Here is a 55984-nt window from a genome sequence, read left to right as displayed (position 1 = left end):
GCCGAAGGAAAACGCCACAACCAGGCAATCATTGCCCTGGCACGACGCCGCTGTGACACCCTCTACGCAATGCTCCGCGACGGCGCCCTCTACCAACCCCCAACACCCGCCACCACTTGACGAAAAACATAGGGGCACTCTCACATCCGAACGCGTTTCCAGCGTTCCTCTCCCACATCCTCTTGCGACCCTGACGTACCTGTGGATAACTTCTGCACGCTTACCGGCTTCCAAGGAACAATGCGGGTATGCAGAATTCGCTACTCAACCAATCAAGCCCGGTCTTGGAGCCCTTCAGCCTGAACGAGGCCAAAGCAGCCGGCATCGATCCCTCGGTCATTTGGCGCAGCAGCAACATCGTTCCCGTTAGCCGTGGCCTGTACCGGCCAAGTGATTGGGATTTCGACCTTTCGTCTGCCGCCCGTTCCCTCTCCTCAGCCAGCCCTGGCGCGTGGATCTCCCACACAACTGCCGCCAGGCTCCATGGTTTTGTGTTGCCAGCGTGGCTATCGGATTCAAATGAATTGCACTTGAGCAAACCGCGACGTCTGCCGTCGGTCCGGCGCAAAGGCATCATCGGGCATACCGAAACGCTCTTCGAGGGAGAGATTGAGCAAGTCCAAGGGATTTGGATGAGCACTCGAGCCCGAACATGGCTGGATTTGGCGCGTCGTCTCCCACTTCATGACCTCGTGTGCGTGGCAGATCAGTTGATTCGCATTCCACGGCCCGACTTTGAGGGGCGCGACGCACCGTTCGCTACTGCCCATGAGCTCCGGAGCATGGTCGAACGGCACAAAAACCGCCAAGGCGTAGTCCGGGCACGGGAAGCTCTGGACCTTATGCGCGTCGGGGCCGACTCGGCTCCAGAAACTTTGCTTCGTCTGGCCATGTTTGATGCCAACTTGCCGGAACCTCAACTCCAGGTGATGCTCCGCGCGAACGATCCCTTCTCGCCTTCAGCGGATTTGGGTTTCAAGAGCCGTCGCCTCGCGATCCAGTACGACGGCGGCCATCACCTTGAGGAGAAGCAGATGCATAGCGATCGGCGAAGGGATAAGGCGTTTAGAGCAGCCGGTTGGACTGTCCTTGTCTTCGGAAAAGATGACCTTGCGGACAACTTTGGCAACGCCGTTCGGCAGATCAAAAGGGCGCTACGGACTGCATGGATGGATCCATCGGTTGCATCCGGGTTTGCCCGGAACACGATGTGAGAGAACATCCGGCCAGAAGCGCCACGATGTGAGAGAACGTCCGGCCACACCCCACACGATGTGAGAGAACGTCCGGCCACACCCCGCACGATGTGAGAGAACGTCCGGCCAGAAGCGTCGGGATGTGAGAGAGCAAAAATGCCCGCCGCCTTGGGAGGCAACGGGCATTCACGCTTGGTGAAGTATCTCTACTTCTTATTGCGGCGCTGGTGGCGAGTCTTGCGAAGCAGCTTGCGGTGCTTCTTCTTGGCCATACGCTTGCGGCGCTTCTTAATAACTGAACCCACGAAAGTTCCTTACAAACTAGATGAAGGTCCTGTCTGTTGGAACGGATCCGCGGACTAGCAGCAGACAGTACAACTGACAGATTCTTACATTGACGTAAAACGTTCCTTAACAGAGTACCGCTTCAAAGGGGCACCCCGTGACCACGGTCCGCGGGACGGACTCCGGCGCCCTCAGGCGGTCTCCGATTGTCCGTCGACCACAGCACCCTTGAGGTACTGGGCCACGGCTTCTTCGGGCACCCGGAAGGAACGGCCAAACCTGACGGCAGGCATTTCCCCTGAGTGGACCAGGCGATACACAGTCATTTTGGAAACGCGCAGGACATCGGCTACTTCAGCCACAGTCATGAAACGCGCATTCGAGAAGTTAGTCTCCGCGGACATTTCCCATATTCCTTTGCTCTCAGCTGGACAGGACACCCCCAGTAGAACGGTGTGCCGATGCTGAGCCATCAAACAACCATGTGCTAGATACTCTAGAGGCTGAAGTGACCAATGTGAAAGCATTTCCGGGAACTGGGACTCTACTCCCCCGAAACCAGCCGGCGCTTCCGTGCAGACGAAGCAAGCTGTTCCAGCACCGAAGCGGTGACGTCCCATTCCATGCAGGCATCCGTAACGCTCTGGCCGTAAACGAGTTCCTGCTCCCCCGCGAGCTGCTTGGCCACATCCAGGTTCTGCGCCCCTCCCACGAGGAAGCTCTCCAGCATGACGCCGGCGATCGGCGAGGTCTCGCCTGCTTCCAGCTGGGCACCGATTTCCAAGGCAACTTCAGCCTGGCGGTGATGGCTCTTGCCGCTGTTGGCGTGGCTGGCGTCCACGATCAGGCGTGGGTTCAGTCCCTTGGCGGCGAGCTTGGAGGAGGCAGCGGCAACGTCTTCCTGCGAGTAGTTGGGGCCCTTGCGTCCGCCGCGCAGGATCACGTGGGTGTCCGGGTTGCCTGAAGTGGCCACGAGAGCCGCGCGGCCGTCGTCGTCGATTCCGAGGAAGGCTTGTTCAGCAGCAGAAGCGCCGCAGGCATCGATGGCCACCTGGAGGTCGCCGTCGGTTCCGTTCTTGAAGCCGATGGGCATGGACAGACCGGAGGCGAGCTGGCGGTGGATCTGGCTTTCCGTGGTACGGGCGCCGATGGCACCCCAGGAGACGAGGTCGGCCATGTACTGCGGGCTGATGGGCTCGAGGAATTCGGTGGCCGTGGGCAGTCCCAGCGCGGTGACCTGCTTGAGGAAGCCGCGGGCTGCCCGCAGTCCGGCAGCAATATCGTGGCTGCCGTCCAGGTGGGGATCGTTGATGAGGCCCTTCCAGCCGACTGTGGTGCGGGGCTTCTCGAAGTAGGTCCGCATGACGATCAGCAGGTCTTCCTTGTGCTTCTCCGCCTGGCTGACCAGCCGCCGCGCGTATTCCAGACCGGCCTTGGGATCGTGGATGGAGCAAGGTCCGACGATTACCAGCAGGCGGTCGTCCACGCCGTCCATGATGGCCCGGACTTCATCTCGGCCACGGTCGACGACGGCAGCTGAGCGGGCATCCAGCGGCAACTCAGCGATGAGGTCCTGAGGGGCCGGAAGCGGTTCGAAGCGGGCTACGCGCAGGTTGGAGGTAGCGGGCTGGGAAGCTTTCCCGTCAACGGGGAGCGCCTCGGAGTCGAGTGTCTCGGTGGATTCTGCAGCGATGCTGGTCATTTCTGGGTCCTGTTCCGGATGCGGAGCGGGCCCCTTTTCAGAACCCGCCGGATATGGCGAAGGGCAGAGAATGATCTCTGCCCTGCTGGCTCTGAAGGAAAGTTGGATGCGTGTCAGTTAGACGCGGGCCCCTCCAGAGCCAACGAAAAATACGCATACCAACGCTTAGTCATAGCCACACCATAACCGCGGTTCGTCAAACCGGGCAAATTGGGTCCGTCATGATGACAAAAGTTTGCGCAGGAACTCCAGCTGCTTGATCCAGTGGTGCTCCTGGCCGCCCTCGTGATTGTTGAAGCGGTATACCTCGATGTCCTTGGCGGGCGCCCCTCCCGAAAGACCGTAGTTGTTGAAGCTTGCAAACACCGTTGAGGGCGGGCAGATGTCGTCCATTTGGGCCGCTGAGAAGAGGGCCGGCACCGTGGCTGCCCTGCCGAGATGCACGCCATCAAAATAGTTCAGCACGGCAAGCATGGGCTCATACTTGTCGCGGTGCCGCCCCAGGAAGCCGGCAATTTCCGGGTATGGCCCGCGGGGCGCAATGTCGATTGCACGGGGAAAGTCCTGCAGGAACGGGACGTCTGGCAGCGCGGCGATCACGCCGTCGAGCCTTCCGGCCACCAGCCCGGCGGCCGCAACCGTGATGCCACCACCTTGGCTGATACCGGCCAGCACCACCCTGGAAGGGTCGACGGCGGGATGGCTCTGCGCCGCTTCTACCGCACGGAAGGCGTCCACGTAGACCCGGCGGAAGTAGTAATCGTCCTGATGGTGAGCGCCCCGGGTCATCAGGCCTGCATAGTTGATGCCGCCAGCTGACGGATGCGGATCCGGGGTGTCACCGGATACGCCCCCGTAGCCCTGACCGCGCGTGTCCATAATGAAGTGGGCGTATCCAGCCTGCGCCCACCGGGTGTTCTGGTTGACCAGTCCGCGTCCACCGGAGTAGCCGATGTACTCCACCACGACGGGAAGTTGCTGCCCTGGTTCAAGGTGAGAAGGAATGTGGAGCCAGCCCTTGATGCGGTCTCCACCGAAGCCGGAGTATGTGACGTCGAAGGTGTCGATGACGCTGAGGTAGTTGTCCATGGGCTCGAACACAGCATTCAGCGGCAAGGTCCGTGCCTCGGCGATGGTGCGCTCCCAGAAAGCGTCGAAATCAGCGGGCGGAACTGCGCTGGAGGTGTAACTACGGAGCTGCTCAAGGGGCAGGTCAAAGAGAGGCATGAGGACATCCTACGTCATAAGGTTGTGTCGTCCGTCACGGGACGTCAGATCTGGAAAAGGGCTACAGCGAAGTGATGGAGAGGTTCCGGTATGCCGCCCGCAAAGGGGCCATCTGACGGATCCCGAAGTAGCCGCCGCCCAGGAGTTCCTGGCTGGTGTCCACCCAGTCAAACAGGGGCAAATCATTAATCGAAAAGACCACGCGGGGACCATCCTTGATGACTTCCATCCGATAAAAGCCGCCCGCGTCTTCGGCTGGAGGAAGTGGGTCTGCTCCCTGGGCTACGAGTTCGAAGCCGGCACTTTTGCGCAGGTTGCACGTCCTGAAGGCCCGCTCCGCGGCGTATTTGTGGCGGAAGTAGGAGATGTGGAGCGCGTCCATATCCCCTGAGTGGTACTGCGGGTAGAAGCCCGTTCGCTGAGCCAAGTCGGGCGAGAACAGATCCTTGCCATCGTGCCCCCGCGCGGAGAAGAACACCATGGCCAGGCCTGGTTCCTCAAGCGGGAGGAACTCCCACCTGATCCGGACATGGTCCGGGAGTTCCTCGGGGCACCAGAGGGTCCAGTGGGCGTGGTCTCCGTGTTCCTCTGGGTCGAGGGAACCGGAAAGGAGAAGTGCTGTGCTTTCTGTGGAAGCCGTCCCCGAACTGGCGGTTCCTTCCGGAGCCGAGGCTGGCCCGCCGTCGTCGTAAATGCCCAACTGAACCGGCCCCTCGGCGACCCAACCAGCGATATCCGAAGGACCCTGCAAAGGGTTGGCATAGATCACGCCTTCGCCCCGACGTTAAGGGTGGCCACCAGTCCGTAGCCGAGGGCCTCGAGTTGCTCCGCGACGAAACCGGCAATCCGCTTGGCTCCTTTCTCGTGGAAGTGTGTGTTGTCCTCCAGGCCGCCGGCCCAGTGCGCATGCTCTGCGGGGGCAAAGTGGAAGAACAACTCCTTGGACCCCTCCTCCCCAAGCTCCTGGTACAGCGCGCGGGTCCATTCATTGAGGTCGATGAGGTCCAAGCCAAGCTCAACCGCCAACTCGCGAACCACCAGAGGATATTCACCCAGGGTGAGGTCCAGACGCCCGGCCGTGAAATGCCGGCGCTCCACTGGCGTGCACAGAAGGGGAATGCCGCCCTTGGAACGGACGTCGGCCACCATTCGCTTCAAATTGTCGGTGTAGCCCGTTCGGGCAGCGAGATGGGCCCGCTTTTGGTCGTTGTGCCCGAATTGGATCAGCACGAGATCCCCCTTCACGGTCTGGCCCAGCAGCTGATACCAGAGGCCTTCATCCCGGAACGACTCCGTAGTTGCACCGCCCTTGGCATAGTTGTGGACCGCAGCCCACCAATAGGTTTCGGGCGCGAGGTGGGCTCCCCAACCGCTCATCGGGTATTCGTAACTGGGGCAGGCTGCCACGGTGGAGTCGCCCGCGAGGAGGATTTTCATGATTTTCCTTTCATCATGCCCAGGCCCTTACCCCTTAACCGAACCGATCAGCATTCCCTTGGCAAAGTGCTTCTGCAGGAAGGGATAGAAGATGAGGATGGGCAGGGTTGCCACCACGATCACGGCGAACTTGATGCCTTGCTCGGGCGGGATGTACGACGGATCCACATTGCCGGTGCCAAGGAGATCCGAGGCAGCCGTCACCTGGCGCAGGTACATCTGCAGGGTCCACATGTTGTTATCGCTCAGGTAGAGCAAAGGAGACATGAAGTCGTTCCAGATACCTACAGCGTAAAAAAGCGCAAAGGTTGCCAGCACCGGCTTGGACAACGGCAGCAGGATCCGCCAGAGGATTCCGATCTCGGTGGCGCCGTCCATCTTGGCTGATTCCTCGAGCTCGGCCGGGAGTTCCTGGAAGAAGTTTTTGATGATGATCAGGCTGAATGGGTTGATGGCCGCAGGCAGGATGAGCGCCCAGTAGCTGTTCAGCAGGCCCAGGTCCTTCACCAGCAGGAACGTTGGAATCATTCCGCCTGAGAAGACCATGGCAAAAACCACCAGGGACAGGATCAGTTTCCGGCCACGAAGTCCACGTTTCGCCAGCGGGTAAGCCATGGTGACCGTGAGAACCAACTGCACCAGCGTCCCAACCAGTGTGACCAGCACGGTGGTGATCAAGGCCCGGGTAAAGGACGGCGTGGAGAAAATGTACTCATAGGCCCCCAGCGTGAATTGCTCGGGCCAGACGAAGAACGCCCGCCGGGTAATTTCCGCTTCGTTGGCGAAGGATCCTGCCAGGACGTAGACGAAAGGCAACAGCGTGATGATGCCGATCAGCGTCAGGAAGACGTAGTTGGCGGCATCGAAAATCCGCCCGCCCCGCGTGTTGTGAATCTTCATTAGAAAAGTCCGCTCTGGTTGAACCGCTTGGACAGCCAGTTGGTGCCGAAGATCAGTACGATGCCCACCAAAGACTTGAAAAGCCCGACGGCGGTGCTGTAGCTGTAGGCGCCTTGGGTGATGCCTACGAAGTACACATAGGTATCGAAGACGTCGGCCACGCTGCGGTTGAGTGCGTTGGTCATGAGGTAGATCTGCTCAAAGCCGGTGTTGAGCATCTGCCCGATGGCCAGGATGAGCATCACGATGATGGTGGACCGGATGCCGGGCAAGGTGATGTGCCAGACGCGCCGGAACCTGCCGGCGCCGTCGATAATTGCGGCCTCGTACTGGTCTTGGTCCACGGTGGCCAGCGCTGCCAGGAAGATGATGGTTCCCCAACCGGTGTTCTTCCAAATCTCCTGAAGCACGATCAGCGGCCGGAACCAGTTCGGATCGGACAGGATATCCACGTTGGTGCCGAACAATCCGTTGACGAACTGGAACAAGGGTCCGATGTCCAGGGCGAACAGCAGGAAGCTCAGCGACGCCACGATGGTCCAGGACAGGAAGTGCGGGATGTAGACGAGTGTCTGGACTGTTCGCTTCAGCACCGAAAGCCGGACCTCGTTGAGCAGCAATGCCAGGACGATGGTCAGCGGAAAGGCGATCCCGAGGTTCAGGAACGCCAGGATCAGTGTGTTGCCCAGCAACCGCGGAAAGTCGGGGTTGGCGAAGAAGTCGGTGAAGTTCGTCAGACCCACCCAAGGACTGCCGTTGACGCCCAGGAACGGAACGTAGTCCTTGAAGGCAATCGAAACACCGTACATGGGACCGTACCGGAACACCGCGAAGTACACGACGCCGGGCAGGAGCAGCAGATACAACCATTTGTAATGCGCGAAGTGGACTGCAAAGCTGCGTCGCCGCGCCGGGGCGGGCGGCTTGATGGCCGCCCGCTCCGGGGCTTTGGCTTCGACGACCGGGGCGGTCACTTCTTGGTGTCCTGCCACAGCTTGTTTATTTCTTCTTTGACCTTGTCACCGCCGCTGGTGTTCCACAGCTTGATGGCATCCTTCAGGCCCTGCTCGTCCAGCTGCCCAGCCAGGTATTTAATGCGGGCGTCGGCCACGATGTTGTCCAGTTGCGCGCCCTTGGCAACATACGTCGGGGAAACGAAGGCCGCGGCCGGGTTGTACACGGCACTTTTGAGGTCGTTTGCCATCACTGCAACGCGGTCGTCAAAGACCTTCTGCTCGTACTCGGACGCCTGCTTCACTGGGTAGAAGTTGTTCCCTGTGACGTTGGTTCCGAGTTGCGCGTAGCTCTTGATGTCGGTGTTAACTACCTTGCCCTCCGGCGTTTCGGGCTTGATGGTGGCCGCGAGGCCTTCCTCACCCGTGAAGTTGACGCCCTCGATGCCGTTGTTCATCAGGACGGCAACTTCCTTGCTGTTGAGTTTGTCCAGGAATGTCAGGACGTTCTTCAGGTCGGCTTCGGTTTTTACGCTGGACTTGGGGATGGCAAGGAAGCCGGAGTAGCCGTCGGTCGGGTGGGCGTGCAGTTCACCGTCCGGACCCTTCAGGCTGCCTACGAAGCCCACTTTGTTCTGGAAGTCGCTCGGGTTGGCCTGCTTGAAAAGGTTGATCAGCACGCTGACCCGGGAGTCGACGTCGACAATTATGCCGCCCTTGCCGTTGAAGAAGGGCTCATTCCATTTGGTGGGATCGAAGGTGGCGAAGTCGGGGTTGATGAGCTTCTCGTCCACCATCTTTTTGATGAAGCGATCGGCCTCCAGGAATTCCTCGGTTTCGAAGCTCGGCACCAGCTTGCCGTCCCGCTCGGTCCAGCGGTTTCCGGCGCCGAACCAGGTCTCGATCATGTCGTAGGGGCTGTTGGTGCCCAGGGCGCCCCATTTGGGAATGGTGATGCCGTAGGTATCGTTCTGGCCGTTGCCATCCGGATCCTGCTCGGTGAATGCCTTGGCCACCTTGTACAGGTCTTCTGTGGTCTGCGGCGCCTTCAGGCCCAACTTGTCCAGCCAATCCTGGCGGAACATCACGGCGGCGCGGATCGGATTACGAGCCCGGAAAACCCCGTAAACCTTGCCGTTGACGCTGGCGTTTTGCTGAACTTCGGGGAACGTGGTCTTGAGGTTCGGGTAGTCCTTGAGTTTATCGGTGAGGTCCCAGAACGCCCCGGCTTCGGCGTTCTTCACGAAGCCCGGCGACTTGCCCTGGACCACCAGGACGTGCGGGATGTCGGAGGAGGCCAGGGTGATGTTCATCTTGTCCTCATAGGAGGCGTTGGGCGCCCACGAGATGTTGATGTCCTTGCCTGTGAGCTCTTCAAGCTTCTTCTGCACAGCGCCGTCCGGCGTTGGTGGCTGAGCCTCCAGGAAGGGCGCCATGATTTTGACGGATGAGAGGTCCGACGCCGGCGCTTCGCCACCGCAGGCGGTCAGGGCCAAGGCGGCAGAGACGACGACGGCGGCCGCCAGCGTTGGTTTTCTACGGAACATTTTCCTACTCCACTTCTTCGGGGTTGTTGTCGATCGACGATTCCGGGGACACACCAGGGAAGCGTTTCAGGCTCCACAGGTGCTGGCCGTTCTCGTCTTGATACGTTTCATTAGTGCTCGCACCGAGAGAATCTGCGCCCGGTTCGGGGCGCCCTTGGACAAGTTCGGCATGCCCTTGGATGTCAAGGGATCGATGGAGGACGCGGCGCGCGCCCGCGGGCGGGCCTTGGCGGCTGGTTTCAGGCAAGGCTGGTCTCCTTGGCGGTGGAAGGGGTGGTCGAGGGAGTCACTGCGCGACTTGCAGCTGCAACTGCAAGTGCAGCGCCGGCTTCCTTCGCAGCCATGGCGTCATCATTCGCGGCGAAGAATCGGTCACACAGCCAGCCCGTGGCATAGAGCCAAGCGCCAACACCAAAGAAGGGCACCAGTCCCGGAAGGGAACGGCAAGCGAAAACTGCGGCCGCGGTCACGAACAGGAGTATGACGGTCCCCGCGAGGTGGCGCATAGCGAACCGGGAAGACATCAGAAAGTACTGCGGAAGTGTCAGCTCATACCGGGCAAATATCGGAAAGAGGTAGCACAAGGCTCCGGCGGCAAAGAGGACAGCCAGGAGGATCGCGGCCGATGCCACTTGCGAACCCAGATCCCAGCCGGCAGAAAAGTAGCCCCAGTTCAGGGCAAGGGCCGCCGCAACCACCAAGACCGGAACGCCGAGGGCATTGCCCTTCCCAAAGTTCTTGAAGTACTCCTTGGCGTAGCGACGCATCAAAGGCACGGCATTTCCCTGTACCTTTTCACGGACCAGGATGTGGGCCGCAGCGGTACTGGGCCCGGCCCCCAGCACCACGCCACCCAGCAGCGTGAAGACGATCCACAGCATGTTCAGGCAGGCGATCCATAGGAGTGTGTCGAAGAACGTGTAGGCCCGAAAGCCAAATCCCCCAGAAGTCATGGAACTCCCTTTCTCCATCGTTGCAGAACTCGCCCATTTATCTGGCGCCGACGATTACCTTGGAATCTCCCCTCGGTCACCAATGCGAGCCGGCGCGGACTTGGCCTAGTGCGCCACGTCACAAGTAAACGGTTTCACCGCAATCTAGACTGGCCGCATGCTTCCAGTCAAGGTTTAATTTGAATCGTTACATTCGCGGAGGGATCGCGCTACACTTGCAGAATCAGCTGTTGGAAAGCGCTTGCCGGTTGTGGCTTGCGAGATATACCCTGAGGCGCTGGGGCCTCTTGAGGAAGGCCTTATCGACGACGCCGTTCGGGTACTTGCCAGCAGTTGCCAGCCAGCAGAGGAGAATCATGGAAACCACTTCCGCCGGGTCCGCCAAAAGTCCCAGCACCCTCAGGACTGCACCTGCAAGGATCGCCCTGGTAGGCGTTCATGGCTTCGGCGCCCATCACCTTCAGAACCTGGAAAGGCTCAGGTCGGAGGGCGTGGTGGATCTCGTTGCAGTCGCAGACCCGAATCCCCCGGCCCGAGGCACGTTGCCGCCTTCCACGGCCGTCCACTCTGATCTGGATGAGCTGCTTGCCGGGGGCCATCGGCCGGACGTGATCATCGTGGCAACTCCGATCCAGACACACGCCCCATTGGCTCTTTCCGTGCTGACTTCCTCCGCAGATCTCTATCTTGAAAAGCCTCCGGTCGCTTCCATGAGGGACTTCATCCAGCTCCAGGAGGCAGCCGCAACAGCTGGCCGGAGCGTGCAGATCGGGTTCCAAAGTTTGGGTTCCCATGCACTCACCGCGCTGGAAAAACTGGCCAGCGGGGAAGCTTCGGCAGAACTCCCCGGCATTGGAACGCTCAAAGGCATTACGGCCACAGGGCGCTGGGTCCGGGACCGCGCATATTACAAACGCTCGCGGTGGGCTGGAAGGCGCAGCCTCGGCGGAGTTGACGTAGTGGACGGCGTCGCCACCAATCCCTTGGCCCATTCAATCGCCACGGCCCTCCGGATAGCCGGAGCGCGGACAGCACAAGACCTGGCAGCCGTGGATACGGATCTCTACCGGGCCAACGACATCGAGGCAGACGATACCTCCGTGATTCGGATGCGGACAGTGGACGGGCTGCCCATCACTTGCGCACTGACTCTGTGCGCCACCGAGTCAGTGGAACCCTACGTCACGCTGCACGGGACCGAGGGAACGGCCGTGTTCCACTACACCGAAGACCACGTGACGGTCCGCACCGAAGCGGGCGAAACAACGCGCACGTTTGGACGAGACGATCTCACTGAAAACCTGCTCCACCATTTGTCCCACGGCACTGCGCTGCTGAGTCCACTGGATGACAGCGGCGCGTTCATGCGCGTCCTTGAAGCCATCCGCACTGCTGACGCGCCGGCCCTCATTCCGCAGCAATACGTGGAATGGGTAGGCGAAGGCGAACAAGCGCATGCCGTGATTCATGGGGTAGAAGAAGTCTTGGAGCGGGCAACCCGCGCTCATGCCACCTTCTCCGAGCTCGGGCTTCCTTGGGCTCGGAAGAGCACTGCCGCCGCTGAGCCCCTTTTCGCCGCTTATGCTGACTCTCCCACTGCAGTCTTCCGCGCTGGCGACGCCTTGGAGTCGGAGCTTTCCCCGCGGCCATATCTCCACCCCGTTGCCACGCCGTCAGGGATTGTAGTGACGGAACATATGCCTGTGGACCACGTGTGGCATCTCGGTGCCGGGTTCGCCCTCCAGGATGTCAACGGCAGCAACTTCTGGGGTGGCCGCAGCTATCGGCGTGCGGCTGGCAGATATGAAGATCTCAGAAACCACGGCCGGATCGAGGTCCACGGCCTGCGCCGCGAAGAGGACGAAACCACACTTGACCTCCACTGGCTCGCGGCCGACGGCGGACTCCTCCTCGAAGAGCAACGGAGCTACCGGCGAACGCTTCTGGACCCCGGCACCTGGCGACTCGATATCCAAACGGAACTAACCGCCGTCGTGGACGTCTCACTGGGCAGTCCCGGTTCCCACGGCGCCGCAGGCAGTGGCTACGGCGGCTTCTTCTGGCGCCTCCCCAGCAACGATTCCCCACGCGTCTTCTCCGCCGCTGCGGAAGGCGAGGCTGCTGTGCATGGTTCGGTTGCGCCGTGGCTTGCGTGGAGTGGAGAGTTCGACGGCGGCCCGGCCACTTTGGTGTTTGCCGCACCTCCCGAATCGGCGGACCCGTGGTTTGTTCGCTGCAGTGAGTACCCTGCCGTGGGTGCTGCCTTGGCTTGGGACACTGCCGTTGAGCTAACTGCAGGCAAGTCCCTCACGCGCACAAACACGGTCTGGATCAGTGACGGAACCCTTAGCGTGGAGGCCATTGGGGAGTTGGTTGCCGGACGTTGAGTGGGCTCGTGGTGTTGCTTGGCAAACGCGCGCAGCCACTTATTTTTCGGGGCGTTGGTCGTGGGGCCTTATATTGTCGTAGCCCTAGGGCAGAGTGTGGGTATGGATCCGATTCGGGCAAGGCCAGCACCCACGGTCGTTTCCGGTGTGCCCTTGGCTGGGACTTCCATTTCCAGCGGCTCTGGGTCCGAAGGCTCTGCTCTTGGGGTGTTGCTTGCCGGGCTGGGCTCTTTCCGCGTCGGCGCAGGCAGCGGCGAGTTGATCGATCAGATTCGTGGCCTGGAAGACGTGAAATCAGCGATCGCCGCTTTGCAGGCGCGAGCGTCGGTGGCGTTCGACCGTGCCCAGCGCCGCGAACAAGCCGCAACTGGTGTCCCCTCTGCCGAGCAGGGCCAGGGTGTGGGTGCGCAGATCGCCCTGGCCCGGCGTGAATCACCCAACAAAGGCTCCCGGCTCCTCGGACTCGCCAAAGCCCTGGTCTCGGAAATGCCCCGCACCATGGCCGCCCTGGAAAGCGGGCACCTGAACGAATGGCGTGCCACCCTGCTGGTGAAGGAAACCGCGTGCCTGTCCGTCGAAGACAGGGCCGCGGTTGATGAGGAACTCGCCCCCGACGCCGGGACCTTCGACGGCGCCGGAGACAAAACCATCATCGCCGCCGCCCGAGCCGCAGCCTACCGGCGCGACCCACGCTCCGTCACCCAACGCGCCGCCCACGCCGCGTCCGAACGGCACGTCAGCCTCCGGCCCGCTCCGGACGCCATGACCATCCTCACCGCGCTGCTCCCCGTCGCCCAGGGCGTAGCCGCCTACGCCGCGCTCACCCGCCACGCCGACTCGGCCCGCTCCGGCGGGGACACCCGGAACCGCGGACAGGTCATGGCCGACACCCTCGTCGAACGCCTCACCGGCACTCCCGGCGGTATCAGCGGCGTCAATGTGCAGCTCCTCATGACCGACCGCACCCTCTTCCAAGGCGACAGCGAACCCGCACGCCTCCAAGGCTACGGAATCGTCCCCGCCGCGTGGGCCAGGACGCTCCTCGCCGGAGGGCAGGCTGGGCAAGAAGCGAAAGCCGGCGTCGACGGGCAAGCCAAGAAGGGTGAGGGGCAAGCCGAGGTGGGCCCGGAATCCACAGCGAGCCCGGAGCCCAAGGAAGGTAGGGACTTCAAAGTCTTGCTCCGCCGGCTCTACACCGCTCCAGCCAGCGGAGAACTGCTGGCCATGGACTCCAAAGCACGCCTCTTCCCACCCGGGATGCGCCGCTTCATCGAAACCCGCGACGACACCTGCCGCACCCCCTACTGCGACGCGCCCATCCGCCACATCGACCACGTCATTCCCTGGCACAACGGCGGCACCACCAACCTCAACAACGGGGCCGGACTCTGCGAAGCCTGCAACCACACCAAAGAAACCCCGGCTGGAACACAAAAGCAATCCCGGGCGGCCGACATCAACTGGAAATCAGCACCCCCACCGGACACAGATACCAATCCAAAGCCCCGCCCCTGCCAGGGCATCCGCGCGCCCCAGCCAGGCCTGTCGCACGGGCAACGCGCGTCGCACCGCCGCCTCCCGCAACGTGGTTCCCAGCTTCGACCTCACTTTGGGAGAGCTTCTTACTGCAGCGCCGGCCCAGCACCTTAACGAGCCGAGTACCTTAACGAGCCCAGCACCTTAACGAGCCCAGCACCTTAACGAGCTCGGTCAAAACTCCGCTTTCGGCCCAGCAACCAAAGAAGGAAGCCAATCACCACCGCGGAAGCCATACCCAGCGCACCGGTGACCAGCAGTGCGGTACGCACGCCGAAATCTTCCGTGAGCCATCCTGCGAGCAAGCCTCCCAAGGCATGCCCTCCCAGCAGAAGTGGAAAGTAGAGGGCCAAGACCCTGCCACGCACGCTTGCGCCAGCTTCGAGCTGGACGCTGGTGGCCGCACTGGTGAGGAACATGAGAGTCATGAAGCCAACCACCACGAGCATGGCTACGAACAATTCCTGCGTAGGCATGAGCGCGGCAAGGAGCTGCGTGAGCCCGAAGAGTGCGGCGCTACCCACGATCCCCTTGCGACCCAAGTGCTTGATCCGGGGAGCCAGGAGGGCGCCAGCCAAGGCTCCCAAGGCGCTGACCATATTGAAGAGCCCAAATCCGGCAGGACCGCTGTGCCACACACGGTCAGCGAATGCTGCGAGGATCACGGGACCGTTCATGCCGAACGCTCCCAAGAGACCCGCCAACAACATGATGAGCAGAAGCTGAGGCCTGGCACTCACATATTTGAAGCCTGCCAGGATTTGTCCACGCCTATCCCGCGGCGGGCCGTCAGGGTCGTGTGCGTGATGAAGCTCAGATGGCCGAATAATGGCGATCATCACCAAAACGGCCACCCCGATCCCCGCGTTCGTCGCAAACGCGGCGGCTGGGCCAGCTTGGGCAATGACGACGCCAGCCAGGGCGGGACCGAGCATGGCACCCAGTTGACCTATCGCACTGTTGAGGCCGATGGCCGCCGGTAGGCCGACATCACCTACTACCTCATTGACGAAGACTTGCCGGGCGGGCCCATCAATAGAGCTGGTAATTCCCAAAGCAATGCAGGAGCCGTAGACAACCCACACGTCCGTGCCTCCCATGGCATTCCAAACGGCTAGTCCAGCGGCCAGTAGTGCAGCTACAGACTGGCACACCATGAGGATTCGGCGCTTCGGAAAGAGATCCACCAGCACACCGCTGATAGGGCCAACCACCAACATGGGCAGGAATTGAAGTGCCACGGCCAACCCCACCGCGGCCGGGCTTCCGGTGAGTTGCAGGACGAGCCAGTCCTGGGCGAGTCGTTGCATCCACACTCCGCCGCTGCCGACGAGCGAAAGCGTAACGAAGATTCGGTAATTGTGGTGGCGGAGTGGGTAGTGCCACGCTTCAGTGGAGCGGGGCCTTGGCGAGACGGCGTCTTTGCCGGTGGAGTTCGAGGCCTGGTCAAAGGGACGGCGCGGCGGCAAGGGGCGCGGTGACACGGGGGTGGTCAGCTCGATTCAGCAGATTGTTGGATGCACACTCAGTTTTTGGCGCGGCTGGCAGCCCTGATCTTGACCGCAGCAGCGGCAAGAATCAGCATGCCGGGAACGATCACGAAGAGCGCCTGCAGCATCCACACAAAAACGACTGCCACGAAAACGGCCGCGAGGAGCAACAGCGAACCGCTCCCATCACGGAACGAATCAGCCTTGGCTTGGGAGTAGGCAAGCCGCCACTGCTGCTGTGGACCCGGAAGATCCACAGACTTCCGGCCGGCGTCGCCCGCCCAGACCACTCCGCCGCTCCAGTTGCCGGCAATCCTGAGCAGGAGCACTGCGGCTGCAGCTGCCAGGATCAAGGTCGCCGGCAGAATCACCGCACGCCCGGGCAGCTGACCCAGCAGTGCGAGCAACAGGTTAAGGACAATCACGACGGCGGCTGCCGCCGTCGTGATTCCGATCTTCCAACTGCCGGGAAGCGCACGGCGGAAGTTGCCCCAAAGGCTCCGAAGGGAGTCATCCCTTCCACTGAGGTGCCGCTCAAGATGCGCGACGCCGGCAGCATAGGCGGCCGGCACCGTCACCAACGGGACGGACAGGAGGAGCACAACGACTCCGGCGAGGATGGTCTCGGAGAAGAGGGCAAAGCGGTTGACCGAGATGGCCTGCTTGTCCGAAGAGGACTTTCCTGTGGTGTCCATGATGCTCATTTTCTTCCTCGGTTTTCGGTGTCCGTCAGCCCTTGAGGCCCTGTGTTGAAACGCCTTCTACGATGTAGCGCTGGAAGACCAGGAAGAAGACCAACACGGGCAGGAGCGCAAGAACTGACATGGCGATCATGGCTCCGTAGTCCGAGCTCTGGGTCTGGTCCACGAAGAGCCGCAAAGCCAGCGGCAGCGGGTATTTTTCTGGCGTGTTCAGGTAGAGCAGCGGGCCCAGGAAGTCGTTCCAGCTCCAGATGAAGGAGAAGATCGACGTCGAGATCAATGCCGGCTTCATGAGCGGGAGCATGATGGAGCCGAAGATCCGCACGTGACCTGCGCCGTCGATGCGGGCTGCTTCGTCCAGTTCGGCCGGGAGGCCGCGCATGAACTGGACCATGAGGAACACGAAGAACGCGTCGGCGGCCAGGAACTTACCGATCAACAGCGGCACATAGGTGTCTACCAGGCCAAGCTGCTGGAACACGATGTACTGCGGGATGATCACCACATGGAACGGGAGCAGCAAGGTAGCAATCATCATGCCGAAGAAGATTCCGCGGCCGGGAAAGTTGATGCGGGCAAAAGCGTACGCCGAGACACTCGCTGAAAGGATGGTGCCGACTACTGCACCGACGGCCAGAATGAGGGAGTTGGTGAAGAACGTCAGCGTGGACACCCCGCCGATGCCGTCCATGGCCGTGACGAAGTTGTCGAAGCTGAAGTTGTTGGACCAAAGCTGGGTGGTGGAACCACCGATTTCGGAGTTCGGTTTGAAGGACGAGGCCACCATCCACAGAGCCGGGTAGAGGACTACCCCCACAAGCGCCAACGCAACGATGTGGAAGATGATGCTTTTGATGCGCTTGGCCGTGCCTGACTCGGACTTCGGGTTGTACAGCGGGGCCGGCGTGGCGGGCGTGGACTGGGTGGGGGTTGCCATGGTTGTCATTTTGAATCACCGCTGTAGTGGACCCAGGACTTGGAGGTCTTGAAGAAGATCAGCGTGATGATGCCGACCACGATCACCAGGAGCCAGGCCATCGCAGAGGCGTAGCCCATCCGGAAGTCGCTGAAACCGCGCAAGTACAGGTAGAGGGTATAGAAGAGGGTGGAGCCTGCGGGGCCGCCTTCACCATTGGAGATGATGTAGGCCGAGGCGAAGATCTGGAACGCGTGAATGGTTTCCATCAGCAAGTTGAAGAAGATCACAGGGGAAAGCATGGGCCAGGTGATGTTGAAGAACTTACGGACCGGACCTGCGCCATCCATCGAGGCTGCTTCATAGAGGTCTGCAGGAATCTGCTTGAGCCCGGCCAGGAAAATCACCATCGGGGCGCCGAACTGCCACACCGTCAGGAGGATCATCATGGGCATCGTCATGGATGGATTGCCCACCCAACCGCCGAGGTTGATCCCGAAGAAGGACAGGCTCTCATCCACAGGACCGGAATCGCCAAACATCGCCTTCCAGACAATTGCGATGGAAACACTGGCACCGATCAGGGAGGGAGCGTAGAACGCGGAACGGTAGAACCCCTGTCCCTTTCGCTTGCTGTTCAGCAGCATGGCGATCGCCAGGGCAGCAGCGAGCTTCAAAGGCGTACCGAACACTACATAGCTCAGGGTTACGCCTACCGACTGCAGGAAACGTTCGTCCTGGAAGAGCGTGGCGTAGTTGTCCAGGCCTATCCACTTGGGGGGATCGAAAAGGTTGTAGTTGGTAAAGGAGAGGTACAGCGAAGAAATCATCGGACCCACGGTCAGGGCAATGAATCCGAGCAGCCAAGGAAGCAGGAAGGTGTAGCCGGCGCGGGCGTCCGCCCCTCGTCGCCGCGAGGTGCGCGGCTGCGAGGGAGCGGACGACTGGGAGCGCCTGCTCAGGGTTGGGGTTTGAGTCACGAGATCAGTCCGTCGGTCGGAAAGCCTGGATCAGACACAAATGTCTGCTCAGGCATTCTGCTTGATAAGGTCTTCGGCTTCCTTGAACCACGCATCTGCAGCGCCGTCGATGGTGAGTTTGCCGTAGTTGAGATCGGAGCTGACGCGCTTGAAAGAGGATTCAAGCGTGCCGAAACCGACGATGGGCGGCTCCGGAGCATCCTTGAGGTACTTTTCGATGGACTTTTCGTAGTCCACAACCAGCTTGTCTGTGCCTTCAAAGGTGGTTCCGTCGCGCTGGGTCTTGGATGCCGGAACACCACGGGAGGTCTTGAAGATCTGGCCTACCTCGGGATCGTTGACCATGAAGTCGATGAAACGGGCAGCAGCATCCTTGTACTTGGTCTTGGCGCTGGCCACCATCAGCATCGAGGGCTTGAGAAAGAGTCCCAGGTTGTCGGAGTTATCGGAAGGAACCGGTACCAGCTTCAGTTCCTTGGCGCCACTATCGCCGAGGTAACCGGCCATGAAGTTGTCCCACGTGACTTCCGTGGCAGTGACGTTTGAGCCGAACGGGGACTTCGGCAGCAGCTGGGTGGTCTTGTCTTCGCCAACGATCGCCGGGGTTCCACGAAGCTGGGCCGTGGTGTTCCACCATTTCTTGAGGTCGTCCTTGGAGAACCCGAGCTTGCCTTCATCCGTAAAGGCTCGAATGTTGTTTTGGCGCAGCCAGATGTTGAACATCCACCAAACGCCGGTGTAGTCGGTGCCGCCGAACAAGGTTCCGTTGCCCTTCTGTCCCACCTCGGCAAGGAAAGAGTTGAACTCCTTGTAGTTCCACGTTCCGTCAGGCTCAGCAATGCCCATGGCCTTGAGCTTGGCGGGATCGTAGTAGACAGCGAACGCATTGGTGCTGGTAGGGATGCCGTAGGTTTTTCCACGGATCTGGCCCGAGGGCAGGAGTGACTTGTCGAAGGCATCCGTGTTGATCTTTACCGTGCCCAGGTCCAGTAGCTGGTTACGCTGGCCGTAGTCGCGCAGGTAGGACAAGTCCCACTGCATAACGTCCGGCAAGCCACCACCCGCAGCTTCAGTGGCGCGCTTCTGCCAGTACCCAGCGAAGTCAGTGAAGTTGCCGTTGACTTTGACATCCGGATTCTTGGACTCGAAGAGTGCAATCGCTTTGCGGGTGCGTTCGGCACGGTCGTCGTTGCCCCACCAGGTGTACGTGATGGTCACGGGGTTCTCTGCAGAGCCCGTCTTGCTGGATGACGAAGACTGGCCGCAGGCGGACAGGAACGCCGCAGATGCAGTGCCAAGGGCCACCGTGGTGAGGAAATTCCTTCTGTTGATCATGAGAGCCTCCTTGCTCAGTTGGTGCAAGCCTCTTCGGTTCCCCGCAAGGAGAGTGACGTCGCTTACACTCGTTCTGAATCGATACAATATCCTCAATCGCGAATCTGGGCAAGCGTTTTCCAAGATCCTCGCCTAACCTGATAGCAGCCAAGCTCCACAGTTATCCCGCACTGCCGAACCTGACCAAGGAGTCCCGTTGTCCTCCCCTGAACTCTCCCGAGGCCCATCCGAAAGCTCATCCAAAGGCCCGTCTATCGGCCCGTCTGTTTGGAACAGCATCAACGGCCTGGCCTACGGCGGCGACTACAACCCTGAGCAATGGCCGGACGACGTCCGCCGTGAAGACATCGAGCTCATGAAGGAGGCGGGCGTCAATTTCCTGAGCGTCGCCATCTTCTCCTGGGGCCTACTGGAACCGGCAGAAGGCCAGTACGATTTCGCCTGGCTGGACGATGTCATGGACAACCTCCACGAAGCCGGCATCAAGGTGGCACTGGCTACGGCCACCGCATCACCGCCCGCCTGGCTGGCGAAGAAATACCCCGAAATCCTGCCCGTGACAGCGGAAGGAACAAGGCTGGAACGCGGCTCGCGGCGCCACTACACGCCGTCGTCCTCGGTGTACCGCAGGTACGCAGCCACCATGACGCGGGTCATCGCCGAACGCTACAAGAACCACCCGGCCCTGGCATTGTGGCATGTGGACAACGAGCTCGGCTGCCATGTTGGCGAGTTCTACGGGGAAGAAGACGCTGCCTTGTTCCGGGCCTGGCTTGAACGCCGCTACGGATCCATTGAGGCACTCAACGAGGCTTGGGGAACAGCCTTCTGGTCCCAGCACTACGCCACGTTTGAGGAAATCATCCCGCCCGGAGCCGCCCCCACCACGCTTAACCCTGGCCAGCAACTGGACTTTGCCCGCTTCAATTCGTGGGCGTTCATCGATTACTACCGCGCCCTGCTGGAGGTCATCCGCGAAGTCACACCGAACGTTCCAGCCACCACCAACTTCATGGTTTCCAGTGCCACCAAAACCCTGGACTACTTCGATTGGTCCAAGGACATGGATGTGATCGCGAACGACCATTATCTGGTGGCTGCCGATCCTGAACGGGAAATCGAGCTTGCCTTCAGCGCTGACCTCACGCGCGGCGTGGCCGGCGGCGAACCGTGGATCCTGATGGAACACTCGACATCGGCGGTCAACTGGCAGCCCCACAACCAGCCAAAGATGCCCGGGGAAATGCTTCGCAACTCCCTGGCGCATGTGGCCCGCGGCGCCGACGCGGTCATGTTCTTCCAGTGGCGCCAGAGCAAGGCTGGATCTGAAAAATTCCACTCAGCCATGGTTCCGCACGGCGGACGGGACACACAGGTCTGGCGCAACGTGGTGGAGCTCGGCGATGCCCTGTCCAAAGTGGAATCCGTGAAGGGCTCCCGGGTGGAATCGCGGGTTGCTTTCGTCTTTGATTACGAAGCATGGTGGGCAGCGGAGCTGGATTCGCACCCAAGCCAGGACCTGAAGTACCTGGAAACGATGCGTGCTTTCCACCGCTCTTTGTACCTGCGTGGTGTCACTGCGGACTTCGTCCACCCCTCGACCGACCTCTCCGCCTACGATCTCATCCTGGTCTGCACCCTCTACGCCGTGACGGACTCTGCGGCCGCCTCCATCGCTGCCGCAGCAGAGGGCGGCGCAACGGTCCTCATCAGCTACTTCAGCGGCATCGTGGATGAGCGGGACCACGTTCGGTTGGGTGGCTACCCGGGCGCTTTCCGCGAATTGCTGGGTATCCGGACCGAGGAATTCCACCCACTATTCCCTGGCAGCACAGTCACCCTCAGCGATGGAACAGTTGGTTCCTTGTGGAGCGAGCACGTTCACGTGGCTGACCCTGAGGGCGGGCCAGCCGAGGTTTTGGCTACCTTCACGGACTACCCGCTCGACGGCGTCCCCGCCCTCACGCGCAGATCCACCGGGGCGGGGGCGGCTTGGTACCTTGCCACACTCCCCAACGCCGACGGCATCGATTCACTGACTGCCCGTCTGCTGGACGAGGCTGGGGTGACGGCCGCTGCCGAGGCTTCTGCCGGCGTCGAACTCACCCGGCGGCGATCCGCAGATGGCGGAAGTTTCCTCTTCGCCATCAACCACAGCCGCGAGGACGTGACGGTGAAGGCCGACGGCGACGAGCTGCTGAGCGGAGCTCGCTTCAGTGGCGTGGTCCCCGCCGGAGCCGTAGCAGTTATCGCGGAAGACTAACCCCAAAAACCGCGCCCCGGGCGGATCACGAATGATTCGCCCGGGACGCGGTTCTCTTGGTGCTGCAGTTCTTTTGGTTCTGCGGTTCTTTGATGCCTTGCTGCCGGAAGCTAGGCTCCGATCGCGGACTTCATCTCGTCCACGGCCTTCTTACCGGCTTCCTCCGTGGAGAGCCTGTTGAACAGGACTTCCGAGGAGTAGCGCTTGATGATTTCCTGGATGGCACCCGCACCCTTCGGCGGTGCCGCCGGGGCTTCACCGAGCTCGGGCTGGATGTCACTGATGAAGTTGACCACCTTGGTGTCCGCCGTCGCCAGCTTGGGAGCGATTGCGTCGCGGACGTCCGAGTTGGGGTAAACGCCCCGGTCAGCCAGCAGAATTTCGCCGGCCTTGACGTTGTTGGTCAGGAAGTCGATGAACTTGGCCGTCTCTTCAGGGTGCTTGGTCCTGGAGGATGCTGACCAGAACTGGGAAGCCTTGTACCAAAGCTTCGTATCAGCGGCCTTGCCCGTCTTGGAGGGGAAACGAAGGATCTGCAGTTCGCCGCCGGCAGCTTTCTCGAGCGCCGGCAACTGGTTGGACCACCAGAACGCCATGCCGTTCTTGCCGGTTGCCAGGCCACTCTGATCCAGTGGCGCAGCTTCGGCCTCAACAATTTCCGATGCCGACGGAACAGCCTTTTTCTCGCTGAGTTCCTTCAGGAAGTCCCAGTAGCCTGCGACGTCCGAGGGTTCGAAGCCGAGCTTGCCGTCCTGCGTGTACAGCGACTTGCCGTTCTGGCGCAGCCACACACCCAGGGACGCCTCATCAGTGCCGTATGCGGCAGCCCCATAGGTTCCCTTCGGGGACTTGCTGGTGACTTCAGCAGCGATCCGCTCGAAGTCTTCCCACGTCCAGGTCTTGTCGTCCGGAAGAGCGACGCCCGCAGCCTTGAAGACAGCAGGGTTGGCCAAGATGGTGGCAGCGTTGATACCTGCCGCAATACCAGTGAGTCCCTTGGAACCCTTGCCGGCATTCAGCGCGGCTTCGTCCAGCTTGGACGTGTCGATCTTGTACTTGGACAAGTCCAGGAGGGCTCCACGAGTGGAGTACTCGGTGATGTACTTTTCGTCCATCTGGATGATGTCCGGAGCATCGTTGGCAGCAACTTGAGTGGCCAGCTTGTCCCAGTAGCCGCTCCAGTCGCCATACTCGGCCTTGATCTTGATGTTGGGGTTCTCAGCCTCAAAAGCCGCAATGGCTTGCTGCGTCAACTGCGCACGCTTGTCGCCGCCCCACCAGGAAAAGCGGAGCTCCACTTTGCCGTCGGCACTCTTTTGTTCTGCTCCGCCGCCACAAGCGCTAAGCGCCAGAACGGCAGCAGCTGTGGCAGCGATGATGGCCGAGGCACGAAGCCGGCGCTTGGACCGCTTGGCCTTGGGCTCCGATGCTCGGGTTTTGGAAGCACCTGCAGAGGCACTTTCAGGGGCGATTCCTTCACCCTTTGGAAATACCGGCACTGTTGTCTCCGATCCTCTTTGATCTTGATGCGAATGAGAAAGCGTTTTCTTGCGTGGATTTATGCTACAAGTCACAATCTTGTATTACAAGATCCAAGCTTGTATTACTTGTCGGGCGGAAGCCCTGGACTTCCATTCAGTACGTCGACGCCCTATTTGATGCCGGTAGTTGCGATGCCCTTGATGAGGAACCGCTGGCCGAACAGGAAGACAAGGAACACCGGGAACAGGGACACGATGGACATCGCGAAGAGCGATCCCCAGCTGGTGGCGGACTGCGAGTCAACGAAAGCGCGAAGCGCTACGGGGACGGTAAACATGTCCGGATCAGTGAGGTAGATAAGTGCACCGAAGAAGTCGTTCCACGTCCAGATGAAAGTGAAGATCGTGGTGGTGGCGAGGGCCGGAACCATCAAAGGCAGAATGACACGGAGGAAAATCCTCGGGTGGCCGGCGCCGTCGATGCGGGCAGCCTCATCCAATTCCTTCGGAATGCCGCGGATGAACTGAACCATGAGGAACACAAAGAACGCATCTGTGGCCAGGAGCTTCGGCACGATGAGCGGCCAGAACGTGTTCACCCAGCCGATCTGCGAAAACAGGATGTACTGCGGCACGATCACAACATGGAACGGCAGCATGATGGTCAGCAGCATGATTCCGAAGAACAGCTTTTTGCCACTGAACTGCAGCCGGGCGAAGGCATAGGCGGCCATGGAGCACGAGATCAGGTTTCCGAGGATCGAGCCGAGTACGACGATCGCAGAGTTGATCATGTAATGCCCGAAGGGGTGGGTCAGCGCAGACCAGCCATCGGTGTAGTTGCTCATTTCCAAGTTGTTCAGCCAAAGGCCGGGCTCGCGGAAGATGAGGTCATTTGGCCGGAGCGAGGAAACTACCATCCACAGCAGCGGGTAGATCATGATCCCGCCAACGAGGATCAGGATGGCGTGCTTGATGAGTCCCTTGATGCGGGCCTTCCGGCTGAAGGCCAGGCTTCCCGGCGATTCGCGGCGGCGCGGGCTTTTGCTGGTCTTGCTGCTTTGGCCCTCAGCGGCGGCCGGGAGGGTCTGGATTTTAGTCATCGTAGAACACCCAATACTTTGAAGCGATGAAGTTGATGGCAGTGAAGACACCGATAATGACCAGCAGGAACCAGGCCATCGCCGAGGCGTAGCCCATATCGAACTGGCCGAAGCCCTTCTGGTACAGGTACAGCGTGAAGAACATGGTGGAGTCGGACGGTCCGCCATTGCCGCCGGAGACGATAAACGCCTGCGTGAACGACTGGAACGAACCAATGATTTGCAGCACCAGGTTGAAGAAGATGATGGGGCTCAGCATCGGCAGCGTGATCCGCCAGAACTTCTGCAAGGTGGTGGCGCCGTCAACTTCGGCGGCCTCGTAGTACATGTTCGGGATCTGGCGCAGGCCAGCCAGGAAGATGATCATCGGGCTGCCGAACGTCCAGACATGGAGCAGGATGATGGAGCCGAGCGCCGTGTTTGGATCCGAGATCCAGCCAGGACCCTGGATGCCGATCATGGCGAGGACCTGGTTCACAAGGCCGGTGGTGCCGAAGATCTGCTTCCAAAGAATGGCAACAGCCACAGATCCGCCCAGCAGCGACGGCAAATAGAAGATGGAGCGGTAGAACGGAAGGCCACGCAGCCCTTTATCCAGGACCAGCGCGATCACCAAGGCCACGGCCAGTTGGAGCGGCACGCCCACCAGCACATATGTGAAGGTAACGCGCAAGGAATTATGCAGTCGGGCATCGCCGAACATACGGACGAAGTTGTCGATTCCCACCCATTGCGGTGGTTGCAGAAGGTTGTAATCCGTGAAGGACAGGTACAACGACATCAGCATCGGACCCACGGTGATGACCACGAGGCCGATCAGCCACGGAAGCAGGAAGACATAAGCGGCCTTGTTGTCGCGGCCGTTCGCTTTCTTCTCCTCCTTGGTCATGGGCCCCTTGCGGCGGGTCATTGTGGAGAGTTCGCCGATGGCGCTCATCGCTTCCCTCCTGCCTGACCGCGAACGCCTTTCGGCGTCCCCGTGTGTTCATATGCGGCCATGTGGTCTCCTTTGGTCATCGTGGCCATCCACGGAGTACGAGTGTGGTTGATGCTTGCCTTCCGGGACGCCGCCGTTCTCTTGGCGGTACCCCTTGACCCACCGGGATGTCGGTCCTGGTAATCAGCGGCTCCGTACCAAAGTAAACGCTTTCTTGACCCATGTACAGCCTTTTGCTAATTTTTGAGAAAGCGTTTTCTGACGAAGCCGCCCATACCCGTTAACACGCGACCCGTTCATACACAGAAGTCCGGCGTGCGCTTTCGCACATCATCCGCACCGAAAAGGCAGGACACCATTGTTCCCCAAGTACGGCGACTGCCATGACCACTGCTGACACGGCACGAATGCCCACTCGTCCCAGCGCTCTTGGCCGCTACGAGGATTGGCCCGCTTACGCCGCCCAGCATCACTTCGCGGCAGCCTCTCCAAGCGCCCAGCAGCTTGCGGACGCGCTTGGGGTCCCTGCCCCTGCGCCGGTTCCTGAATACAGGGTGGACACCGAAACAGAGCACGACGGCGTCATCACCTCCCGCCTGTCCTGGCAGCTTGGATTCGGGCCAAGGACCTCGGCTTGGTTCGTGCGGCCAGCCGGCTCCATAGGCCCCCTGCCCGGGATACTGGCTCTTCACTGCCATGGCGGGATCAAATCCCATGGCGCGGAGCGGCTGGTCTTACTTCCAAGGGACGAAGAGTACGACGCCAGCGCCAACGATGCTGCGGGCTTCGGTCCCGTGCCGGTCCAGTTGCGGGAAAAGCTGTACGGTGGGCGGCCCGTGGCTACGTGGCTTGCCCAGCAGGGTTTCGCCGTCCTGGCACACGACGCCTTCATGTGGGGCAGTCGCGGCTTCGGCTTGGAAACCCAGCCTTGGCGGACGGAACCGGCGGTCAACCGCCAGCAGGCACTGTGGCGGGAGGCCGGCGTCGAACCTTCCACGGCGGATCTTTACAACGCAGCGGCGGCCGATCATGAAGAAACCGTGGCGAAAGCCGCAACGCTCCTTGGCACCAGCATCGCCGGGACGGTCGCGCATGACGACCTCGCGGCGCTGGGCATCCTGGCGTCCCTTCCCGGAGTCGATCCGGAACGCCTGGGATGCACCGGATTTTCAGGCGGAGGCGGCCGGGCCATGGTGCTCGCCGCCCTCAGTCCCCTGATCCGCAGCTATGTGGTCACGTGCATGATGACCACCTTCGCGTCCCTCCTCCCCGCCTACCTCGATGCGCATTCCTGGTTGCTCCACTCCCCTGGTCTGTCAAAGCTGGGGGATTGGCCCGATCTGGTGGTGCGTTCAACTGCCGGCGCTGTCTTGGTCCAGTACGCACTGGCCGATCAGCTGTTTCCGGAAGGAGGAATGCGCGACGCCGATGCCCACCTTTCGCAGCGGATGCCGGCTGCGCGGTACAAAGGCAGCTTTTGGCCCGGGCCCCATGTTTTTTCCACCGCCATGCAGGAAGAGGCGGCAGCTTTTCTCTCCTCCAACCTCCAGGCCAATGAAACCCATGCTTTCTCCACCACTGATCCCGCTAGGACGGCACTATGACTCTGCCCTCAACGGCCGCCCGCACCAGCGTGGCCCTTCACAACCTCCCCCGGGTAGCACTCGTTGGCGTGCACGGATTCGGCGAACGACACCTTGAAAACCTCCGTCGGCTCGGTTCTGCCGGAATGCTTGAACTTGTAGCTGTTGCAGATCCACTGCCGCCGGCCCCGGGCCAGTTGCCTCCTGAGGTGGGCGTCTACAGTTCCTTGGAGGAGCTGCTGGCTGCGGGAAGAGCCCCCGACGTCGTCATCATTTCCACTCCCATCCAAACCCACGCCCCGCTGGCCCTCACAGCGCTCGGGGCAGGCGCTGACGTTTACCTCGAAAAGCCTCCCGTGGCTTCCATGGCGCAGTACGAAAGCGTCCTCGCCGCGGCGGCGAGCGCCGGGCGGCTGGTTCAAGTCGGTTTCCAGAGCCTTGGTTCGCACGCCCTTCCCGCCATTGAAAAGCTTGTGGCCTCGGGTGAAATCGGCGAGGTCCGCGGCATCAGCGCCACCGGCCAATGGCTCCGGACCAAGGGGTACTTCAAGCGCTCCCGCTGGGCCGGTAAGCGAAGCCTGGACGGTACGGATGTGGTGGACGGCGTCGCGACGAACGCCTTGGCGCACGCGGTGGCTACTGGGCTGCGACTCGCAGGTGCCAGGACCCTTGCCGACGTCGAATTGGTCGAAACCGACCTTTACCGGGCGAATGACACCGAAAGCGATGACACCTCCGTCATCAGGGTCCGGACCGCGACTGGCACAGTGTTGACCTGCGCCCTGACGTTGTGCGCTCCCGTGCAGTCAGCGCCATCGGTGACCATCTACGGCACGCTCGGGCAGATCACGCTTTCCTACACGGAAGACAGTGTGGAAGTCACCACTCCGGACGGGATCCGGAATGAGACTTTCGGGCGGACGGACCTGTTGGAAAACCTCCTGTCAGCACGGACCGAACAGGATCTGCTCAGCCCCTTGAGTGCAGCCGGCGCCTACATGTCCGTGCTGGAAGCGGTCCGAACCTCGGACGCGCCCCGGCTCATTCATCCGGACCATGTGACATGGCTGGGAGAAGGCGAGGACGCCCATGCCGTGGTGCAGGACATCGAATCGTGGATCCGCCGCGCCACCCTGGGGCAAACAACCTTCGCGGAACTCGGGGCGCCGTGGGCGGCGAGTACCGCTGGCGCGGCCACGCCAGAGCTGAAGGTCAACGGCATAGCCGTCGCCACGGTGCAGGACGGCTCGCGCATCCGGCCAACCTCCTCGCCCCGTCCATACCTCCACCCCGTCCGAACCCTTGCCGGCACGGTCGTAAGTGACCACATCCCGGAGGACCATGTGTGGCACCTTGGAGCTGGCGTCGCCATCCAGGACGTCGACCGTATCAATTTCTGGGGTGGCCGGACCTACACCCACGACGCCGGAGCTTACGTCTGGCGCAAGGACCACGGCCGCATAGTTCTTAAGTCCGGGGAGCATAAGAATGGACAGCGGCACGAGCTGTTGAGCTGGGTGGGCCCTGACGGCACCCCTGTCCTCCGCGAACAGCGCGAGTGGCGCTGGGCCGCCGTCGGGAATTCTGCCTGGCAACTGACGCTGGACTTCACCCTCGAATCCGCCACGGGACGCCCGGTGCTGCTGGGCAGCCCAGGTTCCAACGGACGGTCGGAGGGCGGTTACGGCGGCTTCTTCTGGCGCCTGCCGAGGGTCAGTGACGCGACCATCTGGACACCTGATTCGCGTGGCGAAGATGCCGTCCATGGCAGCGTCGCGCCTTGGCTGGCTTGGTCAGGAACTTTCGACGCCGGAACAGGCGGCGGCCATGGTGCGGGCGATCCGGGCTTGGGCCATCCGGCCACGCTCGTATTCCTGGCATCCCCCCAAGCACCGGACCCCTGGTTCGTTCGGCACTCGGGCTATCCGGGTGTGGGGCTGTCCTTGGCGTGGGAGTCGCCGGTGGCCGCAGAACCTGGCCGCCCTGTGCATCGCACCGTCAGGGTGCTCATCGCTGATGGCTTCCTAGCCACTCAAGACATTGAACAGCTCATTTCAACCCAGGGGGACCCAGCATGACCGCTCCGATTCAATTAACGCCCGCTCTGACTGCCGTCACTGCGCCCGGCAACGTCGCCGACCGTGTGGTGAAACGCCGCCGGATCTTGGACATCCTGGACCATTCGGGCCGCGACTCGCTTCTGCTCACCAGCAACACGGCGCTCACCTGGTACCTGGACGGTAGTCGGGTTCATATCAGTCTGGCCGGCGACCCCATAGCCGCCCTCCTGGTGGACCGCTCCGGGGATCACTTAGTCACGTTCAACAACGAAGCCGGCCGGATCGAGGCCGAGGAGCTGCCGGAGGACGTCAACCTGCACAGCATTCCGTGGCACGGTCAACTGCATGCCTCTGCGGCCGCGCTGGCCGAGGACGGAAACCCGCTGCTGGAAGCCGCTGTCGTGGCGGAACTACGGGCAGCACGACAACAACTCCTGCCTGCAGAAACAGCCCGCTATGCCCAATTGTCCGCAGACGCAGCCTGCGCGATGACCGACGTCCTCACGGCAGCGACGCCCGAAACTACAGAATTTGAGCTCGTCTCCGAGCTGGCCGCGCGGATTGTGGCAGCGGGGGCCGAGCCGCTTGTCCTGCTGTGCAGCGGGGCTGCCCGGAGCGGTTTCCGCCACCCGCTGGCAACGCATGCCCCCATCGGACGCAGGGCCATGGCCGTGGTCTGCGCCCGCCGTCATGGCTTGGTGGCCAACGTGACCCGTTGGGTAGCGTTCGACGCCGGTACTCCACAGGAGCTCGACGCCGAAGCCCGCATCGCAGCAGTTGAAGCGGACATTTTCCGGGCCACCGTGCCGGGTGCCAAGCTCAATGAGGTCTTCGCTGGTATCCAGGATGCCTACGTGCGTCACGGTTTTGGTCCCGAGCAATGGACACTGCATCACCAGGGTGGTCCTGCGGGGTACGCGGGCCGTGATCCGCGGGTCACCGCGGACGTGACGGACACGGTGGTGCTCGACCAGCCGTTCACCTGGAACCCCTCCGGACCGGGCGTGAAAATCGAAGACACCGTGCTGCTCACGGATTCCGGCCTGCGCGTCCTGACCACTGACGACCGTTGGCCAACCACCGAAGTGGACGGCCGCCGTCGTCCGATCACCCTGCGGCCGTAGCGCCTTCGTCCAGCTCGAACCAACGCGAAAGGGGCGGAGTCACCGCGATGGTGACCCCGCCCGTTTCATCTGCCCTTACCCAAGTAGGTCGCAGTTAAGCGCGTTTTGAGGGCTCAGAACGCGCTTGACTGCTACATAGTTGGGTGCGCTGTAGGTGAGTTAGCTGAGCGTTAGTACGCCGTCCACCCGCCGAGGGATGCCCAACGGGTTCGCCTCGCGCAGGGCCGGGTGCAGGATGTTGTCCGGAGCGTCCTGGTAAGCCACCGGACGCTGGAAGCGGCGGACCGCGGTGGCGCCCACTGACGTGAACAGCGATGTAGTAGCCGGATATGGCCCTCCATGCTGCTGTGACCAATTCACGGCAACGCCAGTGGGCCAACCGTCAAACAGGACCCGGCCTGCGAGCTCGCTCAGCTGCTCCACTAGCGCTGAAACGTCCTCACCTGGCTGCGCGTGGACTGTGCCGGTGAGGCTGCCTGGAACCTTGGCAAGTGCTTGGGACAGCTCTTCGTCATTGGCGTACTCAATGAGGAGCGTGGTGGGGCCGAAGCACTCTTCCAGCAACTCATCAGGCCGTTCCAGCACGTTGGCGGCGCTCGTAGAGAACACCACCGGAGCTGCGCCGTCGGCCAGGCTGTCCTGATCCACCGTGCCACTCACCACAGCGACACCCGGCTGCTCCGCGACGCTGCGCAGGCCGTAAGGGTAGGCCTCCGCGATCCGCTCAGTCAGCATGGCCGCGGTCGGCTTGTCCTTGCTCGCCTCTGCCACCTGGGCGGCGAAGTCGGTGCCCGCGGGGATGAAAACGAGTCCGGGCTTGGTGCAGAACTGCCCCGCTCCCTGGGTGAAGGAACCAGCCAGGCCAGCAGCAAGGTCTTTAGCGCGATCGGCCAGAGCACCATCAGTGATGACCACCGGGTTCAGGCTGCCGAGTTCGCCATAGAAGGGGATCGGCTCCGGGCGGGACGTTGCGAGGTCGAACAGTGCGCGTCCGCCGGGGATGGAACCGGTAAAGCCCACGGCCTTGATGGCGGGATCCTGCACCAAGGCGGTACCGGCCTCGCGTCCGCTCACGAGGGCGAAGATGCCGTCCGGAGCGCCGGCATTGGCCAGGGCTTCTGTCACGATCTCGGCGGTTCGCTCGGACAGGCGGAGGTGGCCGGAATGTGCTTTGACGATCACCGGGCAACCGACAGCCAGCGCCGATGCGGTGTCGCCACCGGCCACCGAGAACGCGAACGGGAAGTTCGACGCCGAGAACACGGCTACCGGTCCAATCGGACGCAGGATGCGGCGCAAGTCGGGCTTGGGCGGGGTGGCGGCAGGGTCCGCGTGATCGATGACGGCTTCAAGGTACGAGCCCTCGGTGATCACCCTCGCGAACAGCCGGAGTTGGCCGCTGGTCCGGGCCACCTCACCGGTGAGCCGAACCGTGCCAAGGCTGGTTTCGGAGTCAGCTATGGCCACCAGTTCCGTCACGTTGGCGTCCAAGGCGTCGGCGACGGCGGTCAGCCAGGTTGCGCGCTCGGCGTCGGACGCTGCGGCGGTCACCTTGAAGGCTGCGGCGGCAGCGGCCGTCACCGCGGTCAGGTCAAGAGTTGCTGTACTCAATGTGGTTTCCTTTACTCTCAGGGGCGGAGCTCTCACGTGTGTTCGGCTTCGCGGCAAACTCGAAGCCAAGGCCTGGGCGGCCCACGGAACTGAGCCTGCTGTTGCGGATTCGGATGGGAGAGGGCTCGGCGAGGATACCGAGCTGCTCGAAGGAAGCGTCTTCCACTTCTTCCACGCTCACGGCCTCAGCCAAGGTGAGCGCCAACTGTCCGGAAAGCTCCGGAAGCAGGTGCGGAGCCACCCTGATGCTGTTCGCGCGGGCCAACTCAACGATTCTGAGGAACGGCGTAATACCTCCCACACGGACAATATTGGGTTGGATGATGTCCACGGCTTCGGCTTCGATGAAGTCGCGGAAACGGTAGATGGTGTGGACGTTCTCGCCAAGCGCGATAGGCACCGGAGAATGTTTACGCAGGCGCCGGTATGCCCAGAGATCGTCAGCACGGATTGGTTCTTCCAGCCATTCCAGTCCGTACTCCCCCAAAACATCCAAAGCACGGAAGGTGTGCGCCAGGTCCCAGCGTTGGTTGGCATCGATCATGAGCAGGCGGTCCGGGCCAATGACCTGCCGGACTGCGGCAACCCGTTCAGCATCCTCGCGTAGCTCAGGCTTTCCCACCTTGATCTTCACAGCCTTATGACCAGCGGCAACCCAGCGCTGTGCCTGCTCCACGAGTTGTTCCAAGGAGTAGTGCAGGTTCACGCCCGAGCCATAGACCTCCACTGATTCCTGGCGTTGACCCAGGAGAGCGGTGACTGACGTGCGGGCCTGGCGGGCCTTGAGGTCCCACAGCGCGAGGTCCACACCGGCCATGGCGATAGTTGTCAGGCCTCCCCCACCTGCCTCGTGCAGACGCTTCCAGAGCTGGTCCCACACCACTTCGGGATTCGGCTCCAGACCAAGGATGAAGGGGGCAATGTCGTGGTCCAGGAGGGCTTTAACTGCTTGGGGACCAATGGTAGGTGTCCACGAGAAACCGTGGCCCACGCCGCCGTCGTCAGTGGTCAGTTCGGTGACGATCACATGGTTCTCGGGAGCTTCGGCACCCCAGCTGCGCAGCAACGGAACCGTGATCAAACGCGTGGTGAGGCCGGTAATGCGCGCTGTCATCAGCTGAGCGCCAACTCGTGGCCCTTGGCCAGGATCGATTTGAGCTCCAACAGTTGTTCGTCTGTGGGGTCCACCAGCGGCGGCCGTACAGGGCCTACCGGCAATCCAGCCAAGCGCAGGCCCGCCTTGATGAGCGAAACGCCGAAGCCGGGAGTCTGGTCACGAAGTCTCACAAGGGGAGCATAGAAGCCTTCAAGCAGTGCGTTCCGGCGGTCTTCGTCACCAGAGACGTATGCGTCGTAGTAGGCCTTCGCGATCTCCGGAGCCATGGCAAAGGCGGCCGAGGAGTACAGCGGGATCCCCAGGCCACGGTAAGCGCCCTGAGTCAGCTCGGCCGTGAGGAGTCCGTTGAATAGGGCGAAGTCGGTTCGGCCGCTGGCGTTGATGGCGGATACTATTTCCTGCGCCAGGCCGACGTCCCCGATCCCATCTTTGAAGCCGATGACTTTGGGGTTCGCCGTGAGACGGGTCATGGCTGCGGCAGTGAACTTGGCCGTGCCCCGGTGATAAACGATTACTGGCAGGCTACTGGCGGCGGCGATGGCCTCGACGTACGCAACGACGCCGTCTGTTGGCCCCGTAACGAGGTACGGCGGGAGAACCAGGAGGGCATCGGCGCCTGCCTCCTCGGCAACCTTGGCGGCTGCAATGGCGTGGCCCAGGGGGCCGCCGGCGCCTGCGACTACCGGGACAGCTCCGGCAACAGCTTCGACGGCGGCAGTCACCACGGTCCGGATTTCCTCCAGGGAGAGGGCATGGAATTCACCCGTGCCGCACGCGGGGAACACACCTCCGGGTCCGAAAGGAAGGCGCGACGTGATGTGCTCCTTCAGGAGGGCTACGTCCACCGAGCCGTCTTCGGCAAAGGGTGTGACGGGGAAAAACAGTACGCCGTCGAAGTTCATGGTGTCTCCTTGGTTGCTCCCGCCGGGACCAGGCCGGCGTGGTTCTCGTCGTCGAGTAGTGCTTGGTCTGATGCTGCTGAATCTGCGCCTTCGTAGCGCGGCGTAAGTTCTCTACGCCAGCTGCGCTTGGGCTCCCAGCCAAGTAGCTCACGCGCTTTCCCCACGGAGAACGCCGGGCTGGTGCCGGTCAGGTGTTCGGTGAGAGGCGCGCTGCCGGGCAGGAAACGCGGGAACAGCTCAGCGAGAGGGGAAGTGGCCAAGGCATCCTTGGCTCCGACGAAGAAGACCTGGCCGTTGGGGATGGCGTCCATCTTTTCCAACAGAACGTCCAGGAAATCTGCTACGTCGCGGGCGTCAACGTAGTTGAACAGCGCGGGGGCTGAAAGAGCCGGATCGGCAAGGCGTTCGCGCACAGTGTGTCCCTGCTGAGTGAGCGCGCCCTGCCACTCTTCCGGGGAGATGACAAAGCAGGGCCGGAATGCCGCGTACCGGATCTTGTTGCCTTGCGCCGCGGCAAACATCTGCACTGTTTGTTCGGCGATCAGCTTGGAAAATGCGTAGGCATTCCAGGGTTTGGGCGGCGTCTGCTCGTCCAAGGGGAACGACGGCGGCAGCCAACCGGCGGGTGAGCCGTAGCCCAGGGCGGTGGGGCTGCTTGCCGTAATAATCTTCGGAATACCCGCGTCAGTGGCTGCACTGATCACCGCATAGGCGAGCCGGGTATTGGTACTGAAGATGACTTCCTCAGGCGCGCTGAAAGGTACTGCGATAGCAGCGAGGTGGATGACGGCGTCGGGGTTTGTTTCCCGGAGGAGCCGCTCCGCTTCTCCCGGGGCCAAAAGGTCCGCCGTGTGCTGCACTGCGCCAGTGGGCAACTGCTCCGCCGGGATGGCGTCGCGATCAACCGAGACCACCTCGTGGCCAGCCTGTGCAAGGCCGGCAACGACGCTGCGGCCGAGCCGACCGGAACCGCCGGTGACGAAAATCCTGCTCATGGTGTTGTCCTTGTGTGGTGTTGGGCCGTTATGCCTGGCCGCGGCTGAGATCGACGCCAAGGCCAAGTTCGCTGATGCGGACGGGGAGTTCGGTATCCAGGGACTGGTTGCCGGCGATGCCGACTGAGACGGAACGGAGGCCGTCGATGTACCCCGACGGGCGGCCGAGGGGGTCTACGCCCGGTCCGTTGAAGAGGTCCGAGAGCAGCAGGTTGTCGCCGCCTCCGTGGCCCCCCTCCCCGTTGACGATCGGGACTTCGTAGGCCGCCTCCCAATGACGCTGGACCACCAGACGCTCCCCGTTTCGTCGAACGGCGTCTTCTTCCTCGATAGGCGTCGCGCTGGGGTCCACCACAGTCTTCTTGTCCGTGCTGAATTGGACCGCTGCGCGCTCAACAACCTCGAGTTCGGCCCGACCCTCAGTGCCGTTAACGCTGACCCTGTAGCCTTCCCACGGGCTGTGGGCGTTCAGCGAGTAGCTCAGCGTGGGGCCGCCTTGGTAGTCCACCACGAGGGCCAGGTTGTCCTCGATCGTGATGCCTTCAGTGAAGACGTCCTGGTCGCGCAGGTAGCCGTCGAACTTTTCATTGTCGTAGTACAGTGCCTTCAGGCGTTCGTCCTCCCGCATGTCCAGGCGGAACGGATCACGCGCGAGGCCATCAACGGTGCCGCGTTCCGGGCGGGCACCCAGACCGCGCTCGGCAGCATTCTTGTCGCCGTAGAAGCGGAGCCCCCCGGAGGCGAAAACGCGCTCGGGGACGTCATTGATCCACCAGTTGACGAGGTCAAAGTGGTGCGAGGCCTTGTGGATGAGCAGGCCACCGGAGTTCTTCTTCTCACGGTGCCAGCGGCGGAAGTAGTCAGCGCCGTGCACGGTGTCCAACACCCAGGTGAAGTCGATGGACGTGACCTTGCCGATCACGCCGTTCTGGATGATCTCCTTGAGCGCGGTGTTGCGCGGCGAGTAACGGTAGTTGAAGGTGACTACGACGTTTCGTCCGGTTTCTGCCACAGCAGTGGTAATGCGGCGGCAACCCTCAACATCAATGGTCAGGGGCTTCTCAACCACGACGTCGGCACCGGCCTCGAGCGCTTCGACGATGTAGTCCGCGTGGGTGTAGTCCGGGGTCGTGACAATGACGCGCTCGATGCCGTTGGCCTTGATGAAGTCCGTCAGTTTTGCTGGCTCGAAGAACGCCACCGACTCTGTTCCGCCGAGTTCCTTGATGAGTTCCTGGTAGAACTCCGCCCGGCCTTGGTTCACGTCCGACAAAGCGACGAGGTCAGCCACCTCGGCGTGCTGTCCATAGATCGCGCGAATGTACATTTCGGAGCGGCCCCCGGTCCCGATAAGGGCAATGCGGGTCCGATGACGGGCAGTGCTTCCGGCGGCGGACGCGGACGTGTCCGGCGCGGGTGACTGGGTCTCGGCGGTGTCGACGTTGACCATGGGAATGCCCCTTTCAAAAGGCAGGAGTGAACCGCTTGACGGCCCGGCGTGATCTGGGAAGAATCATGAGAAAGCGTTTTCTCAGAGCGTTATAAGCTTTGTATCAAGACTCTGGCGGTTCCGTCAACCATTGCCCCAACGCAGGGGCGGCACGCGGACAGCCAACCGGAAGGGGCAACATGGCACGGAGGAACACCAATCGGCGGATTGGCATTGCCGATGTCGCGGAGAAGGCAGGCGTCTCGCACGCCACAGTGTCCCGCGTCATGAACGGTAACGCCGCCGTGGATCCTGGGATAGCTGCCCGCGTCAGGGCTGCAGCGGCCGAGCTCAAATACCAACCCAACCCCGTGGGACGAAGCCTGGCACTGGGCAAGACCGACACCATCGGCATTGTTGTCCCGGACCTGGCCAACCCAACCTTCCAGGCCATCCTTCGCGGACTGAGTATTGCAGCAGCCCAGGACGGGTATCGCGTCCTGATCGCGGATTCATCCGAAGTAACCAGCGAGGAAGCAATCCTTGCCGGAGAAGCCCGTCGCCGCTGCGATGGAGTGGTGCTCTGCGCACCCCGCATGGGCGATGCCGAACTGGAAGAGCTGGCACCTACCCTGCATCCGCTGGTACTCATCAACCGCACCACGGTGGCCACCAACACTCCAAGCCTCAGCGTGGACTACGGCCAAGGCATCCAGGAACTCGCCCAGCACCTGGTGGGCCTGGGTCACCGGAGGCTGGCCTTCCTCTCCGGCCCGGAGCACAGCGCATCCAACCGCCAGCGCTTGGTTGGCCTGGAAAAATTCCGGAAAGAGCACCCGGAGATTGAACTCCAAATGCTCCACGGCGGGTCCAACTTCGACTCCGGCCATGAATCCACCGAGGCCATCATCGCCAGTGGCGCAACGGGCATCCTTGCCTTCAACGACCTCGTCGCCATGGGTTTGCTCAGCGGCCTGCACGAGCACGGAGTGCGGGTTCCCGAGGACATCTCGGTAACGGGGTTTGATGACATCCCGTTCGCCAAGTACACCACTCCCCCGCTGACCACCGCCGCCGTTCCCATCAATGAACTGGGGAGCCTGGCCTGGCGCAGGATGCGTGAGCAGATCCAGCAAGCAGGAGAATCCACCACGCAAGCCCAGGATGAGTTCTCGCCGCGGATGGAAATCCGCAAGAGCACCGCGGCCCCGGCCTTGAAGCCCGCCTAGAAATGCAACGCGGGGTCACTTGTGGCCCATCCGGAAGTCCAACATGGGCCACAAGTGACCCCGCGTTGCTCTATTCACCGGAAGTCTGCGAGCCCACTCCGGCCTCTTTGTAGAAGCCCTGGATGTGGGCCGCCACAAGATCTGCCGCCCGGCCGCCGTCGTTCGCGTTGACGGCTGCCAGAATCGCGTGGTGTTCCGCTCGAAGCCTGTCTGAGGTGGCCTTCCAGTCAGGCAGGTTTCCGGTGAGTTTCCCGGCGTAGTTTTCAATGGCGCCACGCAGTGACGCCATCATGGCACTGACCACGGTATTCCCGGCAGCCTGCGCCAGAGCCACATGGAACCGGGCGTCGAGTGCCAGGAACGTCTCGATGTCCGTGCTGTTGTCCATTTGCTCGAGCAGCCCCGCCGCCTCATCAAGGGCCGGGGCGCCAACCTTGGCCCGCGCGGCCGCCCAGGATTCGAGCAGCACCCGCGTCTCTACGATGTCAGCCACGGGAAGGTGGCGGGTTGCCACGTGGAGGCGGAGCGTGGAGCCCAGTGCAGAGCCGGGCTCGGCGATCACTACAGTTCCCGCATCCTTGCCCGAGCCAACTCCCGCGCGCACAACACCCATTGCTTCAAGGATCCGCACGGCCTCCCGCACAGACGTCCTGGATACCTGCAGCTGCTCGGCCATGGCCCGTTCTCCGGGGAGGCGACCGCCGAGGGCGAGGTCGCCGTCGGATAGCTGCTTTTCTATCCACTGCAGGACTAGTTCGTGGGTACGCATACGGGAATACTAGTTGATGTGGTCCAACCACATGGCTTACAGTGTGGTTAGACCACAGTGGTAGGACCACAGAATTTCAAGGGAGAACCGCATGACCGACACCCTCGATCCGAAGCTCACAGCCGCCCCGGCCAATGCCGGCAGCGACGAAACCGTCAGCCGCCCGCCCCAGCCGACGCCCGCCGTCGTGCAACCTCCGGCACTGAAGCGGCGCATACCCAAGGTGTCCGATCTGGCTCCATTGATGCAGTTCAAGAAGCCCGAATTCAGCAAGGCCGCCCGCCTCAAGCGCGCCAGCACTATCTGGGAACTGCGCGACATCGCCAAGCGTCGCACGCCGCAGGCACCCTTCGACTACACAGACGGGGCCGCGGAGGAAGAAATCACCCTGCGCCGGGCTCGCCAGGCGTTCCAGGACATCGAATTCCGCCCGGGGATCCTTCGCGACGTCTCCAAGATTGACCTCCGCACGGACATTTTGGGGAAGGAGTCACGTCTCCCGTTCGGCATCGCCCCCACCGGATTCACCCGAATGATGCAGTCCGAGGGCGAATACGCCGGCTCCCAGGCGGCGGAAGCCGCAGGCATCCCCTACACGCTGTCAACCATGGGCACTGCTTCGATCGAGGACGTTGCTACGGCGGCTCCGAACGGCCGCAACTGGTTCCAGCTGTACCTGTGGACCGATCGCGACCGCTCTCTGGAGTTGATTGAGCGTGCAGCAAAAGCAGGCAACGATACCCTCATGGTGACCGTCGATACCGCTGTAGCCGGGGCTCGGTTGAGGGATGTCCGTAACGGCATGACCATCCCGCCGGCGCTGACGCTCAAGACCGTCCTCGATGCGTCCTACCGACCCGCATGGTGGTTCAACTTCCTGACCCATGAACCGCTGACCTTCGCGTCGCTCTCCCGCTACACCGGCACGGTGGCGGACCTCATCAACTCGATGTTCGACCCCACGCTGACTTATGACGACCTCGACTGGCTGCGTGAAACCTGGAAGGGCAAGCTCGTGGTCAAGGGCATCCAGACCGTTGAAGATGCCCGTAAGGTGGTGGACCACGGCGCTGATGGCATCGTCCTGTCCAACCATGGTGGCCGCCAACTGGACCGCGCACCCATCCCGTTCCACCTGCTTCCCGAGGTCACTTCGGCGCTTAAGGCTGACAACAGCAAGGCCGCCGTCATGCTGGACACGGGCATCATGAGCGGCGCCGACATCGTGGCAGCCTTGGCCTTGGGCGCAGACTTTGCCCTGATTGGCCGGGCCTACCTCTACGGACTCATGGCCGGCGGACGCGAAGGCGTGGACCGCACCATTCAGATCCTCGAGAAGGACATGACCCGCACCATGGCACTGCTGGGCGTCAGCAAGGTGGCGGACTTGAACCCGGACCACGTGCGGTTGCTTCAGCACTAGCGCCCGCCCAAGTAAGTAGCAGATAAGGCCGTTTTGAGCGCTCAGAACGGCCTTATCTGCTACCCAGTTGGGCAAGGACGGCGCTAGATCAGGCCTTGAGCCAGCATCGCGTCGGCTACCTTGACGAAGCCGCCGATGTTGGCGCCCAGCACATAGTTACCAGGCGAACCATACTCGTCCGCGGTTGCAGCACAGCGGTCGTGGATGCCCACCATGATCTCGGTAAGCCGCTGTTCCGTGTGCTCGAATGACCACGAATCACGGCTGGCGTTCTGCTGCATTTCCAGCGCGGACGTAGCAACACCCCCGGCGTTGGCGGCTTTACCCGGGCCGAACAGAATGCCCGCCTCCTGAAACACTGACACTGCCGAACGCGTGGACGGCATGTTGGCTCCCTCGGCCACCGCGATCAGGCCGTTGCTGACCAACTTGGCGGCAGCATCGCCGTCGAGCTCGTTTTGGGTGGCGCAAGGCAGCGCGACCGTGCCGTTAACGTCCCACACCGAGCCGCCCGCTACGTGGCTGGATCCAGGACGTCGAAGCGCGTATTCCGTCAGCCGGGCGCGTTCCACTTCCTTGATGTCACGCAAAAGCCCGACGTCGATTCCTCCTTCGTCCACGATGTAACCGCCCGAGTCGGAACAGGCCACCACACTTGCACCGAGCGACTGCGCTTTGGCAATCGCATTGATGGCTACATTTCCGGAACCGGACACCACAACACGCTGGCCGTCAAAGGAAGTGCCACGGGACTTGAGCATCTCCTGGGCAAAGATCACCGTGCCATAGCCGGTGGCTTCCGGCCGGACCAACGAACCACCCCAGGAAATCCCTTTGCCGGTGAGCACTCCGGATTCGTAGCGGTTGGTGATGCGCTTGTACTGGCCGAAGAGGAAGCCGATCTCGCGCCCGCCAACGCCTATGTCACCGGCAGGAACATCGGTGTACTCACCGATATGCCGGTACAGCTCGGTCATGAACGACTGGCAGAACCGCATGATCTCGGCATCCGTGCGTCCGCGGGGATCGAAGTCGGAACCGCCCTTGCCACCGCCGATCGGCATGCCTGTGAGGGCATTTTTGAAGATCTGCTCAAAGCCGAGAAACTTGATGATTCCCAGGTAGACGGAGGGGTGGAACCGGAGTCCACCTTTGTAGGGGCCGAGCGCCGAGTTGAACTCCACCCGAAAACCCCTGTTTACGTGGACGCGGCCAGAGTCGTCGGTCCACGGTACGCGGAAGATGATCTGCCGTTCAGGTTCGCAGAGACGCTCCAGCACGGCGCCTTCCAGGAATTCGGGGTGCCGATCGTGAACCGGACCCAGGCTTTCGAAGACTTCGGTGACAGCCTGGTGGAACTCCTTCTCGCCCGGATTCCGCGCCAACACGGTGTTCCTGACAGCTTCGAGCCTCGAATCCATGCGTCTTCCTATCCCTCAGTGCGCCAACCGGCGGCGAGACGATTCAGTCCCGCTCATGGTTGCACCAACGGAGGTAGGATCTCCATCCGATGGGATTGTGACCCTCCACTTGGAGTTAATACAACTGTAGAAAAACCCCGAAAATCCAAGGAAAACGCACCTTAACGAACCCTCACAACGTGTTGGAGATCACGTTGGATTGCTCTGGATATAGCGCTCTAGCGCTTGCGACCGAATTTCGGGAGGTTGGGAAGGTTCGGGAGGTTGGCCAGCAGATCCGCTGCCTTAGTGGCAGCACGGCCAACAGTCCGGCCGATCTGCTGCGGGACGGTATCGTCCGATGCCGGGTCCAGCGAGACGGGCATCGCATCTGAGTGGACTTTTACGGCCTTGCTGACGGCGTCTGCACGAGTTGCAACGAGATCCGGCACCGTGGGTTCCACAACCGAAGCCGCTTCAGCGGAAGCCACCGTTTGAGGGGCTGCTTCCACGGAAGGTCCGACGGCGGGGGTAGCCGAGGGTCCGACGTCGAACGTTTCCAGCCACGTAGCTACGCCGGCCAGCGGTTTCGGGTTCAACGCGTAGTAGCGCTTCTGTCCCTGGGCGCGCATGCTGACGAGGTCAGCCTCGCGGAGCACCTTCAGATGCTTGGAGATAGTGGGCTGGCTTGCAGCCAGTTCTTCCACCAGTTCGCCTACAGCTTTATCCCCAGAGCGGAGTGAAACCAGGATGTCGCGTCTGGTTGCCTCAGCTATGACGGCAAATACGTCGTCAGTCACCATGCCTCCCACCCTAGCGACATATACGCCAAATGGCATCCCTGTTTCGCGCCGCGACGGCCCCCGTCAATCAGTCGAACCAGGGATCGAGCCCGTACAAAGGGAAGATCTCCTTGCGCGTGGCAATGACCGTCCGGTCCACCTCGTCGGCGGGGTCGTAGCCAACTTCCCAGGAACGCCACCAGACATCCACGTCATCGCTCATCGACTCCGGAGCCCACACGCCGTAAGCCTCCCTGACATAGTTGCGCCAGGCTTCTGGCACGGGGGTGCTCAACGGCACCGGCCGTTGTGTCACCATCCCGATCAGATGGCTCCAGGCACGCGGCACAACACCCGTAACGTCGTAGCCGCCCCCGCCTGTGGCGATCCACCGGTTATCGCAGTACCTGGCGGCGAGGCTGGCGACGGCGCTGGCCGCCTCACGCTGCCCGTCCACGCTGAGGTTGAGGTGCGTCAAAGGATCCAGGCGGTGCGAATCACAGCCGTGCTGGCTGACAATCACCTCGGGGTTGAAGGCTCCAACCAACTGCGGTACCACCGCGTGGAAGGCGCGAAGCCACGCGGCATCTCCGGTGAACGCCGGCAACGCGACGTTGACAACCGTGCCGTGCGCATCCGGGCCGCCGGTTTCATTGGCGAAACCGGTTCCCGGAAAGAGGGTAAGGCCGGACTCATGCAGGGAAATGGTCATGACGCGGGGGTCATTCCAAAAAATGCTTTGCGTTCCGTCACCGTGGTGCGCGTCGACGTCGATGCTGACGACGCGTTGCACGCCGCCGTCCAGAAGGCGTTGGATGGCAATCGCGACGTCGTTATAGACGCAGAAACCGCTGGCACGGTCACGTGCTGCATGGTGCATTCCGCCACTGAAATTTACTGCGCGGATGGCTTTGCCGGACAGGATCGATTCCGCCGCCAGCAAAGAACCACCGGCGAGCCGGGCGCTGGCCTCGTGCATACCGGCGAACGCAGGATCATCCTCAGTCCCAAGACCGCGGTCTTCCTCCGGCATACTGGGATCCTCGCTGACCCGGCGCACGGCCTCCACATAGTCGGCGCTGTGGACCGAGCAAAGTTCGACGTCGGTGGCCAGCTCCGGCGCCTCCACCGCCACATGGCTGTGGTTGAACAGACCAAGGGATTCCGCGAGCCTCGCTGTTAACTCCAGCCGCTGCGGGGCCATAGGATGGCTGGGACCAAAGTTGTAAGCAGTCATGGCTGGATCCCACACCACCGTCGTTGGCAGTGCGGACCGCGTAATGCTGGAAGCAGTTGTTCCAAGCCTGGAGTTCATCCAGAACAGGCTACCTGAGGCCGCGGGGCTCTACCGCCCGGTTACGCCGCAGGAATAGTGGTTTACTACTCAGGAAAGCATGTTCAACCGAGGAAGAACCCATGTCTCAAAGCCAGTCGCGCACCGCGAGCCCGGCCAACTGGCAACCCAGCCAGCAGGAACGTGAAGGTCTGTGGATTTTCACACGTGCGCGCGACTTCATTGACAACATCGCCAACACGTCCCCCGCCCGTCTGGCGCTGGTCGCTTTCGCCTCGGTGATCCTGCTTTTTACCGGCTTGTTGTCCTTGCCATTTTCCTCGGCTTCGGGCGAACCTACTCCTCTCCACCAGGCCATGTTCACGGCAGTTTCCAGTGTCTGCGTGACCGGCCTGACCGTGGTTTCCACCGCCACCCACTGGTCCTTCCTTGGCCAGCTCATTATTTTGGTAGGCATCTTTGTGGGCGGCCTCGGCACGTTGACCCTCGCCTCACTGTTGGCGCTCATGGTCAGCAAGCGGCTTGGTGTCCGCGGCAAGCTCATCGCCCAGGAGGCCATGAACAACGCCGGCAGGCTTGGTGAAGTGGGTACGCTGCTCCGCATCGTCATCGTGACATCGGTGGTGATCGAGGGTGCCCTTGCCTTGGCCCTGATCCCCCGCTTCATGCTCCTCGGTGAGCCCTTCTGGCAGTCGGTATGGCACGGGGTCTTCTACTCGATCTCGTCCTTCAACAATGCCGGGTTTACGCCGCACTCGGACGGAATCGTCCCTTACGAGACCGACCTCTGGATCCTGGTTCCGCTCATGTTGGGCGTGTTCCTTGGCAGCCTCGGCTTCCCGGTGGTGATGGTTCTCCAGCAGAACGGCCTGAACTGGAAGAAGTGGAACCTCCACACCAAGATCACCATCCAGGTGTCCTTCATCCTGCTGCTCGCCGGCACAGTCCTGTGGGCGCTCATGGAATGGGACAACGTGCGGACCATCGCGCATATGGATCTTGGCGACAAGCTCATCCATTCCCTCTTTGCGTCAGTGATGACGCGCTCAGGCGGGTTCAACCTGGTGGACCAAAACCATATGGAATCCACCACCATGCTCCTTACGGATGCCCTCATGTTTGCCGGTGGCGGCTCGGCGTCCACGGCGGGCGGCATCAAGGTGACCACTATCGCGGTCATGTTCCTCGCCATCGTCGCCGAGGCCCGTGGCGATGCCGACGTGAAGGTCTATGGCCGAACGATTCCCCAAGGCACCATGCGGGTGGCGATTTCGGTGATTGTTGCCGGTGCCACCCTTGTATCGGTCGCGGCATTCCTGCTTCTCTCCATCAGCGGCGCAACACTGGACAGGGTGCTCTTTGAAACCATCTCCGCCTTTGCCACAGTGGGACTGAGCACCAACCTCAGCGCCGAGCTGCCGCCGTCGGGCGTTTACGTCCTGACCGCACTCATGTTCGCAGGCCGTGTGGGCACCGTAACCCTCGCCGCCGGCCTGGCCCTGCGCCAGCGCAGCCAGCTGTACCACTACCCGGAAGAGAGGCCAATCATTGGCTAGTACCACAGGGGCAGCGAACCGCCCCGCCCACAACGCACCAGTGCTGGTCATTGGCCTTGGCCGGTTCGGGTCGGCCACAGCCGAGCAATTGGTCAAGCAAGGCCGGGAAGTCCTGGCGATTGAACGTGACCGCACGCTCGTCCAGAAATGGGCGCCCGTGCTCACCCATGTGGTGGAGGCAGACGCCACCAACATCGATGCGTTGCGCCAGCTGGGGGCCCAGGAGTTCAGCTCCGCCGTGGTAGGCGTGGGCACGTCCATCGAGTCCTCTGTGCTCATCACGGTGAATCTGGTGGACCTGGGCATCCAACACCTCTGGGTCAAGGCGATCACGCCATCCCACGGCAAGATCCTCAGCCGGATCGGCGCAAACCACGTGATCTACCCGGAAGCCGACGCAGGCGTCCGGGCCGCGCACCTCGTCTCAGGACGCATGCTGGACTTCATCGAGTTCGACGACGACTACGCGATCGTCAAGATGTATCCGCCAAAGGAAACCGTGGGCTTCACCCTGGAGGAATCCAAGGTGCGCTCCAAATACGGCGTGACGATCGTCGGCGTGAAGACTCCCGGCGAGGACTTCACGTATGCGCGGCCGGAAACCAAGGTGTCCGGACATGACATGTTGATCGTGTCCGGACACGTCGATCTCCTGGAGCGCTTCGCAGCGCGGCCCTAGGGGGGGTCGTTGGTTGGGGATTAGCCCAACTGCTTGGTGATCTCGGCTGCCCGGGTGGCAGCCGCACGGGCGCCGTCGGCGATGATCCTGGGGATCCCGCCGTCGTCGAATGCTGCGATGGCCCGCTCGGTGGTGCCGTTGGGACTGGTCACGGCAACGCGAAGGGCAGTGGGGTCCGCACCTGGTTCCGCCAGCATGAAACCGGCGCCCGCCACCGTTTCGCGGGCCAGCATGACGGACAATTCGGCGTCCAACCCCAACTCGACACCCGCAGCGGCCATGGCCTCAGCCAAATAGAACGCGTAGGCGGGGCCGGATCCGCTGATGGCGGATAAGGCGTCCACTTGTTCCTCGGGCACCTCCACAACCTTGCCGGCACCGGCCAGCGCTGCCTTCACCCTCTCCAGCTGTTCGGGCGTGCAGTGCGTTCCGGGCGAGACGGATACGACGCCGCGGCCCAGCTTCGCGGGTGTGTTCGGCATGGTGCGGATCACCGGCTGCCCCTCCGGGAGGGCGGCCTCAAGCTGCGCGATGGAAACCGCAGCGGCCACGCTCACAACAACGGTGTCCTTTGCGAGTGCCGGGCTGATTTCCCGTGCAAGGTCTGTAATACCAACTGGCTTGACGCCGAGGATGACTATGCCGGAACCCTTGGTGGCAAGCTTGTTATTGTCCGGCTCTTCCTCGCCGGCGATCGCCATCACGCCGTACCGCTGCGCAAGCTCCTCTGCACGCTCGGCACGTCGGACGGTGGCGACGACATCAGATGGGTCAGTTCCGGCGGCAAGGAGACCGGCCAGAATTGCCTCGTTCATGGATCCACAGCCAAGGAATGCGATTCGGTTGCTCATTGCACCATCATGGCAGTTTGCCCATGGAGGGGTCGAACGCTGTCCGGATTCACAGCTTGCTCCCAAGAATATTGCAGGCAGCACCCAACCTTGGTCCGTAACTTAGTAGTTACCTCATTGAGGGTGCGAGTGATGAGGCGGGCATGGGGATGTCCGCCAGCAGCACCGGTGGCCGGGGCGGGTTTTCCCCCATTTCCCGATTCGGCCGCCGGTGCTTTCGCTTTTAATTGCGTTGGCTTCTAATTATCGTGCGAGCGCACCAGCGGGATGCTGAGGTGCTGCCGTGCGAAACGAAGCGTCTCCGCCAACATTTCCTCGCGCTCACCGGCCACTTTGGCCTTGCGGGTTGAAATCTCCGCCACCACAACACCACTGAAGCCGTTGGAGGCAAGGTGTTGGAGGGCGTCGGCGCACTGCTGCGTCCCGGTGCCCGGCACCAGGTGCTCGTCTTTTCCGGAACCCGAACCATCCGTGAGGTGAACGTGGCGGAGTTTGCTGCCCAGTGCCTGGATTGCTTCCAAACTGTTTGCCCCGGCAGTTGCCGCATGCGAGAAGTCCCAGGTGACGTCGTCGTAATCCTGACCCAACGGATCCCAGTGCGGCAGGTAGGCAACAGCCTCCCGTCCGCGGACGCGCCACGGGTACATGTTCTCCACCGCGATGTGCACTTGGTACATCGCAGCGATCTCCCGAACACCCGCAGCGAAGTTCTCGGCGTAGTTCGACTGCCAGCGGAACGGCGGATGGACCACCACCGTGTCGCAGCCGACTTCCCTGGCCATCTGGCAGGACTTCTCGATCTTGTTCCATGCAGCTCCCCAGACTTGCTGGGTGAGCAGCAGTGTGGGCGCGTGAATAGAGACGATCTGTTGGTGGTAACGATGGCTCAGCTGGATGAGGGCGTCAGGATTCTGGCTCACGGCGTTGTTGGTAACCATGACCTCAACGCCCTCATAACCAAGGTCCTGGGCAACCGCGAAAGCATCATGGACGCTCAGCGGATAAACGGAGGCACTGGACAGCGCCACCGGGATGTGGCGGCTATTTGCAACGGGCTCGACGTCGGTGCTCATCTCAGGAAGCCAACCCGCCTGCCGCGGGGGCCGGAATTGGTGCGGGGGCAGGGTTGTTCACCGGCACTGTGTTCAGCGGCACCGGGAACTCCTCAAACGTGTGCTGGGGCTCGTCGTTGTCCGTCTTCTTGTCGCCTTCCTTGACTGCTTTTTTCTTGGACTTGTCCTTCTTGCGCTTCCCGACGTGCGGCGCGGGATCCACGGCATCATCGAAGACCAACTGGTCCAGGCGTCGAAGGATCAGCCCTTCCCGCAAAGCCCATGGACAGATTTCCATCTTAGGGAATTCAAAGAGCTCCAACGCGGCCTCCGCCACCAAAGCCCCGGCCAGCAACTGGCGGGCGCGCGCATCTGAAACACCCGGGAGATACAACCGGTCCTCAACTTTCATGGCGGAAATGCGCTGGGCCCACAAACCAAGATCGGCAGCGTGGAGTTCCCGTTTCACATAAGGACCGGCCGCGCTGGGGGCAGCACCGGCGATCCGCGCAAGGGAGCGGAACGTCTTGGAGGTACCCGCCACCAGGTTGGCCCGGCCAAGCTCGTGAAAATTGCGGACAACAGGTTTGAGCGTAGAGCGTATGTACCGCCTCAGCTCCTTGACGCTCTTCGCGCTGGGTGGATCCTCATGGAGCCAATCCCGCGTCAGCCTGCTGGCTCCCAGGGGAACGGACGTAGCGAACTCCGGGAGTTCGTCCGTACCGTAGGCCATTTCGAAGGATCCCCCGCCAATGTCCAGATCCAGAATCGGGCCGGCGCCCCAGCCATACCAACGACGAACGGCAAAGAACGTCATGGACGCTTCTTCGCTGCCGGTCAGCTCCTGGAGAGTCACAGTGGTCTCGTGTTTGACCCGGGCCAGGACCTCGGCGCCGTTGGTTGCCTCACGGATTGCCGAGGTACAAAACGCGAGCAAATCCTCGGCCTTGTGGCGTGCTGCGAATTCCCACGCTTCCAGGACGAACTCAATGAGCTCAGTCTGGCCGGCATCGTTGATGTTGCCATCGCCGTCGAGGTACTGCACCAGGGAGAGTGGCCGTTTGTGGGATGCAAAAGCCACTGGGCGGGCACCGGGATGGGCGTCCACGAGCAGCAGGTGGACGGTGTTTGAACCGATATCGAGAACGCCAAGACGCATTCTGCCATTATTCACTGATTCGAAGCCGGGGAAGCAACTTGGCGTCCACGTTTCGCTGACAGGCAGAGGTCCTGTGCTCAGGATGCCAGCTATTCCGTTGGCTCCCCTGCTTCGTCTGCCCGTTTGAAGTCGCGGCGGATGTTGGCGATCCCCTCAGGATCGATTTCGAAGCCATATTCGCTTCCCGGGTTGATGACCATACCCAGTTCGTCGCCGATGTTACCGAGGATTGCCGAGCCCATGGTGCCCAGAATGTGCGGGGCCGCTTCCAGGAAACGCTCGTCCACGCGGCTCGGGTGGCTGAACACTGCCAGAACGGGCTGTCCATCGGCGTTGGAAAGGACCAATGGCTCTACGGCAGAATCCGGTCCATCCACTGCTTCGGAACTGATCAGGTAGACCTCGTTGTTCAGGAAAGCAAGGATGACATCTACCGGGTTGGCGTCCGGCTGTTCAGCCAAGGCGAGCTTCGCTTCGAGGTCGTTCAAGGGTCCGTTGTCCGGTGAAGCCGTCTGTTCAGTCATGGTTCTACTCGACCACGATGCCGTCCGGGACGCAATTCGCTTGCTTCCCGGACGGCACCTTGTCTTGTTGCTGCCTTACTTTTTAGCTGGTTACTTTTTGGCCGCGGCTTTCTTGGCCGGCGCCTTGCGCGTAGTGGTTCGCTTGACGGGGCCCTTGGCCCGCTTCTCCGCAAGAAGTTCGACGGCGCGTTCCCGGGTCAGTTCCTCAAGGGAAGTTGAGCGCGGGACCGTGATGTTCGTAATGCCATCAGTGATGTACGGACCGAAACGGCCCTCCTTCACGACGATGTTCTTCTCCGACACGGGGTCCGGGCCAAACTCGGCCAGTGGAGGCACGGCGGCACGGGCACCACGCTGCTTGGGCTGGGAGTAGATCTCCAAGGCCTGTTCCAGCGTGATGGTGAAGATTTCTTCTTCGGATCCGATGGAACGGGAGTCCGTGCCCTTCTTCAGGTAAGGTCCGAACCGGCCGTTCTGGACGGTGATGACATTTCCTTCAGTGTCCTCGCCAAGCACCCGGGGCAGGCTCATAAGCTGCAGGGCCTCATCCAGGGTGACGCTGTCCACGGTCATGGACTTGAACAGCGAACCTGTGCGTGGCTTGGCTTTCACCGGCTTCTTTGGAGGCTTGGGCTTGCCGTTCTTGTAGTACTCAACGGGCTGGTTTGCCAGCTGTTCCTCGGTCATCTCGGGGATGATCTCGGTGACGTAGGCGCCGTAACGGCCATTCTTGGCAACCACGGTATGGCCGGTGTGTGGATCGCTTCCCAGGACGCGTTCCTCGGGAGCCGCAGTTTCCATGAGCTCGATTGCCTTGGCGGCTGTCAACTCATCCGGAGCGAGTTCTTCCGGGACGTTGGCCCTTACGGACTCCACCACTTCACCGGTCTTCTCATCAACGGTGGGGATGCTGCTTTCCAGGTACGGGCCGAACTTACCCACACGCAGGGTGATGCCCTCGGCTATGGGCACGGAGTTGATCTCGCGGGCGTCAATCTCGCCGAGGTTGTTCACGATGCTCAACAGCCCGGGATCAGCGTCTTCACCATAGTAGAAGTGCTTCAGCCACGCTGCGCCCACGGCCTGGCCGTTGGCGATTTTGTCCAGATCGCCTTCCATGTCGGCGGTGAACTCGTAGTCGACATAATCCGTGAAGTGCTGCTCAAGCAACCGAATCACCGAGAAGGCGATCCAGCTGGGAACCAGGGCAGAACCTTGTTTGCGGACATAACCGCGATCCTGGATGGTGGAAATCGTGGAGGCATAGGTCGACGGACGCCCGATGCCCTTCTTTTCCAGCTCAGCCGTCAGCGAGGCTTCCGTGTAGCGCGGAGGCGGTGAGGTTTCGTGGCCGACAGCGACGATGTCCGAGGCCGTCAGGGAGTCATCCTTGGCCACGTTGGGTAGGCGGCGAGCTTCATCGGAGTCGTCATCTCCGCGGCTCTCGTCCTTGCCCTCCTCATAAGCGGCGAGGAAGCCGGGGAACGTGATGACGGTACCCGAGGCCGAGAATTCAGCGTCGCGTCCGTCAACTGCTACGGCACCCAGCCGGATGGTGGCTGTGGAGCCCTTGGCGTCAGCCATCTGGGATGCGACCGTGCGCTTCCAGATGAGCTCGTACAACCGGAATTCGTCTCCGCTGAGCTGCTTGGCCACCTGGGCGGGCGTGCGGAACGAGTCACCTGCGGGGCGGATGGCCTCGTGGGCCTCTTGCGCATTTGCAGCTTTGTTGGCGTATACGCGTGGGCTTTGGGGCACGTACTCGGGGCCGTAGAGCTCCGAGGCCTGGCGGCGGGCTGCTGTGACAGCTTCATCGCTCAAGGCAGAGGAGTCCGTACGCATATAAGTGATGTAGCCGTTTTCGTACAGGCGCTGGGCGACCTGCATGGTGCTCTTCGAGGAGAAGCGGAGCTTTCGGCCGGCTTCCTGCTGCAGCGTGGAGGTTGTGAACGGTGCGGCAGGACGGCGGGTGTACGGCTTGGTATCTACAGAGCGAACACGGAAATCGGCGTTCTGCAGACCTGCGGCCAAGGACGTTGCGAGTTCCTCGTTGAGGTGCACCACGTTGGAGGATGTGAGCTGGCCATTGTCGTTAAAGTCACGACCACTGGCGACCTTGGAACCGTCCACCGCGGCAAGCTTTGCCTTGAACGATCCCGAGTCGGCTCCGAACTGTCCGGTGAGGTCCCAGTAGGAAGCGGCCCGGAAAGCCATACGTTCGCGTTCGCGGTCAACCACCATGCGGGTAACCACGGACTGCACACGTCCCGCGGAGAGCCCCCTGGCAACTTTGCGCCACAGAACCGGGGAGATTTCATAGCCATAGAGCCGGTCCAGGATACGCCGGGTCTCCTGGGCATCAACCAGGGCGGTATCGACGTCGCGCAGGTTATCCATGGCACGGTGAATCGCCTCCTTGGTGATTTCACCGAAAGTCATGCGATACACGGGAACTTTGGGTTTCAGGACCTCAAGCAGGTGCCACGCGATGGCTTCGCCTTCGCGGTCCCCATCGGTTGCGAGATAGAGCGCGTCAGCGTCTTTCAGCTGGGCCTTGAGCTCGGCGACCTTCTTCTTCTTATCCGGGGATACGACGTAGTACGGCTTGAAGTCGTTTTCGATGTCGACGGCGAACTTACCCAGCGAAGTCTTCTTGAGTTCTGCAGGGAGGTCCGATGGCTGCGGGAGATCCCGGATATGGCCGATGGAAGCCTCGACGATGAAGCCCTCGCCAAGATACTTGGCGATGGTCTTGCTCTTGGCCGGAGACTCCACGATCACGAGTTTCTTGCCGGTTTTTGCCTTGCTGGGCACGGTGCTCCTACAGAAAAAATGTGTAATTGGGCTGGTGCCCATATTGGCCTAGTTCACCATAGATTGCAGAATCCTGCGTTCCGGCGTGGAAATCCGAGGGGCTGGCCGGACCCCTAGTGCCCAGGTGCCATGCGGTCATCCGGGATCATTGACCACAGAGTAGCAACACGCTCGGCACCTTGCGGAATCTGGGTAGGGTCTTCCAGTTCGTACTCCCGCAGGACCTCCCGGATCCGTTCAGAAAGCTCTTTGCGCTGCTGGTTGGTCAAGTACAGCAAGTTGCTCGCCAGCACCACCGACGCTGGCTCGTCCGCCGCTTCGCCACGTTGCCGGCGTTCTCCCCGGGCCTTCGCAAAAGCCGATGCCCTGCGCCGGAAGGCATCCAGCTCAAGATCGACCACCGCGATCTCCGGGCTGGCCACGCTGCCGCCTGAAATCCTGAAGTCAGTGCCAGCAGCCTTCCACCGGCGTTCCCTTGCGTCGCCGGCATTTTCCGCCGGGGCAACGATCCCCCATTTCTGGAGCGCACGGAGGTGGTAGCTCATGGCACTGGGCGTCAGTCCGGTACGCGCCGCGAGCTCAGTAGCCGTGTGGCTTACCTGTGTTGCGTAGAGCTCGGAGATGACCTCGAGACGGGCGGCATGCGCCAAGGCACGGATAGCCTTGGGATCAGTTATCTCAACCGTTTTCTCGGCCCTCTTGCGCCGCGGGGCATCGCCTGACGCCTGGGATGTCTCGTTGTTCGCAATCACTTCATCAGTGTAAGCAGGGTCACTTACTGCGGACTTGCTACCGAGCGGGCGCGGCGGCCGTGCACTGCTCATGCGGACGCCTCTTGCGTCTCCGGGAGGAGGAACCCGTCCAGGACGAGATTCCGTACTTCGGCCAAAAGCCCTTCGCGGAAGGACCCTGAATCGAAGTCGTCTGCGCCTCCCAGGAGCGCATCCAAGGCTCCGACAATCTGCCGTACGGATAATTGGCCATCACAAGCAGAAACAAAGCCCGCCAGCTCCGTGCTGAGCAGGTTTGTTCGACGAAGGCCGGCCCCCTGCCGGAGGAGGATCACGCCTGGATGCACAGCCCCGGGACGCTGATGGCGCTCTTCGGTGACGTCCTCGGCCACCACAAGGTGTGCTTCCGGCAAACTACTGCCTGAAAGCCAGTCGGAGCGCTCCACGGCCGCGCCGAGATGGGGACCGATAGGTTGCTCAATGGGGTAGGTAATTTCCTCAAACCGGCTGATGCGTACTTCGTTTGAAGTTTGTGGGCGGCGTAGCCAGATCATGCCAAAGCCGATTCCTTCAACATCCCTCGATGCGAAGTCGTCGAGGTACGCGGCGTACGACTCCTGGTAGTGGCTGCGGTCCCGGTTCTCCGAGGCGTCCTGCAGCCAGGTCTCTGCGTACTGCTCCGGGTTCAGCTGCTCACGTTGAATGAACCAAACGTCCAAGCCTGAACCTTCGAACCACGAGGAAGGCCTGTCATGCCATTGTGTCCCTTTGCGGATCTCCCAGTTGCCGAGCATCTGGGCTGAGCCACCGGGTTCAAGGATGTCTGCCAGCGTCCGTGTCAACGAGGCGACGATCTCGTCACCGGGCAGGCCGCCGTCGCGGTAGGTAAATTGATCAGCCAAGGACTCGCCAGCGCTACGCGGGGTAATGACAAAGGGCGGGTTGGAGACGACCAGGCCGAAACGTTCCCCTGCCACAGGTTCCAGGAGCGAGCCCAGGCGCAGGCTGACGCGGGCTTCCAGGTTGTTCGGATCCAGGCCCAGTTCGGCAGCGTTGAGGAGCAGATTGAAACGGGTGAAGGCGAGCGCCCTCCCGGAAATGTCCGTTGCCGTCACGTGTTCGCAGTGATGCAGCAAGTGGAACGTCTGGATGCCGCAGCCTGTCCCGAGGTCCAGCGCACGGTGCGTGTGCTCCCTAATGGTGGTTTGGACAAGGGTTGTTGACGCCCGTCCTATCCCCAGCACGTGATCGTGCCTCAGAACCCCGGCTTGTTGGTGGGCAGCGAGATCGCTGGCCACCCAAAGCTCCGCTCCCCCGCTGCCGTCAGCATTGGCCTCCCAGCCATACGGACGTAGATCCACCTTGGCCGTGGCAACGCCGGCTTCCAGGGTGATAAGTCCAAGCCGGGCGAGGCCTTGGGCGCCGATGGTGGGGAGCGCCAGGTCAACATCGGACTGGGGCTGTGGGACAGCAAGCAACCACAGCCGTACTATGACGGACAGCGCTCGGGTGGTTTCCACGTCGCTCTTGGACGAGCGTTCGCTCACCAACAACGCTGGAATGATCTGGTCCCTGTTCAGTGCTGCATAGGCGGATTCCCCCAGAAGTTCCGCCACGCCGTCGACCGTGTATGAGATGGCGCGAAGGTCAGACGCCAGAGACGCCAGGAGCCCCGGGTGGTCGCTGCGCGGGGCGTCGTCAGTATTGCCATCGGTAAATATTTCGGGGGTTTGAGTCACATTGCAAGTCTATGGGGGCTGCTTCATGGCAGGCGTTCGTGGTTTGGGCTATGTGGACAAAACCTTGCTGTGGGACCCGGTAGCGTGGAAGCATGCTCAACCTCTCCTCCACAAGGCGCCGCGCAGGCCTTGTTGTCATTGCTGCGGGGACGCTACTGGCGGCCACAGCCTGCCAGGGTCCGGTCAGCGTCGAACATGCCGATGTACAGGCGTGGAAGGACAAAGTTCTTCCCACAGCCAGCACCGTGACGTTGGAGGATTCCGGCAAGATCCTGAACCGGGACCCGCTGGTCAAGGAGTCACCGAGCGTTCCCGCCGGGAATTACACACTGACGATGGCTTGTGATGGAGGAGGAAAGGTGTTCTTCGCCGTCTCTTCCGGTGGAAAGCAAATTGCCGATGCGGGAGCCGCCTGCAACGGCAGCCTTGAAGTGGCGAAGATCAAAGTCCCTGCCACCGGCGCCCTCGCTATCTCCACGAGTAGTGTGGATGCCCCGCTGATTTTTGCTTACCAGCTGGTGCCCGCCGCTAGTTAACCCCTTCCGCCAGCACTATGGTGCGCTTCCAGGCCAGCGTAAAGTCAACGTATGGGCGGCAAGGTGGCTGGCTCGGTTGTGTCCAGACGGCTGGCAAGTGCCGCCGTCGGACTCTTGCTCGTGCTGGGTGGCGCGCTGACGGCGTGCGAGTACACCTATGACGACGGCGGGCGGGCGGATTCCAGCCCCACAGACACTACCGGCAGCAATGTCGTGCTTCCTCCCGACCCAGCCTTGGAGCAAACCGTTACAGGTGAGGCCCTGAAAGAGTGGGCCAAGGCGGCTTTGCCGGAATCGCAGGGGCAGTCCTTCTATTCGAGCAGCGGCTTCCTCAATTCCGGTGAGTCCAGAACTGAGCAGACCGTGCAGTTGCCCGGCGGAACGTACGCCGTCACGCTGGCGTGCCGCGGCACCCGCCGCGTTTCATTCGCAGTCAGCGTAGGCGAGACGGACTTGGTTGACCTGACCTTGGGATGTGCCAATGCCCGGGTGAGCGTGGTGCAGTTGGAAAAGGACGCCATCCTGGCCATCACTGTCGGGGCAAGATCCGACGCGAACTTCGCCTATCGGGTCAGCAGGCTCTGATTGCGTTGCGCCTCAGACGGCTTCGCAGCCTCCGGGGCAGCGAAGGGTTTCAGGACTTGAGGCACATTCTGCACAGTAGAGAGTCAGAGTCCGGCAGCTCAGGTTGGAGCAATTCTCGAACTTGTTGGTGGGCGCGGCGCAGCGAACGCATTCGCCGATGGTCTTCGCTTCGTCGCTGAACTCTACGTGCATGCGTTTGTCGAAAACGTAGAGCGAGCCCTCCCAGAGGCCCTTGTCCTTGAAGGTTTCGCCATAGCGAACGATCCCGCCATCGAGCTGGTACACCTCTTTGAAACCGCGGTTAACCATCAAGCTTGAGAGCACTTCACAGCGGATGCCGCCCGTGCAGTAAGTGACTACGGGCTTGTCCTTGAGGGCGTCATACTTGCCGGATTCGAGTTCCTTGATGAAGTCATGGGTGGTGGCGACGTCCGGAACGATGGCGTCCTTGAATTTGCCGATCTGCGCTTCGAAAGCGTTGCGGCCGTCGAAGAACACCACCTCTTCCCCGCCCGCTTTCTTTGCGTCCACCAGGGAGTGAAGTTCTTCAGGCTGGAGATGCTTGCCTCCGCCCACCACGCCCTTTTCGTCGACCTTCAGCTCGCCGGGAGCTCCGAAGGAAACTATTTCGTCGCGGACCTTAACGCTGAGGCGCGGGAAATCGGCAGCGCCGCCCTCGGACCACTTGAAGTCGATGTCGTGGAAGCCCTT

Annotated in this window: 51 protein-coding genes (1 of these 51 running past the window's edge); 14 read left to right on the top strand and 37 right to left on the bottom strand. The window is 61.8% G+C overall.

Translation table 11 applies throughout. The features are described 5' to 3' along the window. Positions 1–248 precede the first annotated feature (248 nt). A complete protein-coding gene (locus AC1DD7_RS21030; protein ID WP_477516450.1) occupies positions 249–1214 on the top strand; it encodes a DUF559 domain-containing protein in 966 nt (321 codons plus the stop codon). A 188-nt stretch (positions 1215–1402) separates the two neighbouring features. Here the strand turns inward: AC1DD7_RS21030 and AC1DD7_RS21025 are convergent, their stop codons facing one another. From AC1DD7_RS21025 to AC1DD7_RS20970, 12 genes are all read right to left on the bottom strand, one after another. After that, positions 1403–1501: a 30S ribosomal protein bS22 gene (locus AC1DD7_RS21025; RefSeq protein WP_003792170.1), complete on the bottom strand. Its 99-nt coding sequence runs from the start codon at positions 1499–1501 to the stop codon at positions 1403–1405. 171 nt (positions 1502–1672) lie between these two features. After that, complete coding sequence (locus AC1DD7_RS21020; RefSeq protein ID WP_017199160.1) at positions 1673–1885, bottom strand: helix-turn-helix domain-containing protein; 213 nt, start codon at positions 1883–1885, stop codon at positions 1673–1675. A gap of 140 nt (positions 1886–2025) precedes the next feature. Continuing rightward, positions 2026–3183, bottom strand: a complete 1158-nt coding sequence (locus AC1DD7_RS21015) for a 3-deoxy-7-phosphoheptulonate synthase (protein ID WP_477516449.1) — start codon at positions 3181–3183, stop codon at positions 2026–2028. A gap of 219 nt (positions 3184–3402) precedes the next feature. Further along, positions 3403–4410, bottom strand: coding sequence for an acetylxylan esterase (locus AC1DD7_RS21010; RefSeq protein ID WP_477516448.1), 1008 nt, complete (start codon positions 4408–4410; stop codon positions 3403–3405). Between the two features lie 61 nt (positions 4411–4471). Continuing rightward, the gene (locus AC1DD7_RS21005; RefSeq protein ID WP_477516447.1) at positions 4472–5179 is read right to left on the bottom strand and encodes a DUF1961 family protein; all 708 of its coding nucleotides are present in this window, start codon (positions 5177–5179) and stop codon (positions 4472–4474) included. Continuing rightward, positions 5176–5847, bottom strand: a complete 672-nt coding sequence (locus AC1DD7_RS21000) for a rhamnogalacturonan acetylesterase (RefSeq protein ID WP_477516446.1) — start codon at positions 5845–5847, stop codon at positions 5176–5178. Before AC1DD7_RS21000 ends, AC1DD7_RS21005 begins: the two co-directional genes overlap by 4 nt. A 27-nt stretch (positions 5848–5874) precedes the next feature. Further along, positions 5875–6747 (bottom strand): carbohydrate ABC transporter permease, encoded by an 873-nt coding sequence (locus AC1DD7_RS20995; RefSeq protein WP_431116418.1) that lies wholly within the window; start codon positions 6745–6747, stop codon positions 5875–5877. Continuing rightward, the gene (locus AC1DD7_RS20990) at positions 6747–7739 is read right to left on the bottom strand and encodes an ABC transporter permease (protein WP_477516445.1); all 993 of its coding nucleotides are present in this window, start codon (positions 7737–7739) and stop codon (positions 6747–6749) included. Before AC1DD7_RS20990 ends, AC1DD7_RS20995 begins: the two co-directional genes overlap by 1 nt. Further along, positions 7718–9247, bottom strand: a complete 1530-nt coding sequence (locus AC1DD7_RS20985; protein WP_477516444.1) for an extracellular solute-binding protein — start codon at positions 9245–9247, stop codon at positions 7718–7720. Before AC1DD7_RS20985 ends, AC1DD7_RS20990 begins: the two co-directional genes overlap by 22 nt. A 4-nt stretch (positions 9248–9251) precedes the next feature. Beyond that, complete coding sequence (locus tag AC1DD7_RS20980) at positions 9252–9494, bottom strand: hypothetical protein (protein WP_442003480.1); 243 nt, start codon at positions 9492–9494, stop codon at positions 9252–9254. Further along, the gene (locus AC1DD7_RS20975) at positions 9487–10200 is read right to left on the bottom strand and encodes a YesL family protein (protein ID WP_477516443.1); all 714 of its coding nucleotides are present in this window, start codon (positions 10198–10200) and stop codon (positions 9487–9489) included. Before AC1DD7_RS20975 ends, AC1DD7_RS20980 begins: the two co-directional genes overlap by 8 nt. Before the next feature lie 223 nt (positions 10201–10423). Continuing rightward, positions 10424–10558 (bottom strand): hypothetical protein, encoded by a 135-nt coding sequence (locus AC1DD7_RS20970; RefSeq protein ID WP_477516442.1) that lies wholly within the window; start codon positions 10556–10558, stop codon positions 10424–10426. On the opposite strand from AC1DD7_RS20970, the gene AC1DD7_RS20965 reads away from it, so the two are divergent. Both AC1DD7_RS20965 and AC1DD7_RS20960 read left to right on the top strand, forming a co-directional pair. Next, complete coding sequence (locus AC1DD7_RS20965; RefSeq protein ID WP_477516441.1) at positions 10557–12587, top strand: DUF6807 family protein; 2031 nt, start codon at positions 10557–10559, stop codon at positions 12585–12587. The two genes, AC1DD7_RS20970 and AC1DD7_RS20965, sit on opposite strands and share 2 nt — an antisense overlap. A gap of 102 nt (positions 12588–12689) precedes the next feature. Further along, positions 12690–14237, top strand: a complete 1548-nt coding sequence (locus tag AC1DD7_RS20960) for an HNH endonuclease (RefSeq protein WP_477516440.1) — start codon at positions 12690–12692, stop codon at positions 14235–14237. 47 nt (positions 14238–14284) lie between these two features. Here the strand turns inward: AC1DD7_RS20960 and AC1DD7_RS20955 are convergent, their stop codons facing one another. The 5 genes from AC1DD7_RS20955 to AC1DD7_RS20935 are packed head-to-tail and all read right to left on the bottom strand — an operon-like array spanning position 14285 to position 19545. Further along, on the bottom strand, positions 14285–15607 hold the full coding sequence (locus AC1DD7_RS20955) for an MFS transporter (RefSeq protein WP_477516439.1): 1323 nt from the start codon (positions 15605–15607) through the stop codon (positions 14285–14287). A gap of 41 nt (positions 15608–15648) precedes the next feature. Then, positions 15649–16317: a Poxvirus protein I5 gene (locus AC1DD7_RS20950; RefSeq protein WP_477516438.1), complete on the bottom strand. Its 669-nt coding sequence runs from the start codon at positions 16315–16317 to the stop codon at positions 15649–15651. 25 nt (positions 16318–16342) lie between these two features. Further along, positions 16343–17260 carry a carbohydrate ABC transporter permease gene (locus tag AC1DD7_RS20945; protein WP_477516437.1) on the bottom strand — a complete coding sequence of 306 codons (918 nt, stop codon included), beginning with the start codon at positions 17258–17260 and terminating at the stop codon, positions 16343–16345. Next, complete coding sequence (locus AC1DD7_RS20940; protein ID WP_431116433.1) at positions 17257–18210, bottom strand: carbohydrate ABC transporter permease; 954 nt, start codon at positions 18208–18210, stop codon at positions 17257–17259. Before AC1DD7_RS20940 ends, AC1DD7_RS20945 begins: the two co-directional genes overlap by 4 nt. 48 nt (positions 18211–18258) lie before the next feature. Beyond that, on the bottom strand, positions 18259–19545 hold the full coding sequence (locus AC1DD7_RS20935) for an ABC transporter substrate-binding protein (RefSeq protein ID WP_477516436.1): 1287 nt from the start codon (positions 19543–19545) through the stop codon (positions 18259–18261). A gap of 196 nt (positions 19546–19741) precedes the next feature. Here AC1DD7_RS20935 and AC1DD7_RS20930 point away from each other — a divergent pair, with 196 nt between their 5' ends. Further along, positions 19742–21808, top strand: a complete 2067-nt coding sequence (locus AC1DD7_RS20930) for a beta-galactosidase (protein ID WP_477516435.1) — start codon at positions 19742–19744, stop codon at positions 21806–21808. 110 nt (positions 21809–21918) lie between these two features. Here AC1DD7_RS20930 and AC1DD7_RS20925 read toward each other — a convergent pair whose 3' ends face one another. The 3 genes from AC1DD7_RS20925 to AC1DD7_RS20915 form a co-directional block, all read right to left on the bottom strand. Further along, positions 21919–23307: an ABC transporter substrate-binding protein gene (locus AC1DD7_RS20925; protein ID WP_477516434.1), complete on the bottom strand. Its 1389-nt coding sequence runs from the start codon at positions 23305–23307 to the stop codon at positions 21919–21921. 152 nt (positions 23308–23459) lie between these two features. Next, complete coding sequence (locus AC1DD7_RS20920; protein ID WP_442003470.1) at positions 23460–24392, bottom strand: carbohydrate ABC transporter permease; 933 nt, start codon at positions 24390–24392, stop codon at positions 23460–23462. After that, positions 24385–25329 carry a carbohydrate ABC transporter permease gene (locus AC1DD7_RS20915; protein ID WP_223934407.1) on the bottom strand — a complete coding sequence of 315 codons (945 nt, stop codon included), beginning with the start codon at positions 25327–25329 and terminating at the stop codon, positions 24385–24387. The genes AC1DD7_RS20920 and AC1DD7_RS20915 overlap by 8 nt, the downstream gene beginning before the upstream one ends. Positions 25330–25712: 383 nt before the next feature. Here AC1DD7_RS20915 and AC1DD7_RS20910 point away from each other — a divergent pair, with 383 nt between their 5' ends. The 3 genes from AC1DD7_RS20910 to AC1DD7_RS20900 are packed head-to-tail and all read left to right on the top strand — an operon-like array spanning position 25713 to position 30096. Then, positions 25713–26933 carry an acetylxylan esterase gene (locus AC1DD7_RS20910; protein ID WP_477516433.1) on the top strand — a complete coding sequence of 407 codons (1221 nt, stop codon included), beginning with the start codon at positions 25713–25715 and terminating at the stop codon, positions 26931–26933. Beyond that, on the top strand, positions 26930–28990 hold the full coding sequence (locus AC1DD7_RS20905) for a DUF6807 family protein (RefSeq protein ID WP_477516432.1): 2061 nt from the start codon (positions 26930–26932) through the stop codon (positions 28988–28990). Before AC1DD7_RS20910 ends, AC1DD7_RS20905 begins: the two co-directional genes overlap by 4 nt. After that, positions 28987–30096, top strand: coding sequence for a M24 family metallopeptidase (locus tag AC1DD7_RS20900; RefSeq protein WP_477516431.1), 1110 nt, complete (start codon positions 28987–28989; stop codon positions 30094–30096). The genes AC1DD7_RS20905 and AC1DD7_RS20900 overlap by 4 nt, the downstream gene beginning before the upstream one ends. A gap of 159 nt (positions 30097–30255) precedes the next feature. Here the strand turns inward: AC1DD7_RS20900 and AC1DD7_RS20895 are convergent, their stop codons facing one another. The 5 genes from AC1DD7_RS20895 to AC1DD7_RS20875 are packed head-to-tail and all read right to left on the bottom strand — an operon-like array spanning position 30256 to position 36171. Then, entirely contained in the window at positions 30256–31707 is a 1452-nt protein-coding gene (locus tag AC1DD7_RS20895; RefSeq protein ID WP_477516430.1) for an aldehyde dehydrogenase (NADP(+)), read from the bottom strand. Continuing rightward, positions 31688–32821: a mandelate racemase/muconate lactonizing enzyme family protein gene (locus tag AC1DD7_RS20890; protein WP_477516429.1), complete on the bottom strand. Its 1134-nt coding sequence runs from the start codon at positions 32819–32821 to the stop codon at positions 31688–31690. Before AC1DD7_RS20890 ends, AC1DD7_RS20895 begins: the two co-directional genes overlap by 20 nt. Further along, positions 32821–33726, bottom strand: coding sequence for a 5-dehydro-4-deoxyglucarate dehydratase (locus AC1DD7_RS20885; RefSeq protein ID WP_477516428.1), 906 nt, complete (start codon positions 33724–33726; stop codon positions 32821–32823). The genes AC1DD7_RS20890 and AC1DD7_RS20885 overlap by 1 nt, the downstream gene beginning before the upstream one ends. Further along, positions 33723–34721 carry an NAD-dependent epimerase/dehydratase family protein gene (locus tag AC1DD7_RS20880; RefSeq protein WP_477516427.1) on the bottom strand — a complete coding sequence of 333 codons (999 nt, stop codon included), beginning with the start codon at positions 34719–34721 and terminating at the stop codon, positions 33723–33725. Before AC1DD7_RS20880 ends, AC1DD7_RS20885 begins: the two co-directional genes overlap by 4 nt. 28 nt (positions 34722–34749) lie before the next feature. Beyond that, entirely contained in the window at positions 34750–36171 is a 1422-nt protein-coding gene (locus tag AC1DD7_RS20875; RefSeq protein WP_477516426.1) for a Gfo/Idh/MocA family protein, read from the bottom strand. A gap of 179 nt (positions 36172–36350) precedes the next feature. Between AC1DD7_RS20875 and AC1DD7_RS20870 the strand changes: the two genes are divergently transcribed. Then, positions 36351–37379: a LacI family DNA-binding transcriptional regulator gene (locus AC1DD7_RS20870; protein WP_431116451.1), complete on the top strand. Its 1029-nt coding sequence runs from the start codon at positions 36351–36353 to the stop codon at positions 37377–37379. Positions 37380–37449: 70 nt separating this feature from the next. Here AC1DD7_RS20870 and AC1DD7_RS20865 read toward each other — a convergent pair whose 3' ends face one another. Then, complete coding sequence (locus AC1DD7_RS20865) at positions 37450–38148, bottom strand: FadR/GntR family transcriptional regulator (protein WP_477516425.1); 699 nt, start codon at positions 38146–38148, stop codon at positions 37450–37452. Positions 38149–38239: 91 nt separating this feature from the next. Here AC1DD7_RS20865 and AC1DD7_RS20860 point away from each other — a divergent pair, with 91 nt between their 5' ends. Then, positions 38240–39571: an alpha-hydroxy acid oxidase gene (locus AC1DD7_RS20860; protein ID WP_477516424.1), complete on the top strand. Its 1332-nt coding sequence runs from the start codon at positions 38240–38242 to the stop codon at positions 39569–39571. 83 nt (positions 39572–39654) lie between these two features. On the opposite strand, the gene gdhA is transcribed toward AC1DD7_RS20860, so the two are convergent. The 3 genes from gdhA to AC1DD7_RS20845 all read right to left on the bottom strand — a co-directional run bounded on the left by gdhA (position 39655) and on the right by AC1DD7_RS20845 (position 42990). After that, positions 39655–40992 carry an NADP-specific glutamate dehydrogenase gene (gene gdhA / locus AC1DD7_RS20855; RefSeq protein ID WP_477516423.1) on the bottom strand — a complete coding sequence of 446 codons (1338 nt, stop codon included), beginning with the start codon at positions 40990–40992 and terminating at the stop codon, positions 39655–39657. Positions 40993–41210: 218 nt separating this feature from the next. Next, positions 41211–41774 (bottom strand): ArsR/SmtB family transcription factor, encoded by a 564-nt coding sequence (locus AC1DD7_RS20850; RefSeq protein ID WP_477516422.1) that lies wholly within the window; start codon positions 41772–41774, stop codon positions 41211–41213. A gap of 67 nt (positions 41775–41841) precedes the next feature. After that, positions 41842–42990, bottom strand: coding sequence for an acetoin utilization protein AcuC (locus tag AC1DD7_RS20845; protein WP_477516421.1), 1149 nt, complete (start codon positions 42988–42990; stop codon positions 41842–41844). Here AC1DD7_RS20845 and AC1DD7_RS20840 point away from each other — a divergent pair. Genes AC1DD7_RS20840 through AC1DD7_RS20830 form a run of 3 tightly spaced genes read left to right on the top strand, consistent with a single transcriptional unit; the run spans position 42989 to position 45282 of the window. Continuing rightward, positions 42989–43126 (top strand): hypothetical protein, encoded by a 138-nt coding sequence (locus tag AC1DD7_RS20840; RefSeq protein WP_223946834.1) that lies wholly within the window; start codon positions 42989–42991, stop codon positions 43124–43126. The two genes, AC1DD7_RS20845 and AC1DD7_RS20840, sit on opposite strands and share 2 nt — an antisense overlap. 43 nt (positions 43127–43169) lie before the next feature. Beyond that, positions 43170–44603, top strand: a complete 1434-nt coding sequence (locus tag AC1DD7_RS20835) for a TrkH family potassium uptake protein (RefSeq protein ID WP_477516420.1) — start codon at positions 43170–43172, stop codon at positions 44601–44603. Positions 44604–44643: 40 nt separating this feature from the next. Then, positions 44644–45282, top strand: a complete 639-nt coding sequence (locus AC1DD7_RS20830) for a potassium channel family protein (RefSeq protein ID WP_377652913.1) — start codon at positions 44644–44646, stop codon at positions 45280–45282. A gap of 20 nt (positions 45283–45302) precedes the next feature. Here the strand turns inward: AC1DD7_RS20830 and proC are convergent, their stop codons facing one another. The 7 genes from proC to AC1DD7_RS20795 form a co-directional block, all read right to left on the bottom strand. Next, on the bottom strand, positions 45303–46133 hold the full coding sequence (gene proC / locus AC1DD7_RS20825) for a pyrroline-5-carboxylate reductase (protein WP_477516419.1): 831 nt from the start codon (positions 46131–46133) through the stop codon (positions 45303–45305). A 239-nt stretch (positions 46134–46372) separates the two neighbouring features. Then, on the bottom strand, positions 46373–47206 hold the full coding sequence (locus tag AC1DD7_RS20820; RefSeq protein WP_477516418.1) for a sugar phosphate isomerase/epimerase family protein: 834 nt from the start codon (positions 47204–47206) through the stop codon (positions 46373–46375). A gap of 1 nt (position 47207) precedes the next feature. Beyond that, positions 47208–48344 carry a Ppx/GppA phosphatase family protein gene (locus AC1DD7_RS20815; RefSeq protein WP_477516417.1) on the bottom strand — a complete coding sequence of 379 codons (1137 nt, stop codon included), beginning with the start codon at positions 48342–48344 and terminating at the stop codon, positions 47208–47210. An 89-nt stretch (positions 48345–48433) separates the two neighbouring features. Next, positions 48434–48868 (bottom strand): SseB family protein, encoded by a 435-nt coding sequence (locus AC1DD7_RS20810; RefSeq protein WP_224165298.1) that lies wholly within the window; start codon positions 48866–48868, stop codon positions 48434–48436. A gap of 90 nt (positions 48869–48958) precedes the next feature. After that, a complete protein-coding gene (gene topA / locus AC1DD7_RS20805; RefSeq protein WP_477516416.1) occupies positions 48959–51682 on the bottom strand; it encodes a type I DNA topoisomerase in 2724 nt (907 codons plus the stop codon). A gap of 113 nt (positions 51683–51795) precedes the next feature. After that, the gene (locus tag AC1DD7_RS20800) at positions 51796–52506 is read right to left on the bottom strand and encodes an ArsR/SmtB family transcription factor (RefSeq protein WP_477516415.1); all 711 of its coding nucleotides are present in this window, start codon (positions 52504–52506) and stop codon (positions 51796–51798) included. Further along, complete coding sequence (locus tag AC1DD7_RS20795; protein WP_477516414.1) at positions 52503–54152, bottom strand: DUF7059 domain-containing protein; 1650 nt, start codon at positions 54150–54152, stop codon at positions 52503–52505. Before AC1DD7_RS20795 ends, AC1DD7_RS20800 begins: the two co-directional genes overlap by 4 nt. 92 nt (positions 54153–54244) lie before the next feature. Here AC1DD7_RS20795 and AC1DD7_RS20790 point away from each other — a divergent pair, with 92 nt between their 5' ends. After that, positions 54245–54688 carry a hypothetical protein gene (locus AC1DD7_RS20790; RefSeq protein WP_477516413.1) on the top strand — a complete coding sequence of 148 codons (444 nt, stop codon included), beginning with the start codon at positions 54245–54247 and terminating at the stop codon, positions 54686–54688. 51 nt (positions 54689–54739) lie between these two features. Continuing rightward, positions 54740–55273, top strand: coding sequence for a DUF6023 family protein (locus tag AC1DD7_RS20785; RefSeq protein ID WP_477516412.1), 534 nt, complete (start codon positions 54740–54742; stop codon positions 55271–55273). 12 nt (positions 55274–55285) lie between these two features. Here AC1DD7_RS20785 and trhO read toward each other — a convergent pair whose 3' ends face one another. Beyond that, positions 55286–55984, bottom strand: the 3' portion of a protein-coding gene (gene trhO, locus AC1DD7_RS20780) for an oxygen-dependent tRNA uridine(34) hydroxylase TrhO (RefSeq protein ID WP_477516411.1). 198 nt of this gene lie beyond the right edge of the window; 699 of the gene's 897 nt are visible here — the last part of the coding sequence; its start codon lies off the right edge, out of view — the gene reads right to left on this strand; its stop codon occupies positions 55286–55288.

The sequence above is a fragment of the Paenarthrobacter sp. 10L412 genome (assembly GCF_056395565.1).
This window is presented reverse-complemented; position numbering and strand designations above follow the sequence as displayed.

What these genes read in the sequence shown, in the direction of transcription:
- AC1DD7_RS21030 (WP_477516450.1), top strand. Translation starts at nt 249, where the DNA reads ATGCAGAATTCGCTACTCAACCAATCAAGCCCGGTCTTGGAGCCCTTC.
- AC1DD7_RS21020 (WP_017199160.1), bottom strand. Translation starts at nt 1,885, where the DNA reads ATGTCCGCGGAGACTAACTTCTCGAATGCGCGTTTCATGACTGTGGCT.
- AC1DD7_RS21015 (WP_477516449.1), bottom strand. Translation starts at nt 3,183, where the DNA reads ATGACCAGCATCGCTGCAGAATCCACCGAGACACTCGACTCCGAGGCG.
- AC1DD7_RS21010 (WP_477516448.1), bottom strand. Translation starts at nt 4,410, where the DNA reads ATGCCTCTCTTTGACCTGCCCCTTGAGCAGCTCCGTAGTTACACCTCC.
- AC1DD7_RS21000 (WP_477516446.1), bottom strand. Translation starts at nt 5,847, where the DNA reads ATGAAAATCCTCCTCGCGGGCGACTCCACCGTGGCAGCCTGCCCCAGT.
- AC1DD7_RS20995 (WP_431116418.1), bottom strand. Translation starts at nt 6,747, where the DNA reads ATGAAGATTCACAACACGCGGGGCGGGCGGATTTTCGATGCCGCCAAC.
- AC1DD7_RS20985 (WP_477516444.1), bottom strand. Translation starts at nt 9,247, where the DNA reads ATGTTCCGTAGAAAACCAACGCTGGCGGCCGCCGTCGTCGTCTCTGCC.
- AC1DD7_RS20975 (WP_477516443.1), bottom strand. Translation starts at nt 10,200, where the DNA reads ATGACTTCTGGGGGATTTGGCTTTCGGGCCTACACGTTCTTCGACACA.
- AC1DD7_RS20965 (WP_477516441.1), top strand. Translation starts at nt 10,557, where the DNA reads ATGGAAACCACTTCCGCCGGGTCCGCCAAAAGTCCCAGCACCCTCAGG.
- AC1DD7_RS20970 (WP_477516442.1), bottom strand. Translation starts at nt 10,558, where the DNA reads ATGATTCTCCTCTGCTGGCTGGCAACTGCTGGCAAGTACCCGAACGGC.
- AC1DD7_RS20960 (WP_477516440.1), top strand. Translation starts at nt 12,690, where the DNA reads ATGGATCCGATTCGGGCAAGGCCAGCACCCACGGTCGTTTCCGGTGTG.
- AC1DD7_RS20950 (WP_477516438.1), bottom strand. Translation starts at nt 16,317, where the DNA reads ATGAGCATCATGGACACCACAGGAAAGTCCTCTTCGGACAAGCAGGCC.
- AC1DD7_RS20945 (WP_477516437.1), bottom strand. Translation starts at nt 17,260, where the DNA reads ATGACAACCATGGCAACCCCCACCCAGTCCACGCCCGCCACGCCGGCC.
- AC1DD7_RS20935 (WP_477516436.1), bottom strand. Translation starts at nt 19,545, where the DNA reads ATGATCAACAGAAGGAATTTCCTCACCACGGTGGCCCTTGGCACTGCA.
- AC1DD7_RS20920 (WP_442003470.1), bottom strand. Translation starts at nt 24,392, where the DNA reads ATGACTAAAATCCAGACCCTCCCGGCCGCCGCTGAGGGCCAAAGCAGC.
- AC1DD7_RS20915 (WP_223934407.1), bottom strand. Translation starts at nt 25,329, where the DNA reads ATGAGCGCCATCGGCGAACTCTCCACAATGACCCGCCGCAAGGGGCCC.
- AC1DD7_RS20910 (WP_477516433.1), top strand. Translation starts at nt 25,713, where the DNA reads ATGACCACTGCTGACACGGCACGAATGCCCACTCGTCCCAGCGCTCTT.
- AC1DD7_RS20905 (WP_477516432.1), top strand. Translation starts at nt 26,930, where the DNA reads ATGACTCTGCCCTCAACGGCCGCCCGCACCAGCGTGGCCCTTCACAAC.
- AC1DD7_RS20900 (WP_477516431.1), top strand. Translation starts at nt 28,987, where the DNA reads ATGACCGCTCCGATTCAATTAACGCCCGCTCTGACTGCCGTCACTGCG.
- AC1DD7_RS20890 (WP_477516429.1), bottom strand. Translation starts at nt 32,821, where the DNA reads ATGACAGCGCGCATTACCGGCCTCACCACGCGTTTGATCACGGTTCCG.
- AC1DD7_RS20885 (WP_477516428.1), bottom strand. Translation starts at nt 33,726, where the DNA reads ATGAACTTCGACGGCGTACTGTTTTTCCCCGTCACACCCTTTGCCGAA.
- AC1DD7_RS20880 (WP_477516427.1), bottom strand. Translation starts at nt 34,721, where the DNA reads ATGAGCAGGATTTTCGTCACCGGCGGTTCCGGTCGGCTCGGCCGCAGC.
- AC1DD7_RS20875 (WP_477516426.1), bottom strand. Translation starts at nt 36,171, where the DNA reads ATGGTCAACGTCGACACCGCCGAGACCCAGTCACCCGCGCCGGACACG.
- AC1DD7_RS20870 (WP_431116451.1), top strand. Translation starts at nt 36,351, where the DNA reads ATGGCACGGAGGAACACCAATCGGCGGATTGGCATTGCCGATGTCGCG.
- AC1DD7_RS20865 (WP_477516425.1), bottom strand. Translation starts at nt 38,148, where the DNA reads ATGCGTACCCACGAACTAGTCCTGCAGTGGATAGAAAAGCAGCTATCC.
- AC1DD7_RS20860 (WP_477516424.1), top strand. Translation starts at nt 38,240, where the DNA reads ATGACCGACACCCTCGATCCGAAGCTCACAGCCGCCCCGGCCAATGCC.
- gdhA (WP_477516423.1), bottom strand. Translation starts at nt 40,992, where the DNA reads ATGGATTCGAGGCTCGAAGCTGTCAGGAACACCGTGTTGGCGCGGAAT.
- AC1DD7_RS20850 (WP_477516422.1), bottom strand. Translation starts at nt 41,774, where the DNA reads ATGGTGACTGACGACGTATTTGCCGTCATAGCTGAGGCAACCAGACGC.
- AC1DD7_RS20840 (WP_223946834.1), top strand. Translation starts at nt 42,989, where the DNA reads ATGGCTGGATCCCACACCACCGTCGTTGGCAGTGCGGACCGCGTAATG.
- AC1DD7_RS20845 (WP_477516421.1), bottom strand. Translation starts at nt 42,990, where the DNA reads ATGACTGCTTACAACTTTGGTCCCAGCCATCCTATGGCCCCGCAGCGG.
- AC1DD7_RS20835 (WP_477516420.1), top strand. Translation starts at nt 43,170, where the DNA reads ATGTCTCAAAGCCAGTCGCGCACCGCGAGCCCGGCCAACTGGCAACCC.
- proC (WP_477516419.1), bottom strand. Translation starts at nt 46,133, where the DNA reads ATGAGCAACCGAATCGCATTCCTTGGCTGTGGATCCATGAACGAGGCA.
- AC1DD7_RS20820 (WP_477516418.1), bottom strand. Translation starts at nt 47,206, where the DNA reads ATGAGCACCGACGTCGAGCCCGTTGCAAATAGCCGCCACATCCCGGTG.
- AC1DD7_RS20815 (WP_477516417.1), bottom strand. Translation starts at nt 48,344, where the DNA reads ATGCGTCTTGGCGTTCTCGATATCGGTTCAAACACCGTCCACCTGCTG.
- AC1DD7_RS20810 (WP_224165298.1), bottom strand. Translation starts at nt 48,868, where the DNA reads ATGACTGAACAGACGGCTTCACCGGACAACGGACCCTTGAACGACCTC.
- AC1DD7_RS20800 (WP_477516415.1), bottom strand. Translation starts at nt 52,506, where the DNA reads ATGAGCAGTGCACGGCCGCCGCGCCCGCTCGGTAGCAAGTCCGCAGTA.
- AC1DD7_RS20790 (WP_477516413.1), top strand. Translation starts at nt 54,245, where the DNA reads ATGCTCAACCTCTCCTCCACAAGGCGCCGCGCAGGCCTTGTTGTCATT.
- AC1DD7_RS20785 (WP_477516412.1), top strand. Translation starts at nt 54,740, where the DNA reads ATGGGCGGCAAGGTGGCTGGCTCGGTTGTGTCCAGACGGCTGGCAAGT.